The 56,303-nt window shown below is 73.8% G+C and carries 48 protein-coding genes, 1 rRNA gene and 1 riboswitch (1 of these 50 running past the window's edge); of the genes, 20 read left to right on the forward strand and 29 right to left on the reverse strand.

Features of this window, described 5'->3' with window-relative positions; translation table 11 throughout:
* The 5 genes from AC2TEW_RS08405 to AC2TEW_RS08425 form a co-directional block, all read right to left on the reverse strand.
* Window positions 1-120 (reverse strand): 16S ribosomal RNA (locus AC2TEW_RS08405); the annotation flags it as partial.
* Between the two features lie 455 nt (window positions 121-575).
* A complete protein-coding gene (locus AC2TEW_RS08410; RefSeq protein WP_484622998.1) occupies window positions 576-1,649 on the reverse strand; it encodes a threonine aldolase family protein in 1,074 nt (357 codons plus the stop codon).
* On the reverse strand, window positions 1,646-2,395 hold the full coding sequence (locus tag AC2TEW_RS08415; protein ID WP_484622720.1) for an SDR family NAD(P)-dependent oxidoreductase: 750 nt from the start codon (window positions 2,393-2,395) through the stop codon (window positions 1,646-1,648). The genes AC2TEW_RS08410 and AC2TEW_RS08415 overlap by 4 nt, the downstream gene beginning before the upstream one ends.
* A complete protein-coding gene (locus AC2TEW_RS08420; RefSeq protein ID WP_484622721.1) occupies window positions 2,392-3,789 on the reverse strand; it encodes a DUF6421 family protein in 1,398 nt (465 codons plus the stop codon). Before AC2TEW_RS08420 ends, AC2TEW_RS08415 begins: the two co-directional genes overlap by 4 nt.
* 388 nt (window positions 3,790-4,177) lie before the next feature.
* The gene (locus AC2TEW_RS08425; protein ID WP_484622722.1) at window positions 4,178-4,324 is read right to left on the reverse strand and encodes a hypothetical protein; all 147 of its coding nucleotides are present in this window, start codon (window positions 4,322-4,324) and stop codon (window positions 4,178-4,180) included.
* Between the two features lie 255 nt (window positions 4,325-4,579).
* Here AC2TEW_RS08425 and AC2TEW_RS08430 point away from each other — a divergent pair, with 255 nt between their 5' ends.
* Together AC2TEW_RS08430 and AC2TEW_RS08435 are read left to right on the forward strand one after the other, a co-directional pair.
* The gene (locus AC2TEW_RS08430; RefSeq protein WP_484622723.1) at window positions 4,580-5,158 is read left to right on the forward strand and encodes a DUF5134 domain-containing protein; all 579 of its coding nucleotides are present in this window, start codon (window positions 4,580-4,582) and stop codon (window positions 5,156-5,158) included.
* A 130-nt stretch (window positions 5,159-5,288) separates the two neighbouring features.
* Window positions 5,289-6,239: a M56 family metallopeptidase gene (locus AC2TEW_RS08435; RefSeq protein WP_484622724.1), complete on the forward strand. Its 951-nt coding sequence runs from the start codon at window positions 5,289-5,291 to the stop codon at window positions 6,237-6,239.
* Between the two features lie 129 nt (window positions 6,240-6,368).
* Here AC2TEW_RS08435 and AC2TEW_RS08440 read toward each other — a convergent pair whose 3' ends face one another.
* The gene (locus tag AC2TEW_RS08440) at window positions 6,369-6,785 is read right to left on the reverse strand and encodes a MarR family winged helix-turn-helix transcriptional regulator (RefSeq protein ID WP_484622725.1); all 417 of its coding nucleotides are present in this window, start codon (window positions 6,783-6,785) and stop codon (window positions 6,369-6,371) included.
* A gap of 85 nt (window positions 6,786-6,870) precedes the next feature.
* Between AC2TEW_RS08440 and AC2TEW_RS08445 the strand changes: the two genes are divergently transcribed.
* Together AC2TEW_RS08445 and AC2TEW_RS08450 are read left to right on the forward strand one after the other, a co-directional pair.
* Window positions 6,871-8,412, forward strand: a complete 1,542-nt coding sequence (locus AC2TEW_RS08445; RefSeq protein WP_484622726.1) for an MFS transporter — start codon at window positions 6,871-6,873, stop codon at window positions 8,410-8,412.
* 242 nt (window positions 8,413-8,654) lie between these two features.
* Complete coding sequence (locus tag AC2TEW_RS08450) at window positions 8,655-9,260, forward strand: TetR/AcrR family transcriptional regulator (protein ID WP_484622727.1); 606 nt, start codon at window positions 8,655-8,657, stop codon at window positions 9,258-9,260.
* Window positions 9,261-9,302: 42 nt separating this feature from the next.
* Here AC2TEW_RS08450 and AC2TEW_RS08455 read toward each other — a convergent pair whose 3' ends face one another.
* A complete protein-coding gene (locus tag AC2TEW_RS08455) occupies window positions 9,303-10,169 on the reverse strand; it encodes a Sco1979 family transcriptional regulator (protein WP_484622728.1) in 867 nt (288 codons plus the stop codon).
* Between the two features lie 418 nt (window positions 10,170-10,587).
* On the opposite strand from AC2TEW_RS08455, the gene AC2TEW_RS08460 reads away from it, so the two are divergent.
* Window positions 10,588-11,094: an ATP-binding protein gene (locus AC2TEW_RS08460; RefSeq protein WP_484622729.1), complete on the forward strand. Its 507-nt coding sequence runs from the start codon at window positions 10,588-10,590 to the stop codon at window positions 11,092-11,094.
* Window positions 11,095-11,391: 297 nt separating this feature from the next.
* On the opposite strand, the gene AC2TEW_RS08465 is transcribed toward AC2TEW_RS08460, so the two are convergent.
* Entirely contained in the window at window positions 11,392-11,637 is a 246-nt protein-coding gene (locus AC2TEW_RS08465; RefSeq protein WP_484622730.1) for a DUF397 domain-containing protein, read from the reverse strand.
* 419 nt (window positions 11,638-12,056) lie between these two features.
* Between AC2TEW_RS08465 and AC2TEW_RS08470 the strand changes: the two genes are divergently transcribed.
* Window positions 12,057-12,935 (forward strand): sirohydrochlorin chelatase, encoded by an 879-nt coding sequence (locus AC2TEW_RS08470; RefSeq protein WP_484622731.1) that lies wholly within the window; start codon window positions 12,057-12,059, stop codon window positions 12,933-12,935.
* Between the two features lie 80 nt (window positions 12,936-13,015).
* On the opposite strand, the gene AC2TEW_RS08475 is transcribed toward AC2TEW_RS08470, so the two are convergent.
* Window positions 13,016-15,184 carry a G8 domain-containing protein gene (locus tag AC2TEW_RS08475; protein ID WP_484622732.1) on the reverse strand — a complete coding sequence of 723 codons (2,169 nt, stop codon included), beginning with the start codon at window positions 15,182-15,184 and terminating at the stop codon, window positions 13,016-13,018.
* A gap of 259 nt (window positions 15,185-15,443) precedes the next feature.
* Window positions 15,444-15,613: riboswitch (cyclic di-AMP (ydaO/yuaA leader) on the forward strand.
* Between the two features lie 7 nt (window positions 15,614-15,620).
* Between AC2TEW_RS08475 and AC2TEW_RS08480 the strand changes: the two genes are divergently transcribed.
* From AC2TEW_RS08480 to AC2TEW_RS08490, 3 genes are all read left to right on the forward strand, one after another.
* Window positions 15,621-16,808: a transglycosylase family protein gene (locus AC2TEW_RS08480; RefSeq protein WP_484622733.1), complete on the forward strand. Its 1,188-nt coding sequence runs from the start codon at window positions 15,621-15,623 to the stop codon at window positions 16,806-16,808.
* Window positions 16,809-16,902: 94 nt separating this feature from the next.
* Complete coding sequence (locus AC2TEW_RS08485; protein ID WP_350643406.1) at window positions 16,903-17,103, forward strand: hypothetical protein; 201 nt, start codon at window positions 16,903-16,905, stop codon at window positions 17,101-17,103.
* A 387-nt stretch (window positions 17,104-17,490) separates the two neighbouring features.
* Window positions 17,491-18,615, forward strand: a complete 1,125-nt coding sequence (locus tag AC2TEW_RS08490) for a PP2C family protein-serine/threonine phosphatase (RefSeq protein WP_484622734.1) — start codon at window positions 17,491-17,493, stop codon at window positions 18,613-18,615.
* Window positions 18,616-18,656: 41 nt separating this feature from the next.
* On the opposite strand, the gene AC2TEW_RS08495 is transcribed toward AC2TEW_RS08490, so the two are convergent.
* From AC2TEW_RS08495 to AC2TEW_RS08515, 5 genes are all read right to left on the reverse strand, one after another.
* The gene (locus tag AC2TEW_RS08495; RefSeq protein WP_484622735.1) at window positions 18,657-19,682 is read right to left on the reverse strand and encodes a LacI family DNA-binding transcriptional regulator; all 1,026 of its coding nucleotides are present in this window, start codon (window positions 19,680-19,682) and stop codon (window positions 18,657-18,659) included.
* Window positions 19,683-19,707: 25 nt separating this feature from the next.
* Window positions 19,708-21,411: a glycoside hydrolase family 13 protein gene (locus AC2TEW_RS08500; RefSeq protein ID WP_484622736.1), complete on the reverse strand. Its 1,704-nt coding sequence runs from the start codon at window positions 21,409-21,411 to the stop codon at window positions 19,708-19,710.
* A 102-nt stretch (window positions 21,412-21,513) separates the two neighbouring features.
* Complete coding sequence (locus AC2TEW_RS08505; protein WP_484622737.1) at window positions 21,514-22,410, reverse strand: sugar ABC transporter permease; 897 nt, start codon at window positions 22,408-22,410, stop codon at window positions 21,514-21,516.
* Between the two features lie 47 nt (window positions 22,411-22,457).
* Window positions 22,458-23,459, reverse strand: a complete 1,002-nt coding sequence (locus AC2TEW_RS08510) for a carbohydrate ABC transporter permease (RefSeq protein WP_484622738.1) — start codon at window positions 23,457-23,459, stop codon at window positions 22,458-22,460.
* Between the two features lie 140 nt (window positions 23,460-23,599).
* Window positions 23,600-24,880, reverse strand: a complete 1,281-nt coding sequence (locus AC2TEW_RS08515) for an extracellular solute-binding protein (RefSeq protein ID WP_484622739.1) — start codon at window positions 24,878-24,880, stop codon at window positions 23,600-23,602.
* Window positions 24,881-25,325: 445 nt separating this feature from the next.
* Here AC2TEW_RS08515 and AC2TEW_RS08520 point away from each other — a divergent pair, with 445 nt between their 5' ends.
* Window positions 25,326-26,525 carry a globin domain-containing protein gene (locus tag AC2TEW_RS08520; RefSeq protein ID WP_484622740.1) on the forward strand — a complete coding sequence of 400 codons (1,200 nt, stop codon included), beginning with the start codon at window positions 25,326-25,328 and terminating at the stop codon, window positions 26,523-26,525.
* Window positions 26,526-26,532: 7 nt separating this feature from the next.
* On the opposite strand, the gene AC2TEW_RS08525 is transcribed toward AC2TEW_RS08520, so the two are convergent.
* The 3 genes from AC2TEW_RS08525 to AC2TEW_RS08535 form a co-directional block, all read right to left on the reverse strand.
* Window positions 26,533-27,288, reverse strand: a complete 756-nt coding sequence (locus AC2TEW_RS08525; protein WP_484622741.1) for a helix-turn-helix transcriptional regulator — start codon at window positions 27,286-27,288, stop codon at window positions 26,533-26,535.
* Between the two features lie 56 nt (window positions 27,289-27,344).
* Window positions 27,345-28,457 carry an aldose epimerase family protein gene (locus tag AC2TEW_RS08530; RefSeq protein WP_484622742.1) on the reverse strand — a complete coding sequence of 371 codons (1,113 nt, stop codon included), beginning with the start codon at window positions 28,455-28,457 and terminating at the stop codon, window positions 27,345-27,347.
* A gap of 299 nt (window positions 28,458-28,756) precedes the next feature.
* Window positions 28,757-31,750: an ATP-binding protein gene (locus AC2TEW_RS08535; RefSeq protein WP_484622743.1), complete on the reverse strand. Its 2,994-nt coding sequence runs from the start codon at window positions 31,748-31,750 to the stop codon at window positions 28,757-28,759.
* Between the two features lie 347 nt (window positions 31,751-32,097).
* On the opposite strand from AC2TEW_RS08535, the gene AC2TEW_RS08540 reads away from it, so the two are divergent.
* The 3 genes from AC2TEW_RS08540 (at window position 32,098) to AC2TEW_RS08550 (ending at window position 35,209) form a co-directional block, all read left to right on the forward strand.
* Entirely contained in the window at window positions 32,098-33,057 is a 960-nt protein-coding gene (locus AC2TEW_RS08540; RefSeq protein WP_484622744.1) for a terpene synthase family protein, read from the forward strand.
* A 234-nt stretch (window positions 33,058-33,291) separates the two neighbouring features.
* Window positions 33,292-34,815 carry an acetaldehyde dehydrogenase ExaC gene (gene exaC / locus AC2TEW_RS08545; protein ID WP_484622745.1) on the forward strand — a complete coding sequence of 508 codons (1,524 nt, stop codon included), beginning with the start codon at window positions 33,292-33,294 and terminating at the stop codon, window positions 34,813-34,815.
* 1 nt (window position 34,816) lies between these two features.
* Window positions 34,817-35,209: a DUF779 domain-containing protein gene (locus AC2TEW_RS08550; RefSeq protein ID WP_484622746.1), complete on the forward strand. Its 393-nt coding sequence runs from the start codon at window positions 34,817-34,819 to the stop codon at window positions 35,207-35,209.
* A gap of 304 nt (window positions 35,210-35,513) precedes the next feature.
* On the opposite strand, the gene AC2TEW_RS08555 is transcribed toward AC2TEW_RS08550, so the two are convergent.
* Entirely contained in the window at window positions 35,514-35,942 is a 429-nt protein-coding gene (locus tag AC2TEW_RS08555; RefSeq protein WP_033818111.1) for a DUF6325 family protein, read from the reverse strand.
* Window positions 35,943-36,136: 194 nt separating this feature from the next.
* On the opposite strand from AC2TEW_RS08555, the gene AC2TEW_RS08560 reads away from it, so the two are divergent.
* Entirely contained in the window at window positions 36,137-36,460 is a 324-nt protein-coding gene (locus AC2TEW_RS08560) for a nuclear transport factor 2-like protein (protein WP_484622747.1), read from the forward strand.
* Between the two features lie 363 nt (window positions 36,461-36,823).
* On the opposite strand, the gene AC2TEW_RS08565 is transcribed toward AC2TEW_RS08560, so the two are convergent.
* Window positions 36,824-38,041, reverse strand: a complete 1,218-nt coding sequence (locus tag AC2TEW_RS08565; RefSeq protein ID WP_484622999.1) for a serine hydrolase domain-containing protein — start codon at window positions 38,039-38,041, stop codon at window positions 36,824-36,826.
* Between the two features lie 93 nt (window positions 38,042-38,134).
* Between AC2TEW_RS08565 and AC2TEW_RS08570 the strand changes: the two genes are divergently transcribed.
* On the forward strand, window positions 38,135-38,647 hold the full coding sequence (locus AC2TEW_RS08570; protein ID WP_484622748.1) for an NUDIX hydrolase: 513 nt from the start codon (window positions 38,135-38,137) through the stop codon (window positions 38,645-38,647).
* Here the strand turns inward: AC2TEW_RS08570 and AC2TEW_RS08575 are convergent.
* The gene (locus tag AC2TEW_RS08575) at window positions 38,623-39,288 is read right to left on the reverse strand and encodes a cytochrome b/b6 domain-containing protein (protein WP_484622749.1); all 666 of its coding nucleotides are present in this window, start codon (window positions 39,286-39,288) and stop codon (window positions 38,623-38,625) included. The genes AC2TEW_RS08570 and AC2TEW_RS08575 overlap by 25 nt on opposite strands.
* Entirely contained in the window at window positions 39,272-39,925 is a 654-nt protein-coding gene (locus AC2TEW_RS08580; RefSeq protein WP_484623000.1) for a molybdopterin-dependent oxidoreductase, read from the reverse strand. The genes AC2TEW_RS08575 and AC2TEW_RS08580 overlap by 17 nt, the downstream gene beginning before the upstream one ends.
* A gap of 197 nt (window positions 39,926-40,122) precedes the next feature.
* Here AC2TEW_RS08580 and AC2TEW_RS08585 point away from each other — a divergent pair, with 197 nt between their 5' ends.
* The 3 genes from AC2TEW_RS08585 to AC2TEW_RS08595 all read left to right on the forward strand — a co-directional run bounded on the left by AC2TEW_RS08585 (window position 40,123) and on the right by AC2TEW_RS08595 (window position 45,521).
* Window positions 40,123-40,902, forward strand: coding sequence for a TetR/AcrR family transcriptional regulator (locus tag AC2TEW_RS08585; RefSeq protein WP_484622750.1), 780 nt, complete (start codon window positions 40,123-40,125; stop codon window positions 40,900-40,902).
* Between the two features lie 132 nt (window positions 40,903-41,034).
* Window positions 41,035-42,939, forward strand: coding sequence for a hypothetical protein (locus tag AC2TEW_RS08590; RefSeq protein WP_484622751.1), 1,905 nt, complete (start codon window positions 41,035-41,037; stop codon window positions 42,937-42,939).
* Between the two features lie 323 nt (window positions 42,940-43,262).
* On the forward strand, window positions 43,263-45,521 hold the full coding sequence (locus tag AC2TEW_RS08595) for a glycosyl hydrolase family 18 protein (protein WP_484622752.1): 2,259 nt from the start codon (window positions 43,263-43,265) through the stop codon (window positions 45,519-45,521).
* A 30-nt stretch (window positions 45,522-45,551) separates the two neighbouring features.
* Here the strand turns inward: AC2TEW_RS08595 and AC2TEW_RS08600 are convergent, their stop codons facing one another.
* From AC2TEW_RS08600 to AC2TEW_RS08630, 7 genes are all read right to left on the reverse strand, one after another.
* The gene (locus tag AC2TEW_RS08600) at window positions 45,552-46,250 is read right to left on the reverse strand and encodes a spermidine synthase family protein (protein ID WP_484622753.1); all 699 of its coding nucleotides are present in this window, start codon (window positions 46,248-46,250) and stop codon (window positions 45,552-45,554) included.
* A gap of 135 nt (window positions 46,251-46,385) precedes the next feature.
* Window positions 46,386-47,435: a YeiH family protein gene (locus tag AC2TEW_RS08605; protein ID WP_484623001.1), complete on the reverse strand. Its 1,050-nt coding sequence runs from the start codon at window positions 47,433-47,435 to the stop codon at window positions 46,386-46,388.
* A 13-nt stretch (window positions 47,436-47,448) separates the two neighbouring features.
* Window positions 47,449-48,015 carry a cysteine dioxygenase family protein gene (locus tag AC2TEW_RS08610; protein ID WP_484622754.1) on the reverse strand — a complete coding sequence of 189 codons (567 nt, stop codon included), beginning with the start codon at window positions 48,013-48,015 and terminating at the stop codon, window positions 47,449-47,451.
* Window positions 48,016-48,180: 165 nt separating this feature from the next.
* Window positions 48,181-49,089 (reverse strand): LysR family transcriptional regulator, encoded by a 909-nt coding sequence (locus AC2TEW_RS08615; protein WP_033820506.1) that lies wholly within the window; start codon window positions 49,087-49,089, stop codon window positions 48,181-48,183.
* A 161-nt stretch (window positions 49,090-49,250) separates the two neighbouring features.
* Entirely contained in the window at window positions 49,251-49,499 is a 249-nt protein-coding gene (locus AC2TEW_RS08620; RefSeq protein ID WP_484622755.1) for a lipopolysaccharide assembly protein LapA domain-containing protein, read from the reverse strand.
* Between the two features lie 54 nt (window positions 49,500-49,553).
* On the reverse strand, window positions 49,554-51,326 hold the full coding sequence (locus AC2TEW_RS08625; protein ID WP_484622756.1) for an ABC transporter ATP-binding protein: 1,773 nt from the start codon (window positions 51,324-51,326) through the stop codon (window positions 49,554-49,556).
* On the reverse strand, window positions 51,323-53,125 hold the full coding sequence (locus AC2TEW_RS08630) for an ABC transporter transmembrane domain-containing protein (protein WP_484622757.1): 1,803 nt from the start codon (window positions 53,123-53,125) through the stop codon (window positions 51,323-51,325). The genes AC2TEW_RS08625 and AC2TEW_RS08630 overlap by 4 nt, the downstream gene beginning before the upstream one ends.
* Before the next feature lie 369 nt (window positions 53,126-53,494).
* On the opposite strand from AC2TEW_RS08630, the gene AC2TEW_RS08635 reads away from it, so the two are divergent.
* Window positions 53,495-54,349 carry an aldo/keto reductase gene (locus tag AC2TEW_RS08635; protein ID WP_484622758.1) on the forward strand — a complete coding sequence of 285 codons (855 nt, stop codon included), beginning with the start codon at window positions 53,495-53,497 and terminating at the stop codon, window positions 54,347-54,349.
* Window positions 54,350-54,472: 123 nt separating this feature from the next.
* Here AC2TEW_RS08635 and AC2TEW_RS08640 read toward each other — a convergent pair whose 3' ends face one another.
* Window positions 54,473-55,273, reverse strand: coding sequence for a MarR family winged helix-turn-helix transcriptional regulator (locus AC2TEW_RS08640; protein WP_484622759.1), 801 nt, complete (start codon window positions 55,271-55,273; stop codon window positions 54,473-54,475).
* 533 nt (window positions 55,274-55,806) lie between these two features.
* On the opposite strand from AC2TEW_RS08640, the gene fabG reads away from it, so the two are divergent.
* Window positions 55,807-56,303, forward strand: the 5' portion of a protein-coding gene (gene fabG / locus AC2TEW_RS08645) for a 3-oxoacyl-ACP reductase FabG (protein WP_484622760.1). 265 nt of this gene lie beyond the right edge of the window; 497 of the gene's 762 nt are visible here — the first part of the coding sequence; its start codon is at window positions 55,807-55,809; its stop codon lies beyond the right edge, outside the window.

The raw sequence follows: 56,303 nt of genomic DNA on the forward strand, positions 1-56,303 counted from the left end.
TTCCCACGTGTTACTCACCCGTTCGCCACTGATCCACCCCGAAGGGCTTCACCGTTCGACTTGCATGTGTTAAGCACGCCGCCAGCGTTCGTCCTGAGCCAGGATCAAACTCTCCGTGAATGTCTGCCGGTAATCCGGCCTACACTCGCGTTGAGCGGCACGGCAACCACCGGAATAGGGCGGTCCCGCGCACTGCGTCCTCGCTAGTGTTTTGTTACTAAAGGAATCTCCAACCGATCCGAACGGACCGGCCGGGGATGTCAACATATCTGGCGTTGACTTTTGGCACGCTGTTGAGTTCTCAAGGAACGGACGCTTCCTTCGGACCGCCTTCCAGCGGGCCCTCCGGGCGCTTCGTTCTTTCGTGTTCCGAGCTTATCAGATGTTTTCCGCTCCGTTTTCCGGAGTTTCATTCGATCGGATTTCGCTCGATTTCGGCCTTTCGGCGCCCCCGAACTCTAGCAGAGTTTTCCGGGCCGTTTTCCCGCACTCAATTCGAATCCATGGACGGACCGAACGGCAGCGGGGCAACCCGGAGAACATTACGCTCCGGGCTGCCCCAGGTCAAACCGGGCTCAGGCGCGGCCGAGCTCCTCCACCAGCGCCGCCACGAAGGCGTCGATGTCGGCCTCGGTGGTGTCGAAGGCGGTCATCCAGCGGACCTCACCGGTCTGCTCGTCCCAGAAGTAGAAGCGGTAACGCTTCTGCAGCCGCTCGCTCACCTCACGCGGGAGGATCGCGAAGACCGCGTTGGACTCGACCGGGCGCACCACGGTGACGCCGTCGATGCCGCGGACGGCCTTCTCCAGTCGCTGGGCCATCGCGTTGGCGTGGCCGGCGTTGCGCAGCCACAGGTCGCCGGCCAGCAGCGCCTCGAACTGGACCGAGACGAAACGCATCTTCGACGCGAGCTGCATCGACATCTTGCGCAGGAACTTCAGGTCCCGGACGCGCTCGGGGTTGAGCACCACCACGGCCTCGCCGAACAGCAGGCCGTTCTTGGTCCCGCCGTAGGAGAGGACGTCGACACCGGCGTCCGTGGTGAAGGCGCGCAGCGGCAGCCCCTGGGACGCGGCGGCGTTGGCCAGGCGCGAGCCGTCGAGGTGGACCAGCATGCCCCGCTCGTGGGCGTGCTCGCAGATCGCCTTGATCTCCTCGGCGGTGTAGACCGTGCCGAGCTCGGTCGACTGGGCGATGGAGACGGCGAGCGGCTGGGCGCGGTGCTCGTCGCCCCAGCCCCAGGCCTGCTGGTCGATCAGCTCGGGGGTGAGCTTGCCGTCCGGGGTGGGGACGGTGAGGATCTTGATCCCGGCGATCTTCTCGGGGGCTCCGCACTCGTCCACGTTGATGTGGGCGCTCTCCGCCGCCACCACCGCGCCCCAGCGCGGGAGCAGGGCCTGGAGGGCGACGACGTTGGCGCCGGTGCCGTTGAACACCGGGAACGCCTCGGCGCGCTCGCCGAAGTGCTTGCGGAAGACCTGCTGGAGGTGCTCGGTGTACTGGTCCTCGCCGTACGCGATCTGGTGGCCGCCGTTGGCGACCGCGAAGGCGGCGAGGATCTCGGGGTGCACGCCCGCGTAGTTGTCGCTGGCGAAGCCACGGACCTCGGGGTCGTGGTGGCGTACGGCGTCGGTGTGCGGTTCGGTCATCGGGCTGTCAGCCACAGGTGCTGTCCGTTCAGTTCTGCTGCGGGGCGGTCCCAGAGGCCCGCCAGGTGCTCGGCGAGGTCGGCGGTGTCGGTGAAGCCGGCGAACTTGGCGTCCGGCTTCTCGGCCCGCATCTCCGGGGAGACCAGGGCCTTGATCACCAGGATCGCAGCCGCGGCGGTGGGCTCGCCGTCCCCGCTGGTGGTCTCCTTGACGAAGGAGTTCGCCATGGCGAGGGTCCAGGCCTCGGTGGCGGCCTTGGCGGCGGCGTACGCGGCGCCGCCGGCGGTGGGCTTGTGCGCGGCCGCGGCGCCGATCATCGCGAACCGGCCGGACTCGCTGCGCAGCAGGGCGGGCTGGAAGGCGAGCGAGGTGTGCTGGAGGGTGCGCACCACGGTGTCGTGCAGGAAGTCCCAGTCGTCTATGCGGCTCTCGAAGAAGGACTTGCTGCCCCGCCAGCCGCCGACCAGGTGGAACAGGCCGTCGACGTGGCCGTGCTCGGCCTCCAGGTGGTCGGCCCAGTCGTGGACCTCCTGCGGGTCGAGCAGGTCGATGATCTGGCCGGTGATGGCGGCGCCGGGGACGGCGGTGCGGACGGCGTCGATCGCGCTGTCCAGGCGGCGCTGGTCGATGTCGGCGCCGATCACGGTCGCGCCCTCGGCCGCGAGGCGGCGGAGGGTGGCCTGGCCCGCCGGGCCGCTGGCTCCGGCGACGGCGACGACCTTGCCTGCGAGGCGGGGGGTGTTCACGCGGCGACTCCCTCGAGGCCGGCACCGGTGATGCCGGTGGTGGCGGCGATGACGCCGCTGAGCTTCTTGGACAGGGCCTCGTAGAACATGCTGAGCGGGAACTCGTCCGGGTGGACGGCGTCGCACAGGGCCTTGTTGAGGGCCTTGCCGTCGACGGTGTCCAGCGGGAGCGCCTCGGGGCCCTTGGCCCAGGTGGAGGCGGGGTGCGGGGTGAGGTACGTGGAGACCAGCTGGTACGCGGCGATCCAGTGGGCGGTCTTCGGCCGGTCGATGCCGTCGCGGTAGAGGGTCTCGATCTCGGCGCAGAGCGCGTTGGTGACGTCGGCGACGCGGTCCCAGTCGATGCTCAGCCGGTTGTCGCGCCAGCGCAGCGCGTCGTTCTTGTGCAGGTAGGCGAAGAGCAGCTGGCCGCCCATGCCGTCGTAGTTGCGGACGCGGTCGCCGGAGACCGGGAAGCGGAACATCCGGTCGAAGAGGATGGCGTACTGCACGTCGCGGCCCTGCGGGTAGCCCTCGGCCTGCAGCTTGACGGCCTCCTTGAAGGCGGTCAGGTCGCAGCGCAGCTCCTCCAGGCCGTACATCCAGAACGGGCTGCGCTGCTTGATCATGAACGGGTCGAACGGCAGGTCGCCGTGGCTGTGGGTGCGGTCGTGCACGAGGTCCCACAGGACGAAGGTCTGCTGGGCGCGGTGCTGGTCCTCCAGCAGGCCGGCGGCGTCGGCGGGGATCTCCAGGCCGAGCAGGTCGACGGCGCTGGTGGTGACGGCGCGGAAGCGGGCGGCCTCGCGGTCGCAGAAGATGCCGCCCCAGGTGAAGCGGTCGGGTGCCTTGCGGACCGAGACGGTCTCCGGGAAGAGCACCGCGGAGTTGGTGTCGTAGCCGGCCGTGAAGTCGGTGAAGGTGATCGGCACGAACATCGGGTTGTCGAAGCGCTCGCGCTCCAGCTCGGCCAGCCAGTCCGGCCAGACGACCTTCAGCAGGACGGCCTCGAGGTTGCGGTTCGGGTTGCCGTTCTGGGTGTACATCGGGAACACCACGAGGTGGTCCAGGCCGTCCACGCGCTGGTCGGCGGGCTGGAAGGCGAGCAGCGAGTCCAGGAAGTCGGGCTCCCGGTAGCCGGTGTCGGCCCACTTGCCGAGGTCGGCCTGGACGGCGGCGAGGTACGCGGCGTCGTGCGGGAACAGCGGGGCGAGCTCGGCGACGGCGGTGGTGACCGCCTCGACCAGCGGGTCGACGGTGTGGCGCTGGACCGCGCCCAGGTCGATCGAGCCGTCCTTGGACTGCAGCGGTCGAAGCGTCTCGACAGCGTCCTTGAGGCGCAGCCAGGCGGGGTGGCCGGCCGGGCCGGCGGAAGCATCGCCCGCTACCGCGAGCTTCGGCGAAAGATTCTGCATTGGAGGCTCACTTCGACAGGAGTTTTTAGAGCATGACCACCATAGATACAGAAGGTTCTCCTGTTCAAGGGGGGTTCTGCGGTAAACCCGGCACTCAGCGTGACCGTCCACGATCCGGACGCTCGGCCGGACAGGAGGGTGGATGGGCCGCGGACCCGGCGGCGCACGGGGACCGGGGCGCGGCGGCGGGGCCGTACGCCGACCATGCCTCGCTCCCCGCGGCGGCGCCACCGGTGGCGGGCGGGGGTTCCCCCGGAGCGGCCGCCCGGCAGTCGTCAGCCGGCGGTCAGCGGTCAGCGGTCAGCGGTCAGCGGCAGGGACGCACTCGTTGCCGCCGCCGGGGCGATGTGCGGGGTCGGGTGTTGAGGAGTTCAGGGGGGTCAGGGGGTCAGGTGCCGACCCGGACGACCTCGGCCAGCACCATGACGGCGCCGAGGGAGGCCCAGCCCACGCCGATCCGTCGGAGGGTGGCCGGGGTGGCGGCGCCGAGCGGACGCCAGGAGCGCGCGGCGAGACGGAAGCACTTCTCCGCCACACCTCCCGCATTGAGTGCCAGTGCCGTGCCCGAGAGCACCATCACCGCGGTGGTGATCCACAGAATCCAACAGTCGTGACCGGCTGTTCCCACTCGAATCCCCCCTGTCGTCCCATCATCGCCCACCCTCGCACAGGCGGCGGGCATTTCGGTGGCCGAGCACCAGTGCGCCCCGTGCGCGCCCTGCCCGGAACGGCCGTCGATCGGGGAAGGTGGACCGTGAACCCGTCTGCACTCCGGTCGAGGGGGGCATCCATGCACGGTCCGACCGTCGTCAGCTGGCTGGTGGCCGCCCTGGCGGTGGGGGCGGCGGGGCTGTGCCTGTTCCGGCTGCGGGGCGCCGGCTGCGCCGGGCCGGGGCGTCGGCACCCCGACCGGGAGTCGGACGCGGCGGAGGCGGCGATGGCGCTGGGGATGGCCGGCATGGTGGCGCTGCCGGGGCCGCTCTGGGGCTGGCTGTTCGCCGCGCCGGCGGCGGCGCTGGGGCTGGCCGGACTGCTCGGGCTGGTCGGACTGCTGGGGCCCGGACCGCGGGCGCACCGGCTGCACCACGGCGTGGGGGCGCTCGCGATGGCGTACATGGCGCTGGCGATGCCGGGCGGCGCCGGCGCTCCGCACGGCAGCGGCGGGCACCATGCGGCGGCCGCCGTACCGGGGTTGCCGCTGGTCACCGGCGCGCTGCTGATGTACTTCGGCGGCTACTCGCTGTGGGCCGGCAGCCGGCTGCTCTCCACCCAGGCCGGGCCGCTGCCGGCGCCGGGCGGGGACGGGCTGGGGCGGGCGTGCCGGGTGGCGATGGGCATCGGGATGTTCGCGATGCTGCTGACCATGTGACAGCCGGCCGGTGCGGGCGCCACGTGGTGTTGGTCACTGCCGGGCCGGACGGGCTCCGCTGCGGGCGCCCGGCGCATAGGTTGGAGGGGCGCATCTCGCGCGCCCGTCCTCCCCGGGGGGAGCGTCCGCCATGACGGCCCTGCTCAGCCTGTTGCTGCTCGGAGTGCTGCTCGCCACCGTCGCGCCCGGACGGCTGGTCCGGGCCAGGTGGGTCGAGCGCGAACCGGTGCTGGCGCTCTGCGCGTGGCAGTGCCTGGTGGTCGCGGTGCTGCTGTGCTGTGTGCTCGGTCTGCTGCTGGCCTGTTCGGCCGCGCTGCCGGAGCTGCGTGCGCTGCTGTTCGCGGGCGCGCCGCACGGGGTCGAGGAGGCGTACGGCCTGGCGGGGGCGGCGGGCTGGGGCCGGCTGTGGGCCGCGCTGCTGGCGGCCGGCGGGCTGTGGACGGCGGTGTCGCTGGTCCGGGAGGTCCGCGCCGCCCGCGCGCTGCGCGGGCATCAGCACGACCGGCTGAGCCGATCGGCGCCCGAGCTGCCGCCGGGCCTCGGCCCGGTCGAGCGGACCAGGGAGCGGCTGGTGGTCCTGGAGGACGTCCGGCCGGAGGCCTGGTCGCTGCCGGGGCACCAGGCCCGGCTGGTGGTCACCACCGGCGCCCTGCAGCAGCTGAGCGGGCGGGAGTTGGCCGCGGTGCTGAGCCATGAGCGCGGCCACGTTCGGGCCCGGCACCACTGGCTCGCGCAGTGCGCGCAGGCGCTCGCCGACGGCTTTCCCGGGGTGGAGGTGTTCAGCGCCTTCCGCGACCAGGTCGGTGAGTTGGTGGAGTTGGCGGCCGACGACCGGGCGGCGCGCCGGCACGGCCGGCTGACCACGGCACTGGCCCTGGTCGAGCTCAACTCCGGCCGGGGGGTGTTCGGTTCGTGCCCGCCGCAGCAGCTCGCCCAGTCACCGCGCCGGGTCGACCGGCTGCTGGCGGGTGAGCCCCGGCTGCACGCGGTGCACCGGCTGCGGCTCACGCTGGCCGCACTGGCGGCGCCGGCGGCGGCCGTCCTGCTGGCGGTCTGGCCCGGGCTGTCCGCGCTGCTCTGACCCGTCGGCGGCCGGGCCCGGGCCGGAAGCCACGGGCGCGGCCCATCGGCGGCCGGGCCATCGGCGGACGGCCGTCCGGTGGCGGACCCGGGCGCGCGGCTCCCCGGCGGCCCGGCCCGGGGGCTGCCGTCAGGGGCGCGGGGTGCCGTCGGTGAGCGTGCGGGCGAGCACCTCGCGGTGGAGCGGGCGGGCTTCCCGGTAGCGGGTGCGGCCGGCCTCGGTGAGCTGGACGTAGATGCCGCGGCGGTCGATCTCGCACATCGCGCGCTCGACCAGTCCGGCCTTCTCCAGCCGCCCGATCAGCCGGGACAGCGCGCTCTGGCTGAGGTGCACGGTGCAGGCCAGGTCCTGGATCCGCAGGGCGGCCTCGCGCTCGCGGTGCTCGTCCTCCCAGAGCCGTTCCAGGACCTCGAACTCGCTCATGCCGAGGCCGTGGCGCTCGCCCAGCTCCCGGTCGAGGGCGCAGGAGGCGGCCGCGTGGCGCGCCAGCAGTGCACGCCACTCGACGACGTGGGCCGCGTCGGACGCGGTGTCGAGATCAGTCACCGCGCCAGGTTATCACTGCACAGGCACTTATTGCAGGCTCATTAAATGCGTTTGCATTCAATGCACGTGCATGTAGTCTCCTGCCATGACCACAGCCCAGCCGGCTCCCGGCGCCAACTCGACCGACCTCAGCTGGAGTCCACGCCTCTGGGGCGCCCTGATCGTCCTGTGCGCCGCGATGTTCCTCGACGCCCTCGATGTCTCCATGGTGGGCGTCGCCCTGCCGTCCATCGGCGCCGACCTCCACCTCTCCACCTCCACCCTGCAGTGGGTGGTCAGCGGTTACGTCCTCGGCTACGGCGGCCTGCTGCTGCTCGGCGGCCGGGCCGCCGACCTGCTCGGGCGCCGCCGGGTCTTCCTGGTCGCCCTCGCCGTGTTCGCCGCGGCCTCCCTGCTGGGCGGCCTGGTGGACGACGGCGGCCTGCTGATCGCGGCCCGCTTCCTCAAGGGCGTCAGCGCCGCCTTCACCGCCCCGGCCGGACTGTCCATCATCACCACCACCTTCGCCGAGGGCCCGGCCCGCAACCGCGCGCTCTCCATCTACACCACCTGCGGCGCCAGCGGCTTCTCGCTCGGCCTGGTGCTCAGCGGCCTGCTCACCTCGGCCGGCTGGCGCTGGACCTTCCTGATGCCGGTGCCGGTCGCCCTGCTGGCGCTGGTCTTCGCGACCCGGCTGCTCCCCCGGCAGGCCGCCCCCGAGCGCGGCCGCGCCGGGTACGACGTGGCTGGCGCCGTCACCGGCACCGGGGCCCTGCTGCTGCTTGTGTTCACCCTCACCGAGGCGCAGAGCGCCGGCTGGGCGAGCCTGCGCACCCTCGGCTCGCTGGCCGTGGTGGCCGCCCTCGGCGCCGCCTTCCTGGTGATCGAGTCGCGCACCGCGCACCCGCTGGTCCGGCTCGGCATCTTCCGCAACGGCGGCGTCGCCCGGGCCAACCTCACCGCGTTCACCATCTTCGGTTCGTACGCGGGCTTCCAGTTCATCGCCACCCTCTACCTGCAGCGGCTGCTCGGCTGGTCCGCGCTGGAGATGGCGTTCGGCCTGCTGCCCGCCGGGGCGCTGGTCGCGCTGTCGGCGACCCGGATGGGCGCGATCATCGACCGCTTCGGCACCGGGAAGCTGCTGCCGATCGGCGTGCTGGCGCTGACCGCCGGCTACGCGTACTTCCTGCAGCTGGGCGAGCACAGCGGCTTCGCCACCCTGGTCCTGCCGAGCATGGTGCTGCTGGGCATCGGCTTCGCGCTGGCCTTCCCCTCCGTCAACATCAGCGCCACCAGCGGGGTCGCGGACGAGGAGCAGGGACTCGCGTCGGGCCTGGTGAACACCGCCTTCCAGGTGGGCAGCGCGATCGTGCTGGCGATCACCACCGCCGTCATCACCGCGGGCAGCGGCGGCGGCGAGAGCCCGCAGGCCCAGCTGGACGGCTACCGGCCGGCGCTGCTGCTGGTCACCGGGATCGCGGCGGCAGGTCTGCTGGTGACCCTGGCCGGCGCCGCGCTCGACCGGCGGGCCGCGGCGGCGACCGCGGCGGCCACCCCCGTGCCGGACTACCGCTACGGGCCGCTCGCCGACGGCGTCGGTCCGGACGGACGGGAGGCCGCCCGGACCGAGGTGCTGTCCGAGCGCTGAACCCGCGGCACCCGCCGCGGCGCACCGCCGGATACCGCCCGGGTGCCGGCTCCACCAAACCCCCGTGTTGGTGGAGCCGGCACCCGGGCGTTCCGCCGTACGGTCCGGCGTACCCGGGGCCCGGTGTACCCGGGGCCCGGATCCCGGCGCGGCGGCCGACCCGGCCAGATATATTGGCCGGGAGCCAATGAACGTACGGAGCTGACACGATGGCACCTCGGGGGGAATCGGTCAATGAGGCCATGCGCCGACGCTCCCGCCACCGGATCCTGCGCGCCACCGTCGAGCTGGTCGACCAGCACGGATACGGCCGCACCACGCTGGGCGACATCGCCGAGCGGGCCGGGCTCGCCCGCGGTCTGGTCTCCTACTACTTCGACGGCAAACGGCTGCTGATGCAGGCCGCCACCCACCGGATGATGCATCTGGGGCTGGCCGCGGCGCTCGGGGACCTGCCGTCCGACGCCTCCCCGGACGCCCGGCTGGCCCGGGGGATCGACGCGGTGCTGGAGCTCGCGCTGGAGCATCCGTTGGTGATGCGCTCGCACCTCGCGCTGATCCTGGAGCCGGACGCCGGCAGCTTCGTCCAGGACCCCGAGCAGCAGCAACTCGGCGCCATCCTGCGGGAGCTGCTCAGGGACTGGGGTGCGCCCGACCCGGTGGCCGAGCACGCGGTGCTGCGCAGTGCGCTGATGGGCGCCTGCATCGGGGTGCTGCTGCCGGGCGCGCCGGTGCCGCTGGCCCCGATCCGGGCGGACCTGTTCGCCCGCTACGGGCTGGCGTGGGAGCTGGGGGCGCCGCCGCAGCCGGAGGCGCCCGCCCGGCCGCAGCCGTCGGTGCGCGGCTGACCGGCCCGGCCGCACCGGGCGGCCGGGGTCGCGGCGGGTGCCTCAGCGGTCCTTGAGGATGGTGGCGAGCAGGTCGACGGTCTGGCCCGGGGTCAGGCTGTCGACGCACAGCCGTTCCATCACCTGGATGTAGGCGTCCACGTCGTCCCGCTTGTCCAGGTAGAGCGCGCTGGTGAGCTGCTCCAGGTAGACCACGTCGGCGAGGTCCTGCTCGGGGAAGCGCAGGATGGAGAAGGCGCCGCTCTCGCCGGCGTGCGCCCCGAACCGGAACGGCATCACCTGCACCACGACGTTGTTGTGCTCGGACATGTCGATCAGGTGCTGGACCTGGGCCCGCATCACCTTGGGGCCGCCGACCGGGCGGCGCAGCGCGGCCTCGTCGATGACCGCCCACAGCTTGGGGCCCTGGTTCTCGGTCAGCAGGCTCTGGCGGCGCATCCGCAGGCTGACCCGGCGGTCGACCTCCTCCTCGGCGAGTGCGGGGCGGCTCTGGCCGAAGATCGCGCGGGCGTACTCCTCGCACTGGAGCAGGCCGGGGATGAACTGCACCTCGTAGGTGCGGATCAGGGCGGCCGCCTCCTCCAGACCGATGTAGGTCTGGAACCAGTTCGGCAGGACGTCGGTGAAACTGTGCCACCAGCCGGACTTGTTGGCCTCGCGGACCAGGCCGAGCAGTGCCTCGCGCTCGGCGCCGTCGTTGACGCCGTAGAGGCTGAGCAGGTCGGCGACGTCACGCTCCTTGAAGGAGACCCGGCCGAGTTCCATCCGGCTGATCTTGGACTCGGAGGCCCTGATCGCGTAGCCGGCGTCCTCGCGGGTGATGGCGCGTCCTTCGCGCAGGCGGCGGAGCTGGGAGCCGAGGAGGATCCGGCGCACCATCGAACCACCACCGGGCTGAACTGTGGTCATGCGGTCGAAACCTCCACCTTGGGCAAACAGCGCACAGTCTGCCATCAGTTGAGCGCTCTCGGTGCCGGTACTGGTGCAACGATCTACCGGTTCTGCATCACACCTACCATCTTGCACGTGCATCCGGCGCTTGCATATGCCAATCCTGCGACTGCACGTGAATCGACTCTTGCATCTGCAGTGAGCGCAGAGGACCATGGTGCACGTGCACCTGCACACCCCTGGCAATCCCGCGGGCTCCGCCTCGACCACATGCGCGATCCGCACGCCGTACCCGGCAGCGCCCGTCGCGCAGCCGGATTCGCGTGCGCGCGAGTGGTCGTCGGGCGGAGCGGCCGCGCGGCCGAGCGAGTCGGAGGTGACCGGCATGACCCCGGCGGGTCCAGCCGTGTCGGCCCCCTTATGGGAGGAGCTCTTCATGAGCACCGGAACGGCCTTGGCGACCGACCCCCACGTGGTCAGCTGTACCCTCGCTCCCCGTTTCGAAGCCGTGAGAACCGCTCGCGAGTTCGCCAGATCCACCCTGCTCGGCTGGGGTCTCGGGGAGCTCTTCGACGATGTCTCCCTGGTCGCCTCGGAGTTGGTGACCAATGCGCTGCGGCACGCGCTCGGCGCGGCCGAGCCCGCCCGGCTGCCCGCACAGCCGGGACCGCGTCAGGCGGCCGACGCCACCCTGCCGATCCGAATAAGCCTGGTGCACCGTTCACCGCAGGTGGTCTGCGCGGTGAGCGACCCCAGCAGCAGCGGGCCGGTGGCCCGGGAGGCCGACTTCGTGGCGGAGTCCGGCCGGGGGCTGCACCTGGTGGACTCGTTCAGCCGTTCCTGGGGCTGGCACCCGCTGGCGGGCGCGGGCAAGGTGGTCTGGGCGCTGTTCGAGGCGGCGCCGGAGGTTCCGGCCGCCGGACGGCACCGCCGTTCCGCCTGACCGTCGGCGCCCCGCCGCCCCGCGCCGACGCGTCACTCTGACACCGGACGCTGACACGGTGCTGACGCGCGGTCAGCGCACCTGCGCCGTACCGTACTTACTGCCTGGCCGTACCGTATTTACTGCACGCACTGCGCACCCGGCGGGTACGGCGCCCGGGCGCCCCCGCCACCGGCCGGCCGGGCCACCCCCGGATCCCGCACCCCCGGCGGGCCCGCGGCCGCCGGCAAAACCGAAGGCCGCCGTGGCAACCGGTGCCCACGACGGCCCGAACCCCGCCCGACGTCCCACCGGACGTCAGTTCGCCCCCGCGCCGAGGTGGTCGAACTCGCCGTCCTTGACCCCGAGCAGCATCGCCTCGATCTCGGCCCGGGTGTACACCAGTGCCGGGCCGTCGGGAAAGCGCGAGTTCCGCATCGCGACGTCTCCGCCGGGCAGTGCCGCGAACTCCACACAGTTCCCCTGGGAGTTACTGTGCCGACTCTTCTGCCAGACCACACCGTCGAGGTCCGCAGCCGCCATGCCGTTGAAAGTCTCACGCATTGAAATCTCCCCGATCGACGGCGATCTCCTCACCTGACGTGATGATAGCTCGGCTTGCACGTGCATCGGCACGGGATAGCGCCCGTGCGAATGCACGCGACCGACGGCTCCTCGGAGCGGGCGCCCCGGGCCGCCTGACGGTACGTAAGCGGACATACCGCCACGAACACCCGGCGATCCGATGACCGTCCGTACACCTCGGCAAGCACGGTGTCGATCTTCAAGAGACGCCGGGCACCTCACGGGCAGTTACGTCGGCCGAGTGTGAGCCGCGTCACGATCGAAGGGCCCGGCAACTGGGTAACCACCCCGGAAAGGTGACCGCTTTGCCCGACAACATCCCTCTTGTCCAGGCCGGTTTGCCCGGTTCCTGGGATCCGGCTGCAGTAGGGGCGGGCGAATGTCCTACGATCTCCGCCATGAGCACAGCAGCGATCCCGGGCGCGCCACTGCCCGTCCGTACGCCCGGCTCCCGTGCGCGGGGGCGCCACCGTCGTCCTGAGCGCCCCGAGATCCCGGTCGGCTCCCCGGCCATGGTGCTCGCCGTGCCCGTCACGGCCGGCCCCGAGTCCCGCTCCGTGGTGGACGAGCTGCTCTCGATCGTGCGCGGCGAGCAGCCGGGCATCGAGGCGGCGGCCGCCTACCTGGACGTCAGCGAGGGCACCGAGGGCGCCGTCACGGTCGCCTCGCTGCTGGCCGAGGCCACCAACGCCGGGTACCCCGCGCCGGTCGTGGTCCCGCTGCTGACCGGTCCGCACCTCGGGCTGCAGGAGCTGCACAAGGTGGCCGCCGAGTTCGGCTCCACCGTCACCGACGCGCTCGGCCCGCACCCGCTGCTGGCCGAGGCCGTGCACGTCCGCCTCTCCGAGGCCGGACTGGCCCGCGCCGACCGCGCCCGGCTGTTCGCCATCACCACCGCGGCCGACGGCATCGTGCTGACCGTGACCGGTGGCGAGGAGGCCGCCACGGCCGCCGGGATCACCGGTGTGCTGCTGGCCGCCCGGCTCGCCGTGCCGGTCGTCGCCGCCGCGCTGGACGTCCCGGGTTCGGTGGCCGCGGCCGTCGACCACCTGCGGGCCACCGGTTCGCAGCGTCCCGCGCTCGCCCCGCTGGTGATCGGCCCGGAGGCCGACCCGGAGCTGCTGGCCGCGGCCGCCGAGGAGACCGGCTGCCCGAGCGCCGCCCCGCTGGGCGCCTACCCGACCGTCGGTCAGCTGATCGCCGGCAGCTACCTCGCGCAGCTGCCCGCCCCGGCGCCGCTCGAGGAGGAGCACGCCGAGGAGCAGCCGGAGGGCTGAGCCCCCGCGCGACCCGCGACATCGACCGGCCTCGGCCCCCGCGTGGGGGCCGAGGCCGGTTGCGTCGGTGACGGCCGGGATCAGGTCACCCGGGTGGTCGGCACGGCCGCGTCGGCGAGCCGGACGGACGGGGTGACGGGCTGGCGCGGGCCGTCCGGGACGTCGGCCGGGGTGGTGGAGGCGTTCCATGCCGGGGCCGCGGCGACGCCCTGGGACTTGTTCAGCTCGACCGCCTGGGCGTCCCCGGCCTTGCGCAGCACGATCCGCTTGGGGGTCGGCGACTCGGGGTCGAGCCACACCTCGTTGCCGCTGAACGAGCAGTCCAGCACCTGGATGTCGTCCGGCTGCCCGTCGGTGGTGGCCCGGAAGGCGACCCCGGCCTTGCGGTAACCGGTCATCCGGCAGCGGCTGATCGTCACCGGCACACCGGCCAGCTGGTGCTTGAGGGTGGAGACCGCGTAGTCGGACTGGCCGGCCGCGTCGATCAGCAGCCCGTCGAAGACGGTGCCCTTGTCCCGGCCGAGCGCGTGCACGGCGATGCCGCCGGCCGCGTTGCCGTACAGCACGCTCGAGGTGTAGTCGAAGTCGTTCAGGTAGGCGCCGTGCTCGATGCCCCAGCCGCCGTTGTGGTACGCGACGAACTGACCGACCGTGTGGTGGTGCTGGGCGTTGAGCCAGACGAAGATGCCGTTCTCCAGGTTGTTGTGCGCCAGGCAGCGTTCGAAGGTCCACACCCCCTCGCTGGTCTCCGGCCACTCGTAGCCGGAGGCGCCGGTGGCGCCCTGCACGCCGACCGCCACGCAGCCGGTCGCCTTGCTGCCGCTGCCCGCGCCGAGGCTGAAACCGGTCAGCCGGTAGCCGCGCGGGTTGGGCTCGAAGACCGTCCGGGAGGCGACGCAGGAGTCGTAGACGATGTCGTCGGAGGGGCCCTGCGGGGTGCGGGTGTCCTGCGGGCCGTCCCACCAGTAGGCGTCCTCCCAGGTGTTGTGGCTGATGCAGCTGCGGAAGGTGACGCCGTGGCTCATGTGCGGGACGAAGGCGTGGTTGCCCGCGTCGCGGACCACCACGCCCTGCACCACGGTCCCCCGGGACGCGTCGGCGAGCATGTGGAAGTGCAGCCCGTACCGGCCGAGCACCGGGTCGGTGACGGGCTTTCCGTTCCACTGCTCCTTGCCGTTGGTGCGCGGGCCGAGCCAGCGCAGCGCGGCGTGCCGGACGTCCGCGCGGCGGGAACTGGTGAGGTGGATGTGGGCCCGGCCCTGTTCGGTGCCCTCGACCCGGACGTTGCGGGTCAGGTTGAGGACCTCGGCGCCGACGGTGACGCCCGCGCCGACCGCGACCCGGGGGTGGGCGTACTTCAACGGACCGTCAAGGACGACCGTCGCGCCCTTGACCTGACGGACCGTGCGCAGGTCGTACTGGGCGGAGAAGTCGTCACCGCTGTCGGGGGCGGCGGTCGGGGTGACGGCCAGTTCGTCGCCCACCTGCCAGCCGGCGGGGGCGGCCGCGAGGGTGATGCTGGTGTCGCCGGCCTTGAGCGCACCGGCGGCCCGGACCCAGGCGGTCCGGGCGGCGCCGTCCAGCCGCAGGTAGCCGGCGCCGGTCACCCACAGGCCGGTGTCGGTGTCGACGACGGTCATGCCGCCGCCCTGGAAACGGCGCTCGTCGACCCCGGGGAACCTGACCGTGTGCACCACCGCGTCGGCGGGGGACGCACTCAGGGTGCCGCGGACCTCGATGTTGCCCGCCGAGCTGAGCGTGAGGTTCTTGTCCTTGGCGAAGACCAGCGAGCCGGCCGGCTCGATCACCAGGGACCCGACGGTGGCGTCGGTGTCCAGCAGCACCTGGTCGGTGATCCGCACCGCGCTCTTCGGGCCGGGGACGCTGCCGCCCCAGCCGGCCGGGTCGGACCAGCGGCGGCCGCCCTCGGCGACGGTCGGCGGCGGCTGTTCGGAGGGCGGCGGCGCCGAGGCCGCGGGCGACGGGGTGCCGTGCTGGTGTCCGCTCGCGGTAGGCGGGGCGGCGGTCCGGCCGGGGCCGGGGCGGCGGGCCCCGACCGGACTCTGCCGGACCGCCTCCTCGCCCGCGACCGCGGCGACGATGCCGACGGCCCCCCAGATCAGCAGCGCACGGCGGCTGCTCCCGGCGGGCCGCTTGGGCGCGCCGCGGTGCGAATGGGGCCGGCGGGCGGGGGCCGGCTGCTCCCCGCCCTCGCCCGGCGGCTGCGGCGGTCTCTGCTCTGGCTCCACGGTCGGTCGTCCCTCCCGGGCCGCAGGTCCGGCCCTGTCGACTGCAGCATAGGCAAGTCCCCATCCGTTAAAGGCTTTTGCGCGAAAGCGAGCGATTATGAACGGTCCGGGCGAGGTTTATCGATCATGAAGGCCATGCGCGGGCGATGTGACGACGCTCACACATATTTGCGGTTTCAACTTATCTCTGCCTAATGTCCTCCCACGTTCGTGGTCACACGGACCCAGCCACCCGGAACGCCGAGTCCTGCCGCCGGGTGCGCTGGCAGTGCCGAAAACGCACCGCGGCAGGAGCGGGGGAACCAGGTAGGTCGCCCGGAAGCGGTACGCCAGTACCAGGACCGGGCTTGGGGTGAAGCCGTGCTCAGCGCGGCCGGGCAACTCCAGCCCGAATCCGACAGCTCACCTCGTAGGCGTGGGAGAGGAACGCGTCTTCATGCTGCCCATCAGCGCCTCCAAGCGTGCCCGTCGCATCATCGCCACCACCGGTGTGGTCGGCATCGGTCTCACCATCCCCTGCCTGACCGCCGGTTCGGCCTCCGCCGCCTCCGTCGCCACCTGGGACAAGGTCGCCCAGTGCGAGTCCTCCGGCAACTGGAGCATCAACACCGGCAACGGCTTCTACGGCGGTCTGCAGTTCACCTCCAGCACCTGGGCCGCCTTCGGCGGTACCTCGTACGCCGCCCGCGCCGACCTGGCCACCAAGGACCAGCAGATCGCCGTCGCCGAGAAGGTGCTCGCCTCCCAGGGCCCCGGCGCCTGGCCGGTCTGCTCGGTCCAGGCCGGTCTGACCAAGGGCGGCGAGGCCCCGCAGATCAACACCGGTGCCGCCGCGAGCGCCCCGGCCGCCACCGCCGCCAAGCCGGCCGCCCCGGCCGCCGCCCCGAAGCCCGCCGCCGCGCCGAAGCCGGCCGCGCAGCAGGCCGCCCCCCAGCAGGACACCCACCAGTGGGCGGGCAAGCAGTGGGACGGCAAGCAGTGGAACGGCCACCAGGGCGCCCACGACTACACCGTCCGGGCCGGTGACTGGCTGTCCCAGATCGCCGAGAAGAACCACGTCCAGGGCGGCTGGGAGAAGCTCTACGAGCTGAACAAGTCGGTCCTCACCGAGGGCGCCGACGTCATCTACCCGGGCCAGCACCTGAGCCTGGGCGACGACACCGCCACCGCCGCGCCGGCCGCCCCGGCCGCCGCGCCGAAGCCGGCCACCGCCGCCCCGGCCGCGGCCACCGCCGCCAAGCCCGCCGCCGCCACCCAGGCGACCGGCTCCAAGGCCGCCGCGATCAACTTCGCGCTGTCCAAGGTCGGCCAGGCCTACGTCTACGGCGGCAGCAGCGACGGCGGCTGGGACTGCTCCGGCCTGACCCAGGCCGCGTACCGTCAGGCCGGCGTCTCGCTGCCGCGCGTCGCCGCCGACCAGGCGGACACCACCACCCGGGTCTCGCTCGACTCCCTCCAGCCGGGCGACCTGCTGTTCTGGTCCAACAACGGCAGCAACTCGGGCGTCTACCACGTCGCCCTGTACGTGGGTGACGGCAAGTACGTCGAGGCCGCCAACCCGCGTGCGGGTGTCCGGGTCGAGACCATCGCCGACTACGCGCCGGACTTCGCCGGCCGGATCTGATCGGGGATCCACCGGGCCGCAGCCCTCGGAGACCTTCCAGGTTCCGGGGGCGGCGGCCTAGGCTACGGCGAGTCGACTCCGAGGAGCGCCCGCCATGGCCAAGGTCACCATCACCCTCGACGCCGATCTCGCGATCGAGGTGATGCTCCAGTCCGGCACGAGGAATCCGCAGGACGCGGTCGAGCTGATCGTCCGTGACTACCTCGACCGCACCCGGCGCACCGAGGCGCGGACCGGCGACGCGGCCGACCAGCAGCGCCTGAACCACCGCAGGCCGGTCGTCGAGGAGGGCTGAGGAGCCGGACCCGACGCCCTCACCCCCGAAGACGTGCGTGACGGCCCGGAGACCTCCCGTCCCCGGGCCGTTCGCCGTACCCGGACCGGGCCGGTCCCCGGGCCTGTCCGACCGTCCGCGGCGGATCGGCGTGCGGCCCCGCCGGCTCCACCGGCCCCGGGGCGGAGAGGGTGCCCCCCATGCGCGGCGGCCCGGCCGGTCACGCCGGACAGCAGCCCTCGTACCGGGTGGAATCGGGCGATCCACCGAGGCTCCGGACGGGCTCCCGGCGCCGGACCCCGGCGGGAACGGCCCGACGGCCCCTGGCGTGCCGCCACCGGGTGGGCCGGGCGCCCGGCGGCTAGAGTCGGGGCAGATGGCCCACCGGACGGGGGATCGTGATCGCCCATGGCGTCGACTTCCACGCAGTGGCCCCGCTACGTGCGGGCGGCCCCGTGGGCGCTGGTGGTCGCGGGCCTGGTCTGGGACTCGCTCTCCCCCGCCGACTACTGGGGCGACCCGATGGTGGCGGCCGCCTCGGTGCTCGCCGGGGCGCTGCTGTCACTGCGCGACACCGTCGCGGTCGGCGCCGCCGTCCTGGTCGGGATCCTGGTGCTGACCGTGCTGGACGGTTCGGTCGGCACCACCGCCGGCTACCTGGAGCTGGCCAACACCGCGTTCGCCGCCCTGATCGGGATCTGGGTCAACCGGGTGGTGGCCCGGCACGGCCGCCGTCTGCAGGCGGTCCGCTCGGTGGCGGAGACCGCCCAGCGCGCGGTGCTGCCCGCACCGCCGGCCAGGGTCGGCCGGCTGGAGGTGGCCGCCCGCTACCGCGCCGCCCACACCGACGCACTGATCGGCGGTGACGCGTACGCGCTGCAGCGGACCCCGTTCGGGGTGCGGGCGCTGATCGCGGACGTCCGGGGCAAGGGGCTGCCTGCGGTGGCCGCCGTCTCGGTGCTGCTGGGCGCGTTCCGGGAGCACGCCGACGGCCTGCCCGATCTCGGCGCGGTCGCCGACGGCCTGGAGCACTCGCTGACCCGGGAGGCCGCCGAGGCGACCGAGGAACTGCGGATGGAGGGCTTCATCACCGCGCTGCTGGTGGAGTTCACGCCCGGGCCGGGCGGGCTGCGGCTGCTGAACTGCGGGCACCCCGGGCCGTACCTGCTGTCCGCCGACGGCTCCCGGGTGCGGCGGCTCGACGCCCGCGAGCCGGGGCTGCCGCTGGGGATGGGCGGACTCGGGGCCGGGCGCCCGGCGGTCGAGGAGTGGCCGTTCGCTGCCGGGGACACCCTGCTGCTGGTGACCGACGGGGTGACCGAGGCGCGGGACGCCGCCGGACGGTTCTACGACCCGGCTCGGCGGCTGGCGGGCCGGGGCCCGTTCGACGGTCCCGGCCGGGTGATCGACACGCTGATCCGGGACGTCGACCGGTGGACCGGCGGGCCGCGCGACGACGACATGGCCGTCCTGGCGCTGACCGAGAGCACCGCGGGGAGCCCGGCCTCCGGGCCCAACTCCCCGCCGCACTAGACCTCGTACCGGCCTCCCGGACCGCCCCGGACCGGCAGGCGCTACCGGCCGCCCCCGGCCGCGCCGGTGGAGCCGCGCATCACCAGCTCGGGCTGGAACATGAACTCGACCCGCTGGGTGGCGTTGCCCCCGACCTCCTCCAGCAGGGCGTCGACGGCGGCGGTGGCCATCGCCTCGACCGGCTGGCGGATGGTGGTCAGCGGCGGCTCGGTGAACGCGATCAGCGGCGAGTCGTCGAAGCCGACCACCGAGATGTCCTGCGGCACCGCCAGACCCCGCCGGCGGACCGCCCGGATCGCGCCCAGCGCCATCATGTCGCTGCCGCAGACGATCGCGGTGCAGCCCTTGTCGAGCAGCGCCCCGGCCGCCGCGTCCCCGCCCTCCACGCTGAACAGCGTGTGCTGGATCAGCTCCTGGACCTGCTCGGGGGTGCTGCCGAGCAGCTCCCCGACGGCCGCGGTGAACCCCTCGATCTTGCGCAGCACCGGGACGTACCGGCGCGGGCCGATGGCCAGGCCGATCCGCTCGTGGCCGAGCCCGACCAGGTGCTGGACGGCCATCCACATCGCGGTCCGGTCGTCCGGCGAGATGAACGGCGCGTCGATCCGCTCGCTGTAGCCGTTGATCAGCACGAACGGCACCTGGCGGCCGGTGAGCCGGGCGTAGCGGTCGTGGTCGGCGCTGGTGTCGGCGTGCAGTCCGGAGACGAAGACGATGCCCGCGACACCGCGCTCGACCAGCATCTCCACCAGTTCGTCCTCGGTGGCGCCGCCCGGCGTCTGGGTGCACAGCACCGGGGTGAAGCCGTGCCGGCTGAGCACCTGCTCGATCACCTGGGCCAGCGCCGGGAAGATCGGATTGCTCAACTCCGGCGTGATCAGGCCGATCAGGCCGGCGCTGCGCTGGCGCAGCCGGGTCGGGCGCTCGTAGCCGAGCACGTCGAGCGCGGCCAGCACCGTCTGCCGGGTCGTCGCGGAGACGCCCGCCTTGCCGTTGAGCACCCGGCTGACGGTCGCCTCGCTGACGCCCGCCTGTGCCGCGATGTCTGAGAGTCGCGCCGTAGTCACGATCCCAGAGCCTATTGCAACCACGTCAGGCCGCCCACCAAATGGCACAGTCCGCGGGCAGAACGGTCTCGCCGTCCACCACGGTGAGCTCCGCCGAGGCGAGCAGGACCCGGCCCGGGGCGGCCGTCCGGACCGGCTCGCCGGTGGTGTTGACGGTGCAGACGAAGGAGCCGTCGGCGCTGTCGCGGCGGAAGGCCAGCACGCCCTCGGGCGCGTCCAGCCAGGTCACCTCGGTGCCGGCCCCGAGCGCGGGGTGCTCGCGGCGGACGGCCAGCGCGGAGCGGTACAGCTCCAGGGTGGAGGTCGGGTCGCCGGTCTGGACCTCGACGCTCAGCCCGGCCCAGGTGGCGGGCTGCGGCAGCCAGCTCGGGCCGCCCGGGGTGGGTCCGAAGCCGTACGGGGCCTCGGTGCCGGACCACGGGATCGGCACCCGGCAGCCGTCGCGGTAGCCGTCCTGGCCGGCCTGGCGGAAGAACGACGGGTCCTGGCGGACCTCGTCGGGCAGGTCGGTGACGTCCGGGAGGCCGAGCTCCTCGCCCTGGTAGAGGTAGGCGGAGCCGGGCAGGGCGAGCATCAGCAGGGTGGCGGCGCGGGCCCGGCGCAGGCCGAGTTCGCGGTCGCCGGGGGTGCGGATCTGGGTGCCGCCGGGCGGGTTGGCGAAGCGGGTGGCGTGCCGGGTGACGTCGTGGTTGGAGAGCACCCAGGTGGCGGGGGCGTCGACCGGGCGCATCGCGTCCAGCGAGACGTCGACCACCTCGCGCAGCGCGTCGGCGTCCCAGTGGGTGCCCAGGTACTGGAAGTTGAAGGCCTGGTGCAGTTCGTCGGGGCGGACGTAGTTGGCGGTGCGCTGCACGGTCGGGGTCCAGGCCTCGGCGACGCCGATCCGCTCGCCCGGGTATTCGTCGAGGATCAGCCGCCAGCTGCGGTAGATCTCGTGCACGCCGTCCTGGTCGAAGAACGGCATCACGTCGTTGCCGAGCAGCTTGAGCTGGTCGTGCGAGCCGAGGTCGGGCAGGCCGGGGGCCTTGACCATGCCGTGCGCGACATCGATCCGGAAGCCGTCGACGCCCATGTCCAGCCAGAACCGCAGGATCGAGCGGAACTCGTCGGCGACGGCCGGGCTGTCCCAGTTGAAGTCGGGCTGCTCGGGGGCGAACAGGTGCAGGTACCAGTCGCCCGGGGTGCCGTCGGGGTTCTCGGTCCGGGTCCAGGCCGGGCCGCCGAAGATGGACTCCCAGTCGTTGGGCGGCAGTTCGCCCTCGGCGCCCTTGCCCGGGCGGAAGTGGTAGCGCTCGCGCAGCGGGGAGGAGGGACCCTCGCGCAGCGCGCGCTGGAACCACTCGTGCTGGTCGGAGGAGTGGTTGGGCACCAGGTCGACGATGATCCGCAGGCCCAGCGCGTGGGCGTCGCGGATCAGGCCGTCGGCGTCCAGCAGGGTGCCGAACATCGGGTCGACCGCGCGGTAGTCGGCCACGTCGTAGCCGGCGTCGGCCTGCGGCGAGGCGTAGAACGGGGACAGCCAGACCGCGTCCACCCCGAGGTCGCGCAGGTACGGCAGGCGGCTGCGGATGCCGGGCAGGTCGCCCATGCCGTCCCCGTTGCCGTCGGCGAAGCTGCGCGGGTACACCTGGTAGATGACCGCGTCCCGCCACCAGCCTCTGGAGGCACCGGCGTTCGCAGCGATCACAGCGGCGGCGGGCCGGGAGGTGTCGGCCAGGTTCTGGGTCATGGACTGTCATCCCTCACAGGACGTAGGTGGCGTTCCGGCCGCCGGTGCGGTGGCGGCCGTCGCGCGGTAGCAGGCAGGTGGCGGGGCGTGGGTGGGGCGTCGTCAGGACTTCGCGGCACCGGCGGTCAGGCCGGTGACCAGGTGGCGCTGCACCAGGTAGAAGACCAGGGCGGCGGGCAGGGCGATCAGCACCGAGGTGGTCGCCATCAGCTGCCACTGCGCGTCGTGCTCGCTGATGTAGGTCTGCAGACCCACCGCCAGCGTGTACTTGTCCGAGCTGAGCAGGAAGGTCGAGGCGAACGGCACCTCGGCCCAGGCGGTGAGGAAGGAGTAGAAGGCCGCCACGGCCAGGCCGGGCCTGGCCAGCGGGATGATCAGCCGCCAGAAGGTGCCGAACGGGCTGAGCCCGTCGACCCGGCCGGCCTCGTCGATCTCCACCGGGATGGTGTCGAAGTAGCCCTTGAGCAGCCAGCCGCAGTACGGCACGGTGGTGCCCGCGTACGTCAGGATCAGGCCGAAGTAGCTGTCCAGCAGGTTCAAGTTGGCGAGGATCGTGTAGATCGGCACGATCACCACCGCGATCGGGAACATCTGGGTGAGCAGCAGGGTCCACATCAGGTGGCGGTGGCCCGGGAAGCGCATCCGGGAGACCGCGTAGCCCGTGGTGGCCGCCACCAGGACGCCGAAGACGGTGGTGCCGCCGGCCACCAGCACCGAGTTGCCGAACCAGCTGAGGAAGTCGGTGTGCTGGAGCACGAAGCTGTAGTTGGCGAAGGTGGTGCGCCCGAAGATGTGGCTGGGGTGCAGGTAGTCGGTCTTGTCCGGGCCCAGGGAGATGAAGGCGATCCACAGCACCGGGAAGACGGCGATCAGGGCCGCGACGACCAGCAGCGCGTGCGACAGCACGGAGGCCGAGCGCCGGCCGCGGCCGCGGGACTGCGCGACGGCGCGGCTCGCGGCGGGCCGGGCGGCGGTCGGGAGTTCGGTGACGGCGCTCATCTCGGCGGCCTCCTTCGGGTGGGTGGGGGGTGCGACTCGGGCCGGGGTCATCCGTTGGCCTGCTCGTTGCGGGCCAGCCAGCGGCGGTAGAAGCTGGTGAAGACGACCAGGATGGAGAGCAGCAGCACACCGTAGGTGGCGGACTCCGCGTAGGCCCGGGGCTGCTGGCCGAAGCCCAGCCGGTAGGCCCAGGTGACCAGGATCTGCGCGTCCGGGGCGCCGTTGCCGAGCAGCAGGTAGATGACGGCGAACTGGTTGAAGGTCCAGATCACGCCGAGCAGGACCACGGTGCTGCTCACCGCCCGCAGGCCGGGCAGCGTGACGTGGCGGAACCGCTGCCAGGGGGTCGCGCCGTCCATCTCGGCAGCCTCGTACAGCTCGCTCGGGATCGACTGGAGCCCGCCGAGCAGCGAGACCATCATGAACGGCACGCCGCACCAGGTGTTGACGATGATCGCGGCGGCCTTCGCGGCGAGCGGGTCGCTCAGCCAGGAGGGCTCCGGCAGGTGCAGGAAGCCGAGGGCACTGTTGACGATGCCGCCGTCGGCGAGCATCAGGCGCCAGGAGAAGACGGTGACGAAGGTCGGGACGGCCCACGGCAGGATCAGCAGCATCCGGTAGACGGCGCGTCCGCGCAGGTTGCGGTTCATCAGCAGGGCGAGGCCGAGGCCGATGGAGTAGTGCAGGGCGACGCACACCACGGTCCAGACGATGGTCCAGACGAAGTGCGACCAGAACCGGTCGTAGGAGCCGGGGCCCCAGAGCACGTCGGCGTAGTTGTGCAGGCCGACGAACTCGTAGCTGTCCGGGATGTGCCGGACGCCGATCTGGCGGCCGACGTTGAGACTGGTGGCGTTGGTGAGGGTCAGGTACACGCCGCGCGCAAGCGGGTAGCCGACCAGTACGCCGAGCACGATCACGACCGGCGCGATCATCGCGTACGCGTACCAGTACTTCTGGTACGACAGCTTGACGCGCTGTCCGAGACCGGGGCGCGGTTCGCGCTCGCGGCTGCCCTGGCCGGGCGCGCCCTGCACGGCGACTGCCATGGTGACACCTCTTCGGGAGTTCCGCCGCCTCGCTTCGGCGACTGCGACTGCTGGTGCGGTTCGGGACCTGCGCGGCCCGGCGGGCCGACGGCCGGGGCCGCCCGGTCCGCGTGGGGGTGCGGGCCGGGCGGCCGGTGGCGTTACTTGGAGAAGCCGGGGAGCAGCTTCGCGTAGTCGACGGCGACGGTGTCGAGGCCGGCCTGGGTGGCCGCCTGGTCCTGGACGATCTTGCCGAGGTTGGTCCCGAAGGAGCCGAACAGCGAGGAGTACTCGGGCAGTTCGGGGCGCGGCTGGGCGGAGGAGAGGACCGCCTGGAAGCCGGCGATGCCCGGGTTGACCTTGACCTCGGCGGTGTAGGCGTCGGCGCGGGTCGGCAGGGTGGAGTTCTTCAGCGCGAGGAAGGTCTGGCTCTCGGCCGAGGTGAGGTAGCCGGCCAGCTTCTCGGCGGCGGCCTTGTGGGCGTCGTCGGAGCCCGCGTAGACGGACACGTTGTGGCCGCCGGTCGGGGCGCCGGCCTTGCCGGTGGAGCCGGCCGGGACGGGGGCGATGCCGAGGTTCTTCTGGTCGGCGAAGGCGGAGCCCTTGAAGATGTTGGTGACCTCCCAGGGACCCTGGATGATCATCGCGACCTTGCCGGTGTTGAAGGCGTCCATCATGTGCGCGTACGAGTCGGTGGTCACGTCGGCCTTGACCGTGCCGGGCGCGGTGAACAGCGACTTGTAGGTCTCGATGGCCTTGGCGGCCTCCGGCGAGGCCACGGTGATCTTCTTGCTCTTGGCGTCCACCATGTCGGTGCCCTCGCCGAACAGCAGCGGCATCGCGTAGTAGCCGTCACCGGCGCGCATGAAGAAGCCGTCGACGCCGGCCTTGTCCTTGAGCAGCGCGGCGTCGGCCTTCAGCTCGTCCCAGGTGGCGGGGGCCTTGGTGATGCCGGCCTTCTCGAACAGCGCCTTGTTGTAGAGCAGGCCGAGGGTGTCGGTGACCAGCGGGGCGCCGTAGGTCTTGCCGTCGAACTTGGCCTGCTGGACCAGGCTGGGCTGGAAGGCGGCGGCGTCGGCGAGCGCGGGGGTGCCGTCCAGCGGCTCCAGGAAGCCGGCCTTGGCGAAGGCGGAGGTCCAGCCGACCTCGGAGCGGAAGACGTCCGGCGCGCCCTTGGCACCCATCGCGGTCTGCAGCTTGTTCTGCGCCTGGTCGAACGGGACGTTCTCGAAGTTGACCTTGATGTTCGGGTTGGCGGCCTCGAACTTCTTGACCAGCTCCTGGTAGTTCGGAGCCTCGTTGGTGGCGTTGGAGGTGTCCCAGTAGGTGATGGTGACCGGCCCGGAGGACTTGCCGTCCGCGCTGGTGCCGCTGCTGCCACAGGCTGCAAGCGTTACCGCAAGGGCCGCAACGAGAGCGGAGGCCGCGATGCCACGCCGCATGAGAGCTCCTAATGAGGTGGGGGTGCCCGAGAGGGAGGAGGACCGCGCATAATGGCTGTCCCAGCCGACTGCGCCGTTGCGGCCGTCGGGCTTGGGCAGGAACGTAACAGCGATGCAATCGCATCGGAAAGTCCTTGCAGCAAGTTTCTGCAAGATCTGGCGATCGTTACGCCCGCGTGTCCTCCGCGTTGCCACAAGGTAGCCGCCTTGGACCGCTTTCATCCCTTTTGCGCCCGCCCCGGCGCCACCCTCCCCGCGCCTCACCTCCCTACCCACCCTTGCGCACCTTGCTGCAAGCGCCGCACCGGGCCCCGGCCGGGCGCTTCCGGGCACCCTTCGGACATCCCCCTGCGCGATTTAAAAGGATGGGCATCATTTATATTGAGCGGGCGGCGGCACGCACCGCCGCAGGACCACCCCGACCGGCCACGCCCAGGAGGAACCCGTGCTCTCCCCCGAGTCGACCGCGACCGTCCGCGCCACCCTGCCCGCCGTTGGCGCCGCCATCGGCGAGATCACCCGCCTCTTCTACGCCCGGATGTTCGCCGACCATCCCCGGCTGGAGCGCGACCTGTTCAACCGGGGCAACCAGGCCGCCGGCACCCAGCAGCAGGCCCTGGCCGGCGCCATCGCCGGGTACGCCACCCTGCTGGTGCAGCAGTCCGAACCGGCCACCGGCCCGCTGCTCGCCCGGATCGCCCACCGGCACGCCTCGCTCGGCATCACCCGCGACCAGTACCGGGTGGTCCACACCTACCTGTTCGCCGCCATCGCCGAGGTGCTCGGCGACGCCGTCACCCCGGAGGTCGCCGCCGCCTGGGACGAGGTCTACTGGCTGATGGCGGGCGAGCTGATCGCCCTGGAGGGCCGGCTCTACCAGGAGGCCGGCGTCGCCGAGGGCGAGGTCTGGCAGCAGGCCGAGGTCCTGGACCGGCGGCAGGAGTCCCGGGACTCCGTCTCCTTCACCCTGCGGCCCACCGGCGGCGCCGCCACCGGCTTCCGGCCCGGCCAGTACCTCGGCGTGGCGGTCGTCCTGCCGGACGGCGCCCGCCAGATCCGCCAGTACAGCCTCTCCGCCGCCCCCGGCCCCGGCACCTGGCGGATCACCGTGAAGCGGGTCCACGGCCCGGCCGCGGCCGGACCCGACGGCGAGGTCTCCGGCTGGCTCCACGCCCACCTGCAGATCGGGGACAAGGTCACGGTCTCCCGCCCGTTCGGCGACCTCACCCTGGAGGACGGCGACGGCCCGCTGCTGCTGGCCTCGGCCGGGATCGGCGTGACGCCGATGGCCGGCATGCTCGACCACCTGGCCCGGACCGGCTCCACCCGCCGGGTGATCGCCGTGCACGGCGACCGCTCCCCCGCCGACCACGCCCACGCCGCCGAACTCACCGAGCGCATCGCCGCGTTGCCCGCCGCCGAACTGCACCGCTGGTACCAGGAGCCGGGCACCGGCCCGGGCGCCGGGCACCACGGCACGGTCGACCTGGCCGGACTCGACCTGCCCGACGGGCTGACCGCCTACCTGTGCGGCCCGCTGCCGTTCATGCGCGCGACCCGCACCGAACTGCTGCGCCGCGGGGTCCCCGCCGCCGCCATCCGGTACGAGGTGTTCGGCCCCGACCTGTGGCTCGCCCCGGCCTGAGCCCCCGTCACCCCGCCCCGCCGTGCCCGCCCGGCGCGCCCGGGGCGTCCGGCGGGGCGAGTGGGGCGGGCGCGTCCGGGTGTGCGGCGGTCAGCGAGATGGTGCACACACCGGGCTCCGCGAAGGGGTGCAGCCGCAGCGCCCCGGGCACCCCCGCCCGCTCCGCCATCGCGTCCAGCAGTCCCTGGTGCACCGCGCACACCACCTCGGGGTGGCGCTCGGCGTTGCGCAGGAACGGGCACCCGTGCAACGCCACCACACCGCCCCCGGCCCGCAGCTGCGGCTGGAAGCCCCAGCGCCGGGCCTGCACCATCACCTGCTCCGCCAGCGGCAGCGACGGCTGCGGCAGCGACGCCTGCGGCGGTCCCGGCTGACCGGGCCCCGCGTCCTGCCCTGCGCCGGCGGCCCAGTCCCGGCCCGCCCGCTCGGCCCGCTGCGCCCGCACCGCCGGGTCCGGGCCGTAACCGAGCGCCAGCACCTCGACCAGCTCCTGGTAGGCCGCCAGCTGTTCGTGCGCCGGGGCCGCGGTGTACAGCAGCCGGGGCCGCCCGCGCCCGGCGGCCGCCTCGTCGCGCTGCGCGAGCACCAGCCCGGCCTCCGCCAGCGCGGTGAGGTGGTGGCGCACGGTGGTGACGTGCTGGCCGGTCCGCTCGGCCAGCAGCCGGCTGTCCAGCGGCCCGTCCGCCGCGGTCAGCGCCGCCAGCAGCGCCCGCCGCGCGGGGGCCGCGAGCGCTCGGTGCACACCGGGGTCCGGACTCTCCACCCGGCCCATGGTACGGCGCCGCCCGGCCCGGCCGGCCGGTCCCGGGACGGCGGTGCTCAGGCCAGGCCGGGGCGCAGCACCGTGGTGGAGCGGAACTCCTCGCCGGGGCGCAGCTCGGTGGACGGGTACGACGGCCGGTGCGGCGAGTCCGGGTGGTGCTGGGTCTCCAGCGCCACCCCCGCGTACATCCGGTACGGGACGCCGCTCGCGCCGCTGACCGTGCCCGCGAAGTGGTTGGCGGTGTAGACCTGGATGCCCGGCTCGGTGGTGAGCACCTCCAGGGTCCGGCCGCTGCCCGGGTCCTCCAGCAGCGCCGCGCGGGCCGGGGTGCCGTCGGCCGGGCGCTCGCGCAGGACCCAGTTGTGGTCGTAGCCGCGCGGTCCGCGCAGCTGCGGGTGGTCGTCGTGGATGCCCTTGCCGATCGGGCGGGCCGTGGTGAAGTCGAACGGGGTGCCGGCCACCGGCTCGTACGGGCCGAGCGGGATCTGCCGCTCGTCGACCGGGGTGTAGTGGTCGGCGTCCAGGGTGAGCAGGTGGCCGAGGACGTCGCCGCTGCCCTCGCCGGCCAGGTTGACGTACGCGTGGTTGGTCAGGTTGACCACGGTCGGGCGGGTGGTGACGGCGTGGTAGGCGATGGTCAGCGCCTCGGGCGACAGCGTGTAGGAGACGGTGACGTCCAGGCCGCCGGGGAAGCCCTGGTCGCCGTCCGGGCTGTGCAGGCGCAGGCGGACACCGCCGGGGATCTCCTCGGCCTCCCACATCCGGTTGGCGAAGCCGTCCGGGCCGCCGTGCAGGGTGACGCCGCCGCCGGTGGGCATCAGCGGGTGGTCCTCGCCGTCGATGGTGATCCGGCTGCCGGCGATCCGGTTGGCGTACCGGCCGACGGTCGCCCCGAAGTGCCGGGCCGGGCCCAGGACGGCGCCCAGGTCGTCGGTGCTGAGCAGGAGTTGAGCGGGGGTGCCGTCACGGTCGGGGGCGCTGAGGGTGTGCAGGGTGGCGCCCAGGTTCAGCACGCCGGCCTCCAGCGCACCGCTGCGCAGGGTCCAGCGCTCGATGGCCGCGCCGGCCCCGCTCGCATCGAAGGGCTCCCGCCGCACCTCGGTGCCCTGCGCCGACGTCGCCATCGCCTGCTCCTCACCGGCCGCCCGGCTGCGCGCCACGGCGACCACGCCTCGGTCCTGCTCAGCAGCCTAGGCCGTGGACGGCCGTCCGTGTCGGATCAGCGCGCGCCGGGCACCGCCGGACCCCCGGAGCGTGCCGGCCGTCGGACCTCCGGCCCGCTCCCGGTGTCCCCGGGGTGACCAGGTTGTCGTTCGACCGGTCCGCGACCGGACGGGCACGGGCGAGCGGCGTCCAGGACAGCGGCGCGGCCCGCACCCGCCTTCGTCGTGCTCCGGGGCCTGCCGGCCCGTTCACCCGCGGCGGCCGCCCGGCCGGTCCTGCGGCGCCGAACCCGGCCGCGGGCGGCTCAGCCGTCCCGGCCCGGCTGCTGCTCGTGCGGCTTCTCGTCCGGCCCCTGGTCGGGCCGCTGCTCGGGCAGGCCGAGCGCGGCGGCCAGGCCCTCCGGCCCGGTGCCCGCCTTGCGGTGGACGGCGGCCAGCCGGCGGTGCACCAGGCTCAGCTGGAGGTCGAGCTGCTCGGCGATCCGCTGCGGCGGCAGCCCCTGGACGGCGAGCTGGGCGACCTCCCACTCGGGCTGGGTGAGCGCGTCCCGGCTGAGGGTGTGCAGCCGGTTGGGGCGCAGCCCGGAGACCGCGAGCTCGCCGCGGGCCTTGGCGACCAGGCCGTCGGCGCCGCAGTGCTGGGCCAGCTCCATGCCTTGGTACAGGTACTCGCCGGAGGCGCTCAGCCGGCCGACCCGGCGCAGGGCCGCGCCGAGGTCGACCAGCGCGTGGGCGTGCTCGTACCCGGCCGGGGACAGGCCGAGCCGGCCGACGGCCTCCTCCAGCAGTTCGACGGCGGCCGGGCCCTCGGTGGTGGCGGCCTGCAGCCGCAGCGCGGTGCCGATCGCCGACGGGGTGCCGAACTCCCGGGCCCGCTCTACGGCCAGTTCCGCGTAGCCGCGGGCGGCGTCCGGGTCGTCGGGGGCGAGCGCCACCGCGAGGTGGCCGGCCCACGGTGCCCAGACGGTGTTCTTCCAGCCGCGGGCGTTGAGCTGCTCGCCGACCTCGGTGAAGACGGCTGCGGCGCCGGCTCGGTCGCCCCGGGCGAGCAGCAGCTTGCCGTACAGGGTGGGCGCGTCGGGCAGCACCATGGCGGTGGGGTGGTACGGCGGGGCGAAGCCGTAGTGCTGGGCGAGTTCCCAGGCCTCGGTGAACCGGCCGCGGGCCAGCAGGGTGTCGGCGAGCACGCCGACGATGTCCCACTGCAGCGGGAGGCCGGGGGCGATCCGCTCGGAGATCTTCAGGCCCCGGCGCAGGAAGTCCTCGGCCTCGGGGAGGAAGCCGCGGCGGAACCGGACCAGGCCCATCAGGAAGTAGGCGAAGCCGCGGTGCGCGCCGCTCCAGCCGGCCACCTCGAACTCCAGAATGGCGTCGGAGAACAGCCGTTCCGCGCGGGCGAGTTCGTCGGTGTAGGTGAGGGTCAGGCCGACCAGGGCCGGGAGTTCGAAGCCCCAGGTGGTGTTGGTCCAGCCGAGTTCGGCGGGCAGCCGGCCGTCCGCCAGGACCTCGTCGGCGTAGCCGACCGCCTTGGCCGCGGGGGCGCCGCGCAGGGTGAGGTCCCAGGCGCGCATCGCCAGCACGGCGCGTTCGGCGGCGGTGTCGCGTTCGCCGAGGCTGAGCGAGAGCTTCTTGAGCCGGTCGGAGCGGTCCGGGCCGTCCTCCTCGTCGCGCTGGAAGGCGGCCCACATGAAGTGCGCGGCCTCCAGGCGGAGCCGGCCCGGTCCGGGCGGGGTGCGCTGGGCCTCCAGCCGGCAGGTCTCGGCGGCCCGGACCAGTTCGCCGGAGTGGGCCAGCACCTCGGAGAGCCGGAAGGTGGCGTCCACCCGCAGGTCGTCGCCGAGACCGTCCATCTCCAGGGCGAGCCGGAGCTGGTTGACGGTGGCGGACGGGTCGGTGAGCAGCGCGGAGAAGCCCAGTTCGTACATCACCACGGCGCGGTCCGCCTCGTCCGGCGGCTCGGCGAGGGCGCGCTCCAGGCAGCGCTGGGCGGCCTCGGGTGCGCCGATCGCGAGGTGCTCGGTGGCGGCCTTGCGCAGTTTGCGGACGATCGTGTAGTCGCCCCCGGGGAGGGTCTCCAGCAGGTGCCGGGAGGCGGTGAGCAGGCTGCCGCCCGCGTTCTCGATGGCGGCCGCGGCGATGCCGTGCATGGCGGTCTTGGTGCCGGAGGGCATGGTCAGGTAGATCGCGGTGCCGATCAGCGGGTGGACGAACTCCAGCCGGCCGTTGGGGCTGCTGGTGAGCACCCGGTGCTTGCGCAGCTGGCGCACCGACTCGTCGGACTGGTCGGGGCCCTGGGCGCAGATGATGGCGGCGAGCTGCTGCTTGATGTCGGTGCCGAGCAGGGCGGCGGCCCAGGCGAACCGCATGGTGACCGGGCCCAGCTTCTCCAGCCAGTACTGCAGGGTCTGGCCGCGGGCGGCGGCGGCCAGGTCGCGCAGCCGCGGGGTGTTCTCCTCGATCGGGTCGAGGCCCTGGTCACGGACCTCGCGCAGCAGCGCCTGGATGTCGTACGGGGTGCCGGCGGTGATCGCCCAGACCTGGCGGCAGAACGCGTCGTCGGCCAGGGCGCCGAAAACACCGCGGACCAATTGGGTGACCGAGGCGGGGTGCAGCGGGTTGAGCTGGTGTCGGCGGGCCGCCATCCCCTCGATCTGCTGGATCAGCCCGCGGGCCTCCTCGGCGAACTCGTCGCGGTAGCCCAGCACCAGCAGGACCGGCAGTTCCTGGCAGCGGACCGCGAAGGAGGAGAGCCAGGTGAGCGACTCCAGGTCGGCCCAGTGCAGGTCGTCGACGATCATCACCAGCGGCGCCCGGCGCGGGGCGAGCTGGGTGAGTACGAAGTCGAGGCCGTCGCGGACGCCCTGCGGGTCGAGCGGTTCGAGCTCGCCGGAGGGCGGGAACAGGCCGATCGCCGGGCCGACGATGCCGCGCCAGTTGCCGAACACCTCGCGGCTCTCGGCCTCGCTCAGCGCGCCGAGCACCGGGAGCAGCAACTGCCGCAGGACGCGGAAGGGTTCGTTCTGCTGCCGCTCGCCGCCGCGGGCGAACAGGACGGTGCAGCCCGGCTGCAGTCTGGCGAGCCTGCGGACCTGCCGCAGGACCGAGGTCTTGCCCATCCCGGGCGGGCCGGAGTAGAGGAGCAGTTCACCGATCTCGGTGCCGCCGCTGGCGAACGCCCGGCAGAGTCTGGCGACGGCCTGTTCGGCACTGCCGAGCTCGGATTCGCGCTCGTGGAGCGGGTCCTCGACCGTTCCGGCGCCGAGCCCTCGCTCCCCTTGCCCGTACTGATCTCCGGCCACCGTTGCGCCCTCCGCCTCACAGTTCCGTGGTTCCGTCCCCGACATTAGCGCCGCGCACGCCCCCATGGGCGGCATTCGCGCAGGCCGGAGGCCACGGACAGGGTTGAGAGCGAGAGTCAGGGGCAAATGCCCTGGTACCTCTGACATCTGATGATCTGATCAGATAATCTTCGGCCCGCACAGCTGGAGATGATCTCTTTTCCGCGGGCCACCCCGAGGCCGAGCAGGACGTACGGCACAGACCCCTCAGCAGCGCCGGGAGAACGATGTCCGACTGCACCTCACTTGAGCTTCCGTTTCCCCACAGGCGGAGCCCCCACCAGGCGGGGGCGGCAGCCCACCACCGGTTGTGGCTGGACCGCCACAGACAACTCACCACCGGCATCACCGAGCCCGCGTACGAGCACTGGGACGTGTCGGAGCTCGCCGCTTTCTGCTACCCCGAGGCGGGGCCGGACGAACTCGGCCTGGCCGCCGACCTTCTCGGATTCTACTTTCTCTTCGACGACCAGTTCGATACCGAACTCGGCCAACATCCGGCCGAGGTGGCCAGGATCTGCGACCGGCTCTGCGGAATCACGCACGGCACCTTCGCATTCGCCCCGTCCACCCCGTTCGGCTCCTCCGCCCAGTCCGCCCCTCCCGTCCCGTCCGCCTCATCCGTCCCGTCCGTGCCGTCCATGCCGTCGACGCCGTCCGCCACCGAACACGCCTTCGCCGACCTCTGGCGGCGCAGCCAGCGGGGGATGTCCGCCCGCTGGCGGGCCCGGGCCGCGTACAACTGGGAGTGGTACTTCGCCAGCCACCCCGCCGAGGCGGCCGGCCGGGCTTTCGCCGAACTCCCCGACCGGGAGAGCTACTTGGTCCTGCGCCGCGGTACCGCGGCGATGGAGACCCTGTTCGACATGATCGAGCGGCTCGGCCACTTCGAGGTGCCGCAGAGCGCCTTCCACCACCCGGTGCTCCGCCGGCTGCGCCAACTCGCCGCCGACATACCCTCGTTCAGCAACGACGTCCGCTCGTACCCGCTGGAGGCGCCCCGCGGCGACGTGTACAACCTGGTGATGATCGTCCAGCAGGAGCGCGACTGCCCGGCGGAAGAGGCCTGCGCCGTGGTGCTCGCCGAGGCCCAGTTGATGGTCAATCAGTTCGCCGAACTGCGGCTCCAGCTGGCGGACGTCTACCACCAGCTCGAGCTGGACGCCGCCCAGCGCGGCGCGGTCCAGCGGTACGCCGACGGGCTCGCCGCCTGGCTGGCGGGCTACCTGCGCTGGGAGGGCCGCACCGGGCGCTACCGGGCCGGGTAGGGCGCCCGGGCCCGGCGCCGCACCCACCGGCGCCGGGCCGCAGCGACCCACCACCGTGACCGGTCCGGTACGGGGCGTAGCGGCGGCGCCGACCGGGCGGTTAGGGTGCGGACCGGAGGGGCGGACCCCTCCAGTCAGCTTCCAGCATCCTTCCGCCCGGGCCGCCTAGGCTGCCCGGCGCGCTGCCCCGGGGCGGGCCCGGACGGCGGCGCCTGTCGTTGCGAGGAGAGAGCTTTGACGGTCTACCAGCCCCCCGGCCGGCCCGGTTCGGTGGTCGAGTTCCGCAGCCGCTACGAACACTGGATAGGCGGCGACTGGCGGCCCCCGGTGCGCGGCCAGTACTTCGAGAACCCCACCCCGGTGACCGGCCGGCCGTTCTGCGAGGTGGCCCGCGGCACCTCGGAGGACATCGAGGCCGCGCTGGACGCCGCGCACGCCGCCGCACCCGCCTGGGGCCGCACCTCCCCCGCCGAGCGCGCCCAGGTGCTGCTGCGGGTGGCCGACCGGATGGAGCAGAACCTGGAGGCCCTCGCGGTCGCCGAGAGCTGGGACAACGGCAAGCCGGTCCGGGAGGCGCTGGCGGCGGACATCCCGCTCGCCGTGGACCACCTGCGCTACTTCGCCGGCGCGCTGCGCGCCCAGGAGGGCTCGCTCTCCCAGCTCGACGAGGACACCGTCGCGTACCACTTCCACGAGCCGCTGGGCGTGGTCGGCCAGATCATCCCGTGGAACTTCCCGATCCTGATGGCGGTCTGGAAGCTCGCCCCGGCGCTGGCCGCGGGCAACGCGGTGGTGCTCAAGCCGGCCGAGCAGACCCCGGCCTCGATCCTGGTGCTGATGGAGCTGGTCGCCGACCTGCTGCCGCCGGGCGTGGTCAACGTGGTCAACGGCTTCGGCGTGGAGGCCGGCAAGCCGCTCGCCTCCAGCCCGCGGATCCGCAAGATCGCCTTCACCGGCGAGACCACCACCGGCCGGCTGATCATGCAGTACGCCAGCGCCAACCTGATCCCGGTCTCGCTGGAGCTCGGCGGCAAGAGCCCCAACCTGTTCTTCGCCGACGTGGCCGCCGAGCAGGACGCCTTCTACGACAAGGCGCTGGAGGGCTTCGCGATGTTCGCCCTCAACCAGGGCGAGGTGTGCACCTGTCCGAGCCGGGCCCTGATCGAGGCGCCGATCTACGACCGCTTCCTCGGCGACGGCCTCGAGCGGGTCCGCGCGATCCGGCAGGGCAACCCGCTGGACACCGACACCATGGTCGGCGCCCAGGCCAGCAACGACCAGCTGGAGAAGATCCTCTCCTACATCGACATCGGTCAGGCCGAGGGCGCCAAGGTCCTGGTCGGCGGCGAACGGGTCGAGCTGGACGGTGAGTTGGCGGGCGGCTACTACGTGGCCCCGACGGTCTTCGAGGGCACCAACCGGATGCGGATCTTCCAGGAGGAGATCTTCGGCCCGGTGGTCGCGGTGGCCCGCTTCGACGGCTTCGACGACGGCATCGAGATCGCCAACGACACCCTGTACGGGCTCGGCGCGGGCGTCTGGACCCGGGACGGCTCCACCGCCCACCGGGCCGGGCGGGCGATCCAGGCTGGCCGGGTCTGGACCAACTCGTACCACCTGTACCCGGCCCACGCGGCGTTCGGCGGGTACAAGAACTCCGGGATCGGCCGGGAGACCCACAAGATGATGCTGGAGCACTACCAGCAGACCAAGAACCTGCTGGTCAGCTACTCGCCGCAGGCCCTGGGCTTCTTCTAGGATGGCCGCCCACCAGGTCGCCTCCCAGGTCGCCGTCACCCCGGCGGCGGCCGGCCTGCTGCGTGAACTCGCCGCCGACCACGGGCCGTTGATGTTCCACCAGTCCGGCGGCTGCTGCGACGGCTCGGCGCCGATGTGCTACCCGGCCGGTGAGTTCCTCACCTCGGCCGCCGACCACCTGCTCGGCGTCCTCACGGTGGAGGGGCTCGCGCCGGTCGAGGTCTGGATGGCCCGGGACCAGTACGCGTACTGGTCGCACACCCATCTGACCATCGACGTGGTGCCCGGGCGCGGCAGCGGCTTCTCGCTGGAGGCGCCGACCGGCCACCGCTTCCTGGTCCGTTCCCGGCTGCTGACGGACGAGGAGGCCCAGGCGCTCCACCCGGGCGCCTGACCCAGCCACTCCGGGGGCGTGCAGCCCAGGGCGCACGCCCCCGGAGTGCACCTACCGCCAGGCCAACAGAGGCACAGCCACCGGGCCCCGCCCCACCCGCCACCCGGCGGCCGGGCGCTGCTCGACGGGATCCGGCCCGGTGCCGGGCGCCACGCTACGGGCGGCCCGAACGGCACCACCGGACAGCAGGCCGCGGACGAGCGGGGTACCCGGCGGACGGGCCGCCCCCAGCGGGCGGACCGGACCAAGCAGCGCGGACGGCGGGACGGACACGGTCGACGGGACGGACAGCAGCACGGGGTCCTCAGTTCTGGGCCGCGACGCGCGCGCGGGCGGCGCGGACGGCTTCCTCGATGTTCTCCGGGGGGATCCGTACGCCGGAGGCGATCCGTCCGCCCACGGCGCGCAGCGCCTCGGCCGCGGCCTCGGCCCAGACGTGCTCGATCAGGACCAGCAGCGCGACCGAGCCCGGCGCCAGCAGTTCGGCGGCCTCCTGGGCGTCCTCGGGGCCGATCAGCGGCAGTTCGTGGCCGCCGACCGCGACCACGCCGCGCAGGTGCTCGAAGTCGGCCAGTTCGCCGTAGGTCGCCTCGCCGTCCGGGTGCCGGGTGACCACCAGGGAGTCGATCACCCGGATGTCCCCGGCGGTGCGCAGCGCGACCAGCGCCGCGGCGGTCTCGCGGGTGATGGTCTCCTGCGGGAACGTCAGGACGAGCAGTTCGGCCGGCCCCATCCAGGGCTCCCTTCCTCGGGCTGGTCCCCCAGCCGGATCCAAGCACACGGCGGGCCCGCCCGGGTCCGCCGACACCCCGTCCGGGGCGGCGCACGGGGGGACTGCGAACGGCCCAGGCGGCGCGCGGCCCGGTCGCGTCCGTGGTCTCTGGAGAACAGCGGCCGACCGTGCCGCGGAACAGGAGCCACCGACCCATGACCATCCCCGTCGACAAGCTGTCCCAACCCGCCGTGCGCACCCTGGTCGCCGCGATCAACGCGGGCGACCGCGACGCCTTCCTCGGCGCGCTCACCCCGGACGCCACCATGTCGGACGACGGTTCGGACCGGGACCTCACGGACTGGATCGACCGGGAGATCTTCTCCTCGCGCGGCCGGATGGAGGTGCAGACCGAGAAGGACGGCGGTCTGGCGCTGGTCGCCAACTTCCGCAACGACACCTGGGGCGAGATGCGCACCGCCTGGCGGTTCACCGTCGACGGCGGCAAGGTCAGCCGCTTCGACACCGGCCAGGCCTGACCCGCCGGGGGCCGGCAGGATTCCCGGACCCGTCCGGCCCGGCCACCGCCGGGCCGAAACCTCCTGCGGCGTAAGGAAGTTGACCCGGCGCCGCCCCGAGGCGCCCGACGCCCGACGTCCGGTCACCGCGACGCAGCCGGATGCCGCCGACCGGACTGCCGTACGAGGACCTGCTGAAGTACGGCCCGGGGGCGGCGGTCGGAAGCGGGACCCGGGTACCCGGCGTGGCCGGCGTGGCCGGCGTGGCCGGCGTGGCCGGCGTGGCCGGCGTGGCCGGCGTGGCCGGCGTGGCCGGCGTGGCCGGCGTGGCCGGCGTGGCCGGCGTGGCCGGCGTGGCCGGCGTGGCCGGCGTGGCCGGCAGCCTTACCCCGCCAGGCAGGCGCGGACCGCTCCGATCAGCGTCCGGGAGCGGATGTCGCCGGTCACCCCGGGCTGCATGCCGTTGGTGACGTAGCCGAAGCCGATCCCCAGCGACGGGTCGGCGAAGCCCAGCGAGCCGCCTCGGCCGGGGTGGCCGAAGGCGGCCGGGGAGGACATCGGCGAGGTGCCGCCGTGCCGGAAGAAGCCTTGGCCGAAGGAGGTGTTGACGATCAGTACCCGGTCCGGTCCGTCCACCGAGGGCCCGGCCGCCTCGGCCAGCGTCGCGGTGTCGAACAGCGCGGGCAGCCGCTCGCCGGGGGCGCCGGCGTGCCGGTCGGCGGCGCCGATCAGCGCGGCGTAGAAGCGGGCCAGCGAGCGGGCGGTACCGATGCCGCCGGCGCCGGGGACCTCGGCGGCCTGGATCGCCGGGTCGTTGAGGTCGACCGGCGGTCGGACCGCGCCGAAGGCCCGGGCGGTCAGCGAGGCCGGGTCGCGGTAGGCGTCCCGGACGTTCTGCTTGGGCCGGATCCGCAGGCCGTTCGGGCCGACCTGGGCGGCCTCCGGTGCGGGCAGGTCGACCAGCCGTCCGACCCGGGGGGCGGCGCCCGCGGGCAGCCCGATCCACAGGTCGAGGCCGAGCGGGCGGGCGATCTCCTCGGCGAACAGGTGGCCGATGCTGCGGCCGTCCGCCCGCCGGACCAGCTCGCCGACCAGCCAGCCGAAGGTGTAGGGGTGGTAGCCGTGCGCGGTGCCCGGCTCCCAGGCCGGGGCCTGCGCGGCGACGGCGGCGACCGCCGGTTCCCAGGCGATCAGGTCCTCGATCCGCAGCGGGGTGTCCAGCGCCGGGAGGCCGGCCTGGTGCGAGAGCAGCCAGCGGACCGGGATCCGCTCCTTGCCCGCGGCCTTGAACTCCGGCCAGTAGGAGGAGGCCGGCGCGTCCAGGTCGAGCAGGCCGCGCTGGAACAGCAGCAGCGCCGCGGCGGCCGTCAGGCCCTTGGTGACCGAGCGCAGCACCTGCGCGGTGTCCGCGGTCCACGGCACGGCCGGCGCGGGCCGGGCACCGACCTCGGGCCGGGCGTCGCCGCCCCACAGGTCGACCACCTTGCGGCCGTCGGCGTACAGCGCGAAGGCCGCGCCGAGCTCGCCGTGGTCCCGGAAGTTGCGGGCGAAGGCCTCCCGGACGGGTTCGAAGCCGTCGGCCGTCTCGCCCCAGATCTCCACCGTGCTCACGCTCGCCGCCCTCCGTTCCGCCGCCGCCTTGGTTCGCACGATAGTCCGGTGCCCGGGCTGACGCCGAGTCGGTACCGTGGGGCCATGACGAACCCCGCTGACGAGCTGCTGGACGTGGTCGACGCACAGGACCGGGTGGTCGGCACCGCCTCGCGCGGCGAGGTCTACCGGCGGGGGCTGACCCACCGCTGCGTGTTCATCCTGGTCCGCGACGCGCAGGGACGGATCTTCACCCACCGCCGCACCGAGCAGAAGCTGTTCGCCCCCGGCGCGTACGACTGCTTCGTCGGCGGGGTGGTCGGCAGCGGCGAGAGCTACGCCGAGGCGGCCGTCCGGGAGGCCGAGGAGGAGCTCGGGGTGAGCGGGATCCGGCCGGAGCCGCTGTTCCGGTTCCTGTTCGAGGACGGCGCGGGCCTGTCCTGGTGGTGCGACGTGCACCAGGCCGTGTGGGACGGTCCGGTCTCCCCGCAGGTCGAGGAGGTCGCCTGGCACGACTGGCTGACCGAGCCGGAACTGGTGCGGCGCCTGGCGCAGTGGGAGTTCGTCCCCGACGGCCGGGAGACCTGGCGGCGCTACCTGGAGTGGCGCGCGTCCTGAGCCCCGGGCCCCGGCGGCGGGTGGTCCGGCGGTTCCCAGTCCGGGTGCTCCCGGGCGGCCCAGAGCGGGTCCACGCTGCCCGTGCGCATGCCGCGCCGGGCCTCCGGGTCCCGGACCGCCATCCAGATGTGCCCGCCCACCACGACGGCGACCGCGACGGCCAGCCAGTCGTGGACGAAGGTCGCGCCGGTGCGCCACACCAGCGGCGCGAGGTGGGTGAACCACATCAGCAGCCCGGTGCCGAGCATCACCAGCACCGCACCGGCCGTCCAGGACGCGTACAGCTTCTGGCCGGCGTTGAACTTCCCCGCCGGGCGGCGGTGGGAGCGGCGGCGCACCGCGCGCAGCCAGGCGCGGTCCAGCGGGGTGAAGCGGTTCAGCCGGGTCAGGTCCGCCCGCAGCCCGCGGGAGACCAGGCCCAGCAGCAGCGGCGCCGGGAGCAGCAGGCCGCACCACTCGTGCACCGCGGTCACCAGGCGGCGGCGCCCGACCAGCTCGCTCAGCGGCGGGTAGTACAGGAACGCGGCGGTCACCAGGCACACCAGCATCAGCCCGGAGGTGGCCCGGTGCACCCAGCGCTCGGCCCGGCCGAACCGCGGGATCCGGCCCGCCGGCGCCGCCCGCTCAGCCGGTGGGCGCATCGTCGCGTCCGTTCGAGCGGCCCACCCAGGCGTCGACGTCATAGCCGTAGTGCTCCCAGTAGCCGGGTTCGACCGAGGGCGTCAGCGTGATGCCGGAGAGCCACTTGGCCGATTTGTAGAAGTACATCGGGGCGACGTACAGCCGCACCGGACCGCCGTGCTCGTGACTGACCGGCCGGTCCTGCATCCGCAGCGCCACCAGCACGTCGTCGCGCCGGGCCTGCTCCAGGGTGAGGCTCTCGGTGTACTCGCCGTCGAAGCAGCTGAACCGCACCGCCCCGGCGTCCGCCCGGACCCCGGCCGCGTCCAGCAGGGTGGCGAGCCTGACCCCCTCGAACGGGGTGCCCGGCACCCGCCAGCCGGTCACGCACTGCACGTCGTGGACGATCCGGGTCTGCTCCATGGCCTGCAGCTGGGGCAGGCTGAGGGTGACCGGGCGGTCCACCATCCCGTCGATCCGCAGCGTGTAGTCCGCGGCCGTCCGGACCGGCACCGAGCCGACCACCGAGTAGTACCGGAAGCCGCCCCCGCCGGGCAGCAGCCCGCTCAGCCCGGTCGGGTCCTTGCTGGTGACCCCTTCGACGGCGCGTTGCAGGAACGGGCCCGCCGCCACCCCGGCCACGCCCAGACCGAGCATGCCGAGCACGACGCGGCGTCCGACGGGGGTTCCGGAGTTCTCGCTCACACCGTTGATTCGACCAGGTCGGCGGGGTCGGGGCCAGGGCCGCGGGGCCGCCGTCAGAATTTCGTCATCTCCTCCAAGGACAGCCGGGCCACCCCGGCCCGCATGATCGAACGACCGGCCCGGACGGCATCGACCGATAGGGTGACGGTATGGCTTCCCGTACGCCGACGGCGGCGACCCGGACTCCGGACGCGCGCGCGCCGCGCCGCAGGCTGAGCGTGGACGAGCGCCGGGAGCAGCTGATCGCGGTCGCGCTCGACCTGTTCAGCAAGCACCCGCCGGAGGACGTCTCCATCGACGACATCGCGGCCGCCGCGGGGGCCTCCCGGCCGCTGGTCTACCACTACTTCCCCGGCAAGCAGGCGCTGTACGAGGAGTCGCTGCGCCGGGCCGGCCAGGAGCTGGCCGGGCGCTTCGAGGAGGCCGCCGAAGGGCCGATGTCGGAGCGGCTGCTGCGGGTGATGGGCCGCTACCTCGACTTCGTGAACAGCCACGGCCCCGGCTTCGAGGCGCTGCTGCGCGGCGGTTCGGTCGCAGCCAGCCCCGGCACCACGGCGGTGATCGACGAGGTCCGGCGGGCCGCCCTGGAGCAGATCCTGCTGCACCTCGCCGTCCCCGCGCCCAGCCCAGGGCTGCGCCGCACCGTCCGGGCCTGGATCGCCAACGCCGAGATCACCTCGCTGGACTGGCTGTCCGAGCGCAGCGTCCCGCTGGAGGAGCTGCAGCTGCAGCTGGTGCAGGAGTTCGTCGCGGCGCTGGCGGTCACCGCGGCCCGGGAGCCGGGGCTCGCGGCGGAGCTGGCCGGGTTCTTCCGCAGCGAGCAGCCCGGGGGTCCGACCGGGCAGCTGGTACGCGAACTGGCGGGCCTGCTGGCCGTTCCCGGCCTCGCGGAGGACCTCGGCCGGCTCGCCGCCCCGCCGGCCGGCTGAGGACGCGGGCCGCGCACATCCGGAGCTGCTGCGCCCGCTTGGTGAGCTTCGGTGCCGGATGCCGCCGGGTCAGCGGTTTCTGATAGAAAGTGGGCGTTAATGCCACACCGAGAGCGAGGGGGGCTCGGCGCCATGACTCAGGACGGCTTCACAGCCGCGGAGCGGATCGCGGCCACACTGGACGCACTGGCCGAAACGCTGCTGGGCGAGCGGGCCACGCACTACCCGGCCGCCACCCTGGCCGCTTTCGGGAGCACCGCGCACCCGGCCGCCGGCGCCCTGTTCGGCGTCCGGATCGGCCCCAACGGCCCGGGTATCACCGGGGTTCACGGTCTCGGCACGGTGGTGGAGGCGGCCCACACCCGGCGCCCCGAGCCCGCGCCGGGGGCGGCCGCCGAGCTGCTCGCCCGGTACGGCGGCGGTGCCGTGCGCGGCGCCGCGGCCCCGTCCGCGGCGGCGTTCCGCTTCCCGGTCGGCCACGGCAGCGCGGACGAGAAGCTGCGCCCGGAGTTCCCGCCCGCGCTGGCCGCGCTCGCCGCGGACCGCCCGGTCCTCGCACCTGACGAACTGTCCACCGGTTCCGGTGTCGAGGCGCGCCTGCTGGTGCCCTCGCTGTTCCACCCGCTGGCGATCCGCGGCGACGCCGCCGCGCTCGGCGCGCACCTGACCGAGGTGGCCGCCGAGCTGTTCGCCGGTGCCGACGCCGAGGCCCGCAAGGAGTGGGCGGTGGTGGCGGCCGCGCTGGCCGAGGAGACCGCCGCCGCGGGCGTGGTCTTCGCCGGCCTGGCCGCGGTCGAGACGCAGGGGCGCCGCTCGCGCGCCTCGCTGGTCGCGGCGCTGGTCCCGCACGCCCAGGAGGTCGGCGAGCTGGCCACCGAGCTGGCCGACCGGCGGCCCGCCGCCGAGGTCTGGCGGGTGCTGCTGCCGGCCGGACCCGCCGTGCTGCTGGTCGAGCCGCGGACGGTACCGGTGCCCTCGCCGCTGACCGCCGACGGGCGGCCGCTGTCGCTGGTCGGTGTCACCGCCGAGGCGTTCCTGCCGCTGCCGGACGGCCGGTCGGTGCTGACCGTCCAGCTGAGCACCGCCCAGGCGGACGACTGGGAGCTGTACACGGGCGTGTTCGCCCGGGTGCTGGAGAGCGTCCAGCTCGCCTGGGACGGGCAGGTGCACGTCGCCGCCCAGCCGCCGCAGGTCCAGCAGCCGGCCGCCGAGCCGCAGCCGCCGCAGGTCCAGCAGCCCGCCGCCCCGGTGCAGGCCGCACCCCCGGCCCCCGTCGCTGCGCCGCCTGCTCCCCCGGCCCCGCCCGTGGTCCCTCCGGCCCCGGTGGCCGATCAGCCGGCTCCGGCGGCGCCGCCGGCCCCGGCCGCCCCTCCTGCTCAGCCCGCCCAGCCTGCTCAGCCGACTCAGCCCAAGGGCACCCCGGTGCGGGTCCCGCCGGCGGACTTCAACCCGTTCGCCCCGCCGGCGCCCGCCGCCCCGGCCGCCGCGGCGCCGTCGGGCGAGCCGGCCGCGCCGGCCGCGCCGGGCAAGGGCACGCCGGTCCGGGTCCCGCCCGCCGACTTCAACCCGTTCGCTCCCCCGGCGCCCGGCACGGCCGCCGCGGCCCCGGCCGCCCCCGCGCCCGCGGCGGCTCCCGCGGCCCCGGCTGCCGCGGACCCGTTCGGCACCACGGTGCCGACCCCGGCGGCCGACCCGTTCGGCACCGCCGTGGCCGGGAGCGCGGCTCCCGCGCCCGCCGCCGCACCGGTGGCCGCTCCTGCGGCGCCCGCCGCCGCGCCCGCACCGGGCAAGGGGACGCCGGTCCGGGTCCCGCCGGCGGACTTCAACCCGTTCGCGCCCCCGGCCCCGCCGGCCGCCCCCGCCGCGGAGGCGCCCGCCGAGCCGGCCGAGCAGCCCGCGCCGGGCAAGGGGACGCCGGTCCGGGTGCCCCCGCCGGACTTCAACCCGTTCGCCCCGCCGGCGCCCGCCGCCCCGGCGGCTGCGGCGGCGGCGGAGCCCCCGGCCCCCGAGCCGCCGGCGTACAGCCCCTTCGGCTGAGCCACCGGAAGTACCCCAGCAGTGCCGCGGACGGCGGCCGGACAGGATCAACTGCCCGGCCGCCGTTCGGCGTTCGGATGCCACGCGACCGCCGGAGCCCGCCCGGGACGCTCTGGTCCAGACCTATTGCCACTGCTGCCCCGGCTCTTTACCCTCCTATGACAGAGGACCTCCGCGGCACCCCGACGGCCCGGCACCTCGGCCCGCGGCCGTCCCCGACGGCCCGGGCGCGCATCACCCTTGCACCTGGCACCTCCCCCCACAGGTAGGGGAGCCCGCCCGTCCGGCCACGGCCCGGGCGCGCTCCCGGACAGGAGCCCTTCATGCGCAGACGTCGGTCCCGGCTGCCCCTGCTCGCCGCGGGAAGCCTCATCGCCCCGCTCATCGCCCTCGCGCTGCCCGCCACCTCGGCGCACGCGGCCTCCGCCACCGCCACCTTCGCCAAGGACCAGGACTGGGGCTCCGGTTACGGCGGCAGCTACACCATCAACAACGGCACCTCCACCGCCATCAACGGCTGGACCCTGGAGTTCGACCTGCCGAGCGGCAACAGCGTCGCCTCGCTGTGGAACGCCACGTACACCGTCGCCAGCTCGCACGTCACGGTGAAGAACCCGGGCTGGCAGCCGGTCATCGCGCCCGGGGCCTCGTACAACTTCGGCTTCAACATCGCCTACTCGGGCGCCTACCAGCCGCTCGCCAACTGCAAGCTGAACGGCCAGCCCTGCGCCGGCGCGCCCTCGGACACCACCGCGCCGAGCGTGCCGGGCGGCCTGCAGGGCGCCCTGGCTGGCGGCAACGGAGCGGCGCTCTCCTGGACGGCCAGCACCGACAACGTCGGGGTCGCCGGGTACGACGTGTTCGACGGCGCCGCCAAGGCCGCCACCGTCACCGGCACCTCGGCCACCGTCACCGGCCTGTCGGCGGGCGCGCACCCCTTCACCGTGGTCGCCTTCGACGCGGCCGGGAACCGTTCGGCCGCCGCCGGCCCGGTCACCGTCACCGTGCCCACCCCGCCGGCCGACAACCAGCCGCCCACCGCGCCCGGTACCCCGGCCGTCACCGGGACCACCTCCGGCTCGGTCTCCCTGAGCTGGGCCGCCGCCACCGACAACGTCGGCGTCACCGCGTACGACGTCTACAACGGCGCCGCCGTGGCGAGGACCGTCACCGGCACCACCGCCACCGTCGACGGCCTGGCGCCGGACACCCCGTACACCTTCACCGTGAAGGCCCGGGACGCCGCGGGCAACACCTCCCCGGCCTCCGCGCCGGTGAGCGCGCGGACCCAGCCCGACACCGGCACCCCCGGCGGCGGGCTGAAGATCGGCTACTTCACGCAGTGGAGCATCTACGCCCGCGGCTACAGCGTGAAGCAGCTGGACACCTCCGGGACGGCGGCGAAGCTCACCACGCTGAACTACGCCTTCGCCAACATCCACCCGACCACCAAGCAGTGCTTCATCACCAACAAGGCCGCCGGCAACGACTCCGACCCCAACGCGGGCGACGGCGCCGGTGACGCCTGGGCCGACTTCGGCCGCGGCTGGGACGCGGGCACCTCGGTGGCCGGCACCACCGACACCTGGGACCAGAAGCTGGCGGGCAACTTCAACCAGCTCAAGCAGCTCAAGGCGAAGTACCCGAACCTGAAGATGCAGATCTCGATCGGCGGCTGGTCCTACAGCAAGTGGTTCTCGGACGCCGCCGCCACCGATGCCTCGCGCAAGGCGCTGGTCAGCTCCTGCATCGACATGTACATCAAGGGCAACCTGCCGGTGATCGACGGCCGGGGCGGCGCGGGCTCGGCGGCCGGCATCTTCGACGGCATCGACCTGGACTGGGAGTGGCCCAACTCCGACGGCCACCTCGGCAACATCTACAAGCCCGCCGACAAGGCCAACTACACCCTGCTGGCGCAGGAGTTCCGCCGCCAGCTGGACGCGCTGGGCGCCACCACCGGCAAGCACTACACGCTGAGCGCCTTCCTGCCGGCCGACCCGCTGAAGGTCTCCGCGGGCATCGACATCCCCGGCCTGTTCGGCGCGTTCGACTTCGCCACCATCCAGGGCTACGACTACCACGGCGGCTGGGAGACCGTCACCAACCAGCAGTCCGCGATCAAGCTCGCGGCGGGCGACCCGAGCCCGGCGAACCAGAAGTTCAGCTCGGAGATCGCCATCAACGCCTACGTCAGCGGCGGGGCCCCGAAGAGCAAGCTCACCCTGGGCATCCCGTTCTACGGCCGCGGCTGGACGGGCGTGCCGCGCGGCACCACCAACGGCCTGTTCCAGACCGCCACCGGCCCCGGCCCCGGCACCTACGAGCCCGGGTACGAGGACTACCACAAGCTCAAGGACATGGCCACGAGCGGCGGTTACACCATCTACCGGGACCCGGTGGCCGGCTTCTCGTACATCTACAACGGCACCGTGCTCTACACCTACGACGACCCGACCGAGATCGCCCGCAAGACCGCCTGGATCAAGTCCCAGGGGCTGGCCGGCGCGATGGTCTGGTCCTTCGACGGTGACACCGCCAACGGGGAGCTGATGACCGCGGTCAGCAACGGCCTGAAGTAGCCCGGACCACGGCGGCCCGAGCGGCCCGCGTCACGCGCGGCGTGCCAGATGGACGACGTCCGGCACGCCGCGCACCACGTCGATCTCCAGCGTCCGGACCCCGGTGAACCCGGCCGCCGCCAGCGCCCGTTCGAAGGACGCGGACGGCTGGGCGCTCCACACCGCCAGCACCCCGCCCTCGGTGAGCCTGCCGTACGCGGCGGCCAGCCCGGCCGGGCCGTAGAGGCCGGAGTTGGCCTCGGTGACCGTCCAGTCGGGGCCGTTGTCGATGTCCAGGCAGAGCGCGTCGAAGCGCTCCCCCGGCCCGGCCAGGTACGCCAGCAGGTCGGTGGGCAGCACCTCCACCCGCGGATCGGCCAGCGCCCCGGCCGAGAACGCACCCAGCGGACCGCTGCGGTGCCAGTCGATGACGGCGCTCTCCCGCTCGACCACGGCGATCCGCCGCCAGCACGGTTCGGCGGCGGCGTACGCCAGCGAGAAACCCACCCCGAGACCACCGATCAGCACCGACGGGCGGGCCCCCCGCGCCGCGCCGCCCAGCTCGTCCAGGGCCGCCTGCACCAGCAGCCGCTCCGAGCGGCCGTCGGCGGTGTCCATCAGGAAGCAGCCGTTGGCGATGATCTCGAAGTGCTCGCCGCGCTGCCGCAGCACCACCTCCCCGTACGGACCGTCCCGCCGGTCGAGCGTGGCGGGGGTCTGCCGGCCGTCCCGGCTGGGCAGTTCGGGCATGGTACGGATTCCTCCGGGCTGGGGCGGCTTCCTCACCGACGGGCATCGGTCGTGGCCGATCAGCCGACTCTAACCGAGCGGGCGCCGCGGGCTCAGCGGATTTCCCCCCGCCGCACGGCCCGGCAGCGGACGCCGTCAGGTGGTGAGCAGCACCCCGGCGTACGAGACTCCGGCGACCACCACCCAGGAGGCCAGCCCGAGTGCGGCGACCCGGCCGCCGGTACGGGCCAGGGTGGGCAGGTGGACCGCGCTGCCGAGGCCGAACAGGGCTGCGGCGAGCAGGAGTTCCTGCGCCTGCTGGGCGCCCTCCAACAGGCCGTCGGGCAGCGTCAGGACGCTGCGCACCACGACCACCAGCAGGAAGCCCGCCACGAACAGCGGGACCACCGGCGGCCGGCGCGCGGCCTTCGTCCCCGCCCGCTGCCCTTCGGTGCGCCGCCGCTCGCGCAGGGCGAGTCCGACGCCCGCCACCAGCGGGGCCAGCAGCGCCACCCGCATCAGCTTCACCAGGACCGCCTCGCGCAGCGCGAGCGGGCCGCCGGTCTGCGCGGTGGCGACCACCTGGCCGACGTCGTGCACGCTGGCGCCGACCCAGCGGCCGAAGCCGGTCGGGTCCAGGCCGAGCGGCTGGTGCAGCAACGGGAGGACGGCGATGGCCAGGGTGCCGCAGAGCGTGACCAGGGTGACCGAGGTGGCGGCGTCCTCCTCGTTGCTGCCGGCCGCCTCGCCGACCGCGCCGATCGCGGAGGCCCCGCAGATCGAGTACCCGGCCGCGACCAGCAGCGGCTGGTCGCCGGGCAGGCCGAGGCGTCGGCCCAGCCACAGCGTGCCGGTGAAGGTGGCGGCGACCACCGCGAGCACCATCGCGACGGTGGCCCAGCCGAGGCCGAGCACGTCGTGCAGGCTGAGTTTGCAGCCGAGCAGCACGATGCCTATCCGCATCAGCCGCCGCCCGGCGAGCGAGAGTCCGGGCCGGGCGGCGCCGCGGACCAGCCCGCGCAGGCCCGGCAGGTGGGCGGCGGCGACACCGAGGGCGACGGCGGCGGTGAGCCGGGGAACGGCGGGCACCGCGGCGTGCACGCCCCAGGCGGTGGCCACGCCGAGGGCGGCCAGGGCGAGGCCGGGGCCGTTGCGGCGGAAGGCCGGGGGCGCGGTGACGGGGCGGGCCGTGGCGCGCAGGGTCAGTGCCACGGTGCGCTCAGACCTCGCCGGCGGGGAGACGGTAGACCCGGCGGATGCTGCTGCCCAGGCGGGCCAGGTCGGCGCCGTAGACGTGCAGCGAGATCGCGGTCGAGCCACCGGAGTTGCGGACCAGGTGGATGTCGCCGGGCGGGGCGAAGCCGCAGACCTCGCCCTGCCGGTTGACCACGTCCTCGGTGGGCACCAGCCGGGCGGTGCGGCCGTCGGAGACCAGCCGGTAGCGGCGCTCGCTCTCCTCGCCGAGGTGGACACCGGTGGTGCACCAGGAGAGGTGGTCGTGGATCGGGGTCTGCTGGCCGGGCAGCCAGACCAGGGCCACCACGGAGAAGCTGCCGTCGGTCTCGGCGTGCAGCAGGTGCTGGCGGTAGCGGTCCGGGTCGCCCTCGCAGTGCTCGGGGCCGAGCAGGTCCGGCGCCCCCAGGTGCGGGGCGATGCGTTCACCGACCAGGTAGGCCGTCAGGTCGGGGGGCAGGCCGCGCTCGACGGTCTCCCGGATCTCCTCGACGAGGCCGCTCATGCGCCGGGTACAGGCGGCGGTGACTGCCCTGGGTGCGGTGGTTGTCATGCTGGCAGGGTCGGACCGGACGACCCATCACGTCCAAGGAGGGATTCTTGGCGAACTCCCCCTTCCCGCTTATGGGTGGGCCGCCGTGGGCGGGCCGACACGAGCGGGCCGGCGTGCGTGGGCCGGCCCGGCGGCGCCCTGCGCAGCGACGTTCAGCAACGGCATTCAGCAGCCGGAGCGGGCGGCGGCCGCCCGCCGGAGCTCCTCGACCACCACCGCGGTGGCGGGCACCCGCAGGTGCTCGCGCAGCACGTACGCGCAGACCCGGCGGAACTGGTGCGGCTCGACCAGCCGGCCGGTGACCTTCTGGTGGCACATGAAGGCCAGCACCAGCGAGGGCATCAGCGCGATGCCGACCCCGGCGGCGACCAGGCTCTGCACGGCGAGGTTGTCGTCGGTGGTGAACACCACGTCCGGAGCGTAGCCCTGGTCCGCGCAGATCTGCAGCAGATTGGCCCGGCAGCGCGGGCAGCCGGCGATCCAGCGGTCCTCGGTGAGGTCGGCCAGGCGCACCGCGTGCCGCCGGGCCAGCGGGTGGCCGACCGGGAGCAGGACGGTGAGCCGGTCCTCCAGCAGGGGAATCTCGGCGAGTTCGTCCGGGACCGGGACGCTCCCCGCGCCGGCGTAGCTGAAGGAGAGGGCGACGTCGCACTCGCCGCGCAGCAGCCGCTGCACCGACTCGGGCGGTTCCGCCTCGGTCAGCTCGACCCGGACGCCCGGGTGCTCGGCCAGCAGCCGGGCCATGGTCTCGGGGATCAGGGTCGCGTTGGCGCTGGGGAAGCCGCAGATCCTGACCCGCCCGGCCCGCAGCCGGGCGAGCGCGCCGAGTTGCTGCTGGGCCGCGGCGAGCGAACCGAGGATGGTCCCGGCGTGCCGGGCCAGCGCCTCGCCGGCCTCGGTCAGCCGCAGGCCACGTCCGGCCCGGGTGAACAGCGGGACGCCCGCGGTGCGCTCCAGCGCCTTCATCTGCTGGGTGACGGCGGGCTGGGTGTAACCGAGCTCGCGGGCCGCGGCGGAGTACGAGCCGCTGGTGACCACCTGGTGAAAGGTCTTGATGTGCCGTGAGTCGAACACCCCTCAATGATAAGCAGATTTTGGGGTATCGAGGTCAGGTCCCCTCAGTCGCTTTGACATCACCCGTCACGGACCCGGCAGCCCCCACCGGCGGTCACCGTCGGCCGTCACCACCGGCGGTCACCGTCGGCCGTCACCCGTCACCCGTCACCCGTCGGCCGTCACCGGTCGCGCCGGCCCTTGGCCAGCCATCCCACCGCCGCGCCGGCCAGCAGCGTCGCCGCCAGCGCGATCCACAGCGGGGCCGTCACCGTGAACACCCAGAACTGGATCTTCACCCGCTCCAGGTTGGCGAACAGGAACCAGACCGCCAGGATGACGATCACCACGATGGCGATCACCCTGGTCGGAACACCCGCGATCTCACCGCGCTTGTTGGCCCCCGAGGGGCCGTCGGAAATCTTGGTCACCCCCGCAGTCTGCGCCGCACCCGCCCGGGCCGCCCGCCGACTCCTCACCCGACGTCAGCGCTCGTCCCGCCAGGACCGCCACAGCGCCGCGTACGGCCCCTCGGCCGCCACCAGCTCGGGATGGCTGCCGTACTCGCTGATCCGGCCCTGCTCGACCACCGCGATCACATCCGCGTCGTGCGCGGTGTGCAGCCGGTGCGCGATGGCGATCACCGTCCGGCCGTCCAGCACCCTGGCCAGCGAGCGCTCCAGGTGCCGGGCGGCCCGCGGGTCCAGCAGCGAGGTGGCCTCGTCCAGCACCAGGGTGTGCGGGTCGGCCAGCACCAGGCGGGCCAGCGCCAGTTGCTGCGCCTGCGCCGGGGTCAGCGCGGTCCCGCCCGAGCCGACCTCGGTGTCCAGCCCGGCGGGCAGCGCGTCGGCCCACTCGACCGCGTCCACCGCGGCCAGCGCGGCGCGCAGCTCGGTGTCGTCCGCCTCCGGACGGGCCAGGCGCAGGTTGTCCCGCAGCGTGCCGACGAACACGTGGTGCTCCTGGTTGACCAGCGCCACCTGGGTGCGGACCCGCTCGGCCGGCATCCTGGACAGCTGCGCCCCGCCGAGCGTGACGGTCCCCCGGCCGGGGGCGTAGATCCCGGCCAGCAGCCGGCCCAGCGTCGACTTGCCCGCCCCGGACGGGCCGACCAGCGCGACCCGGCTGCCGGGCGCCACGTCCAGGCTGATGCCGTGCAGCACGTCGGCGCCCTCCCGGTAGCCGAACCCGACCTCCTGCGCCGTCACCCGCAGCCCGTCCGGGTGCGCGCCCTCGTCGGTGTCCGGGTCCGGTACCTCGCGCACCCCGACCAGCCGGGCCAGCGAGGCCTGGCCGACCTGCAGTTCGTCGTACCAGCGCAGGATCATGTCCACCGGGTGGGTGAGCGCCTGCGCGTACAGCACGCCCGCGGTGAGCTGGCCGACGCCGATCCAGCCGTTCAGCGCGTACAGCCCGCCGAGCACCAGGGTGCCCAGCATCGCCAGCGCGTACGTCGCCTCCACGGTCGGGAACCAGGTGACCCGCAGCCAGAGCGTGTACCGCTCCCAGGCCAGCCACTCCCGGATCTTCCGGTCGGTCAGCGTGACCCGCTCCTCGCCGAGGCGCAGCGCCTCCACCGTCCGCCCGGCGTCCACCGTCTCGGCCAGCACGGTGTTGACGGCCGCGTACCCGGCGGACTCCGAGCGGTACGACTGCGGGGCGCGGCGGAAGTACCAGCGGGAGGAGGCCAGCAGCAGCGGCAGGCCGATCAGCGCGCTGACCGCCAGCAGCGGCGAGGTGAGCACCAGCGCCCCGGCGACCAGTACCAGCGAGACCACCGCGACGGCCAGCTCCGGCACCGCCTCGCGGACCGACTTGGCGAGCCGGTCGACGTCGGTGGTGCCGCGGGAGACCAGGTCGCCGGTGCCGGCCCGCTCCAGGACGCCCGGCGGCAGCGCCACCGAGCGGACCAGGAAGTCCTCCCGCAGGTCGGCCAGCACCTCCTCGCCGAGCACCCCGCCGCGCAGCCGCGACATCCCGGTGAACGCGGACTGCACCACCAGCGCCGCCAGGTACCAGCCGACCGCGGCCAGCACCTCGCCCTCGGCGGTGCCCGTGCCGAGCGACTCCACCAGCGATCCCAGCACCCACGGCCCGACCAGCCCCGCCAGGGTGGCGACGGTGTGCAGCAGCACCACCCCGGCCAGTCCCGAGCGGTGCCGGCGGGCCATCAGCCGCACGTACCCGCGGACCGCGGCCGGCGAGCCGACCGGCAGCATGGTGGCCGGTCCGCTCTCCTCGACGACGGGCGGCTTCATACCGGCTCCTTCACGGGTCGGTCCCCGGTCACCGGGGTGTCGTCCTCGCGGGTGACCACCGCGCGGTAGTGCGGGTCGGCGGCGAGCAGCTCGCGGTGCCGGCCGGTGGCGGCGACCCGGCCGTCGCGCACCAGGACCACGGTCTCGGCGCGGTCCAGCAGCAGCGGGCTGGTCGCGAGGATCACGGTGGTGTGTCCGGCGCGCAGGCCGGCGAGCGCCGCCGCGATCCGCGACTCGGTGTGCGCGTCGACCGCGCTGGTCGGCTCGTCGAGCACCAGCACCGGCGGGTCGGCCACCAGCGAGCGCGCCAGCGCCAGCCGTTGGCGCTGGCCGCCGGACAGGGAGCGGCCGCGCTCGGTGATCCGGGCCGCCATGGCGTCCCCGGCGCACTCGGGCGAGCCGTCCACCAGGGCGTCCAGCACGTCCCCGGCCTGGGCCGCGGCCAGTGCCTCGGCGGCCGTCACCCGGCCGGAGCGCGGGACGTCGAGCAGGTCGGCGAGGCTGCCGGAGAGCAGCACCGGCTCCTTGTCGTGCACCAGGACGGCGGCCCGGGCGGCGGCCAGCGGGACCTCGTCCAGGACCGTCCCGCCGAGCCGGACCCCCGGCTCCGCCGGCCGGCCCGCGGCTGGCGGCAGGTGGCCGCCGAGCCGGGCCGCCAGCTCACCGGCGAGGTCCGGGTCGCCGCAGACCACGGCGGTCAGCCGGCCGGCCCGGGCGGTCAGCCCGGTGACCGGGTCGTACAGGTCGCCGTGGCCGGGGCGGGTGAGCGCGGCCGCCGCCGTGCCTCCGGTGCCCTCGGGGCAGCCCCTGGCCAGGGCGAGCACCCGGGTGGCCCGCCCGGCGGAGACCCGGGCGACGCTGTAGGCGTGCGCGGCCTCGCCGAGGATCCGCAGCGGGGCGGCCAGGAAGGCGGTCGCGCCGTACACGGCGACCAGCTGGCCGATCCCGATCCGGCCGGTCACCGCGAGGTGGGCGCCGTACCAGGTGACCCCGACCACGAACAGGCCGGGCAGCAGGACCTGCTGGGCCTGCATCAGGGCCCAGATCCGGCTGGCCCGCACCGCGGCGGCCCGCACCCGCTGGGAGGCGGCCCGGTAGCGCTCCAGGAACAGCTCCTCGCCGCCGATGCCGCGCAGCACCCGCAGTCCGGCGACGGTGTCGGCGGCCAGCTCGGTGGCCTTGCCGCCGAGCGCCCGCTGTTCGTCGTAGCGGCGCTCGAACGGGCCGAGCAGCGGCCAGACGGCCACCGCGAGGACCGGGACGCCGAGCAGCACGGCCGCGCCCAGCAGCGGCTGCTGCACCAGCACGACCAGGCTGACCCCGAGCCAGACCAGGACGGCGGCCCGGACCCGGGCGACCAGCTCCACGTACCAGCCGATCTTCTCGACGTCGCCGCTGCTGACGGCGACGATCTCGCCGGTGGCGATCGAGCGGGACAGCCCGGCGCCCAGGTGGGAGGCCTGGCGGGCGACCAGCTGGCGCAGCTGCGAGGCGGCGGTGATCCAGTTCCACACCGCCTGGCGGTGCAGCAGGACGCAGCCGGCGGTCTGCAGGACGGACAGCACGAGGGCGAGGGCGCCGGCCCGCCACAGTCCGGCCCGGTCGTGCTCGACGACGGCCTGGATGCCCAGTCCGAGGGCGGTGGGCAGGGCGGCCATGCCGCCCAGCTCCAGCACGCCCCACCAGGTGGCGAGCAGTTGGCCGCGGCGCTGGCTGCGGCGCAGCCAGCGCAGGAAGGCGGTGGGGGTGGAGAGGTCGGGGGTACCCGGGTCCGGCATGGGCAGGGGTTCGAGCGGCATGACGCTCCGATTGCGCTGTGCTGACAGGGGCTACGCGGCGGGCTGCCGGGTCTTCGCGGCAGCCCGCCGGGGCCGTGCTCCGGCTGGCGGGCGCGGCGACGCGCCCCGGTTCGCGGACGTGCCGGGGCGGAGCTCGGGGGCTGGGGGCTGGGGTCTCGTCAGGACGTCATGGGCACCGAGCGTGCCGGTCCGGTGTGACGTACGCAACAGGTTTTCCGGTCCGGACGGTGCGGTTCCGGGCTGCGGGGCCCCGGACCCGCGGACCGGTTCACCGGATCCGGTGAAATCCGGCCCGACGGGAATCATCCGCCGCCCCCGGGAGTTCGCCAATCACGGAATCATTGGACGACCAGAGGGGCACCCCTTCTCGTGAGCACCATCCCCAGCGTCACCCTGAACAACGGCGCGGTGATCCCGCAGCTCGGCTTCGGTGTCTGGCAGGTCCTGGACGCGGAGGCCACGCCGGCCGTGCGCGCCGCCATCGAGGCGGGCTACCGCTCGATCGACACAGCCGCGATCTACGAGAACGAGGTCGGCACCGGCCGGGCCGTCGCGGAGGCCGGCGTGCCCCGCGAGGAGCTGTTCATCACCACCAAGCTGTGGAACTCGGGCACCCGCGACTGGTCGGGTGCGGCCGGGCGGGCCGCCGTCCGGCAGGAGTTCGAGGCGTCGCTCGAGAAGCTGGGCCTGGACTACCTCGACCTGTACCTGATCCACTGGCCGCGCCCGATGCACGGCACCTTCCTGAACGTGTGGGAGGCGGTCGCCGGGCTGCTCGACGACGGCCGGGTCAAGTCGGTCGGCGTCTCCAACTTCGGCGTCCCGCAGCTCGAGACGCTGATCAAGGAGAGCTCGGTGGTGCCGGTGCTCAACCAGGTCGAGCTGCACCCGTACTTCCCGCAGCAGGAGCTGCGCGACTTCCAGGCCCAGCACGGCATCGCGACCGAGGCCTGGAGCCCGCTGGGCCAGGGCGGCGAGCTGCTGTCGGAGCCCGCCCTGGTGAAGATCGCCGAGAAGCACGGCCGCACGGTCGCGCAGGTGGTGCTCCGCTGGCACCTGCAGAGCGGCGTGATCGCGATCCCGAAGTCCGTGACCCCCTCGCGGATCCGGGAGAACCTCGCGGTGACCGGCTTCGAGCTGGACGCCGAGGACCTGGCCGCGATCGGCACCGTGCAGACCGGCGTGCGGATCGGCCCGGACCCGCAGGGGTTCGACTGGAACTGACCCCCCGGCTCCGCACCCGGGCGGTCCAAGCCTGATGGGCCGTCACCCACGCAGGAGTGACGGCCCATCAGGCGCCCTGGCGAATCGTTACGGCGATCCGCGGTCGAGATCGAGGAGAACCGGCTACAGCCGGGCCGCCTTGGCCAGCAGGGCCATCGCCGGCTCGTGCTCGTCCGCGTCGAGCGGGGCGAGCAGCAGCTGCTGGACCTCGCGCACGCCCGCCGCCGAGCGGTGCAAGAGGTCCTGGCCGTCCGGCGAGAGCGAGAGCAGGTTGCGCCGGCCGTCCGAGGGGTCACGGCGCCGCAGCACCAGGCCCCGGCGCACCAGCCGGCTGACCATCTCCGCCATGGTCGCCTTGTCGAGCGAGGCCAGCTCGCCGACGGTCCGCTGGTCCGCGCCCGGCTCGGTCTCCAGCGCGTCGAGCACCGCGTACTGCGGAGCCGTCAGCTCGGAGCCGACCTTCTCGGACCAGAGCTTGGTGTGCACCTGCTGTGCCACCCGGATCAGATAGCCGATCGCCCGCTGGGCGTCCAGCATCGGCCGGGCGTCGGTCATGACGGCGACCGCCGCAGGCTCCAGCCTGGCTATCTTCGACATCACCCGGACGATCTCGAGCTGCTCGTCGGGGTTGAGCGGTTCGAACAGCGTGCGCTGCACGCGGACCACGCCGCCGGTGGCCTCGCGCACGGCCTGCGCGCCGTTCTGCGAGAGGGCCAGCAGCTTGCGCCGGCCGTCGGCCGGATCGCGGCGGCGGAGCACCAGGCCGCGCCGCACCAGGCGGGCGACCATCTCGGCCATCGTGGCCTTGTCGAGCGAGGCCCGCTCGCCCACCGTGCGCTGGTCGGCGCCCGGTTCGAGGGCCAGTACGAGCAGCACGGCGAACTGCGGAGCCGTCAGCTCGGTACCGACGAATTCGGACCACAAGCGGGTGTGTACCTGCTGGGCCACGCGGATGAGGTGGCCGGGCGACTGCTGCAGTCGGCCGGTCACGCGGGTTGTCGGGATCTCCCCCAGCACCATGAAATCCGTCCCGGTGTCACGCCCGGTGTGTGTGGGACACCCGAGCGGGGCAGTAACGGCGAGTGAGCATCCCGCTGTGATGGAAGGCACGCCAGCCGTGCAGCCGGTGGCTGCTGGCGCACACTATACAAACGGTCGGCCTGTGCTGGCAGGCAGGGGCCAATAGTAGACGCATGTTCGGTGAAGTTGGCATATTTCCCCGGCCTGTCGGGGTCGTGTCAGACGGTGGTTCACCCGCTCGGATCCGAGCCGCCCTCACCCTCCGTCACCTGCGGCGCTGCCCTCTGGCCCGGAATACTACTCGCCGGTAAGGTGGCCGCGCACACGCAGCGCCACCATCCCCCGCCCCGGCCCCGGCCCGGACGGAGCACCCGGGGGAGGCCGCCGTCAACGCTCCGGCCTCGCCCGTCACCCCACCGAGAGAGACGAGTACGAGCATGACCGAGCAGATCACCAGGGTCGCGATCGTGACCGGCGCGGCCCGCGGCATCGGCGCCGCCACCGCCCTGCGGCTGGCAGCGGACGGCTACGCGGTCGCGGTGGTCGACCTCGCCGAGGAGGCGGCCGGGGAGACCGTGGAGCGGATCACCGCCGCGGGCGGCCGCGCGCTGGCGGTGGGCGCCGACGTCTCGGACGCCGGCCAGGTGCAGGCCGCCGTCGACCGGATCGCCGAGGAGCTGGGCGCCCCGGTGGTGCTGGTCAACAACGCCGGCGTGCTCCGCGACAACCTGCTGTTCAAGATGTCCGAATCCGACTGGGACACCGTGATGGACGTCCACCTCAAGGGCGCCTTCCTGATGACCCGCGCGGTCCAGAAGCACATGGTGGACGCCGGATTCGGCCGGATCGTGAACCTCTCCTCCTCCTCCGCCCAGGGCAACCGCGGCCAGGCCAACTACTCCACCGCCAAGGCCGGCCTGCAGGGCTTCACCAA

It is taken from the genome of Kitasatospora sp. NEAU-CNBT7, from assembly GCF_057220535.1.

What these genes read in the sequence shown, in the direction of transcription:
- AC2TEW_RS08410 (WP_484622998.1), bottom strand. Translation starts at nt 1,649, where the DNA reads ATGACCGAACCGCACACCGACGCCGTACGCCACCACGACCCCGAGGTC.
- AC2TEW_RS08420 (WP_484622721.1), bottom strand. Translation starts at nt 3,789, where the DNA reads ATGCAGAATCTTTCGCCGAAGCTCGCGGTAGCGGGCGATGCTTCCGCC.
- AC2TEW_RS08430 (WP_484622723.1), top strand. Translation starts at nt 4,580, where the DNA reads ATGCACGGTCCGACCGTCGTCAGCTGGCTGGTGGCCGCCCTGGCGGTG.
- AC2TEW_RS08435 (WP_484622724.1), top strand. Translation starts at nt 5,289, where the DNA reads ATGACGGCCCTGCTCAGCCTGTTGCTGCTCGGAGTGCTGCTCGCCACC.
- AC2TEW_RS08445 (WP_484622726.1), top strand. Translation starts at nt 6,871, where the DNA reads ATGACCACAGCCCAGCCGGCTCCCGGCGCCAACTCGACCGACCTCAGC.
- AC2TEW_RS08450 (WP_484622727.1), top strand. Translation starts at nt 8,655, where the DNA reads ATGCGCCGACGCTCCCGCCACCGGATCCTGCGCGCCACCGTCGAGCTG.
- AC2TEW_RS08455 (WP_484622728.1), bottom strand. Translation starts at nt 10,169, where the DNA reads ATGACCACAGTTCAGCCCGGTGGTGGTTCGATGGTGCGCCGGATCCTC.
- AC2TEW_RS08460 (WP_484622729.1), top strand. Translation starts at nt 10,588, where the DNA reads ATGAGCACCGGAACGGCCTTGGCGACCGACCCCCACGTGGTCAGCTGT.
- AC2TEW_RS08465 (WP_484622730.1), bottom strand. Translation starts at nt 11,637, where the DNA reads ATGCGTGAGACTTTCAACGGCATGGCGGCTGCGGACCTCGACGGTGTG.
- AC2TEW_RS08470 (WP_484622731.1), top strand. Translation starts at nt 12,057, where the DNA reads ATGAGCACAGCAGCGATCCCGGGCGCGCCACTGCCCGTCCGTACGCCC.
- AC2TEW_RS08480 (WP_484622733.1), top strand. Translation starts at nt 15,621, where the DNA reads ATGCTGCCCATCAGCGCCTCCAAGCGTGCCCGTCGCATCATCGCCACC.
- AC2TEW_RS08485 (WP_350643406.1), top strand. Translation starts at nt 16,903, where the DNA reads ATGGCCAAGGTCACCATCACCCTCGACGCCGATCTCGCGATCGAGGTG.
- AC2TEW_RS08490 (WP_484622734.1), top strand. Translation starts at nt 17,491, where the DNA reads ATGGCGTCGACTTCCACGCAGTGGCCCCGCTACGTGCGGGCGGCCCCG.
- AC2TEW_RS08500 (WP_484622736.1), bottom strand. Translation starts at nt 21,411, where the DNA reads ATGACCCAGAACCTGGCCGACACCTCCCGGCCCGCCGCCGCTGTGATC.
- AC2TEW_RS08505 (WP_484622737.1), bottom strand. Translation starts at nt 22,410, where the DNA reads ATGAGCGCCGTCACCGAACTCCCGACCGCCGCCCGGCCCGCCGCGAGC.
- AC2TEW_RS08510 (WP_484622738.1), bottom strand. Translation starts at nt 23,459, where the DNA reads ATGGCAGTCGCCGTGCAGGGCGCGCCCGGCCAGGGCAGCCGCGAGCGC.
- AC2TEW_RS08515 (WP_484622739.1), bottom strand. Translation starts at nt 24,880, where the DNA reads ATGCGGCGTGGCATCGCGGCCTCCGCTCTCGTTGCGGCCCTTGCGGTA.
- AC2TEW_RS08550 (WP_484622746.1), top strand. Translation starts at nt 34,817, where the DNA reads ATGGCCGCCCACCAGGTCGCCTCCCAGGTCGCCGTCACCCCGGCGGCG.
- AC2TEW_RS08555 (WP_033818111.1), bottom strand. Translation starts at nt 35,942, where the DNA reads ATGGGGCCGGCCGAACTGCTCGTCCTGACGTTCCCGCAGGAGACCATC.
- AC2TEW_RS08560 (WP_484622747.1), top strand. Translation starts at nt 36,137, where the DNA reads ATGACCATCCCCGTCGACAAGCTGTCCCAACCCGCCGTGCGCACCCTG.
- AC2TEW_RS08570 (WP_484622748.1), top strand. Translation starts at nt 38,135, where the DNA reads ATGACGAACCCCGCTGACGAGCTGCTGGACGTGGTCGACGCACAGGAC.
- AC2TEW_RS08575 (WP_484622749.1), bottom strand. Translation starts at nt 39,288, where the DNA reads ATGCGCCCACCGGCTGAGCGGGCGGCGCCGGCGGGCCGGATCCCGCGG.
- AC2TEW_RS08580 (WP_484623000.1), bottom strand. Translation starts at nt 39,925, where the DNA reads ATGCTCGGTCTGGGCGTGGCCGGGGTGGCGGCGGGCCCGTTCCTGCAA.
- AC2TEW_RS08585 (WP_484622750.1), top strand. Translation starts at nt 40,123, where the DNA reads ATGGCTTCCCGTACGCCGACGGCGGCGACCCGGACTCCGGACGCGCGC.
- AC2TEW_RS08590 (WP_484622751.1), top strand. Translation starts at nt 41,035, where the DNA reads ATGACTCAGGACGGCTTCACAGCCGCGGAGCGGATCGCGGCCACACTG.
- AC2TEW_RS08595 (WP_484622752.1), top strand. Translation starts at nt 43,263, where the DNA reads ATGCGCAGACGTCGGTCCCGGCTGCCCCTGCTCGCCGCGGGAAGCCTC.
- AC2TEW_RS08600 (WP_484622753.1), bottom strand. Translation starts at nt 46,250, where the DNA reads ATGCCCGAACTGCCCAGCCGGGACGGCCGGCAGACCCCCGCCACGCTC.
- AC2TEW_RS08610 (WP_484622754.1), bottom strand. Translation starts at nt 48,015, where the DNA reads ATGACAACCACCGCACCCAGGGCAGTCACCGCCGCCTGTACCCGGCGC.
- AC2TEW_RS08625 (WP_484622756.1), bottom strand. Translation starts at nt 51,326, where the DNA reads ATGAAGCCGCCCGTCGTCGAGGAGAGCGGACCGGCCACCATGCTGCCG.
- AC2TEW_RS08630 (WP_484622757.1), bottom strand. Translation starts at nt 53,125, where the DNA reads ATGCCGCTCGAACCCCTGCCCATGCCGGACCCGGGTACCCCCGACCTC.